54 protein-coding genes and 2 tRNA genes (1 of these 56 running past the window's edge) are annotated in these 53,101 nt (G+C 41.5%); 33 read left to right on the forward strand and 23 right to left on the reverse strand.

The genetic code is table 11. From position 1 onward, the window contains the following. The 4 genes from C8D94_RS09255 to rlmF all read left to right on the forward strand — a co-directional run. Window positions 1–493, forward strand: the final stretch of a protein-coding gene (locus C8D94_RS09255) for a VPS10 domain-containing protein (protein ID WP_115123671.1). Its footprint begins 2,786 nt before the window's first position; only the last 493 of its 3,279 coding nucleotides appear in the window; the start codon falls outside the window, past its left edge; the stop codon is at window positions 491–493. A 193-nt stretch (window positions 494–686) separates the two neighbouring features. After that, on the forward strand, window positions 687–824 hold the full coding sequence (locus C8D94_RS15315; RefSeq protein WP_170134751.1) for a hypothetical protein: 138 nt from the start codon (window positions 687–689) through the stop codon (window positions 822–824). Between the two features lie 96 nt (window positions 825–920). Continuing rightward, on the forward strand, window positions 921–1,136 hold the full coding sequence (locus C8D94_RS09260) for a YtxH domain-containing protein (RefSeq protein WP_115123672.1): 216 nt from the start codon (window positions 921–923) through the stop codon (window positions 1,134–1,136). 88 nt (window positions 1,137–1,224) lie between these two features. Beyond that, the gene (rlmF, locus tag C8D94_RS09265) at window positions 1,225–2,091 is read left to right on the forward strand and encodes a 23S rRNA (adenine(1618)-N(6))-methyltransferase RlmF (protein ID WP_115123673.1); all 867 of its coding nucleotides are present in this window, start codon (window positions 1,225–1,227) and stop codon (window positions 2,089–2,091) included. A gap of 2 nt (window positions 2,092–2,093) precedes the next feature. Here the strand turns inward: rlmF and C8D94_RS09270 are convergent, their stop codons facing one another. Together C8D94_RS09270 and C8D94_RS09280 are read right to left on the reverse strand one after the other, a co-directional pair. Then, window positions 2,094–2,588, reverse strand: a complete 495-nt coding sequence (locus C8D94_RS09270; RefSeq protein ID WP_115123674.1) for a peptide-methionine (S)-S-oxide reductase — start codon at window positions 2,586–2,588, stop codon at window positions 2,094–2,096. Between the two features lie 252 nt (window positions 2,589–2,840). Further along, window positions 2,841–4,523, reverse strand: coding sequence for a T9SS type A sorting domain-containing protein (locus C8D94_RS09280; RefSeq protein ID WP_115123676.1), 1,683 nt, complete (start codon window positions 4,521–4,523; stop codon window positions 2,841–2,843). A gap of 175 nt (window positions 4,524–4,698) precedes the next feature. Here C8D94_RS09280 and C8D94_RS09285 point away from each other — a divergent pair, with 175 nt between their 5' ends. After that, window positions 4,699–5,256 carry a biopolymer transporter ExbD gene (locus tag C8D94_RS09285; protein ID WP_115123677.1) on the forward strand — a complete coding sequence of 186 codons (558 nt, stop codon included), beginning with the start codon at window positions 4,699–4,701 and terminating at the stop codon, window positions 5,254–5,256. Window position 5,257: 1 nt separating this feature from the next. Here C8D94_RS09285 and C8D94_RS09290 read toward each other — a convergent pair whose 3' ends face one another. Further along, a complete protein-coding gene (locus C8D94_RS09290; protein WP_115123678.1) occupies window positions 5,258–5,506 on the reverse strand; it encodes a DUF1456 family protein in 249 nt (82 codons plus the stop codon). A gap of 89 nt (window positions 5,507–5,595) precedes the next feature. Here C8D94_RS09290 and C8D94_RS09295 point away from each other — a divergent pair, with 89 nt between their 5' ends. Further along, window positions 5,596–6,183, forward strand: a complete 588-nt coding sequence (locus C8D94_RS09295) for a pseudouridine synthase (RefSeq protein WP_115123679.1) — start codon at window positions 5,596–5,598, stop codon at window positions 6,181–6,183. Here C8D94_RS09295 and C8D94_RS09300 read toward each other — a convergent pair. The 5 genes from C8D94_RS09300 to C8D94_RS09320 all read right to left on the reverse strand — a co-directional run bounded on the left by C8D94_RS09300 (window position 6,180) and on the right by C8D94_RS09320 (window position 10,152). Then, complete coding sequence (locus tag C8D94_RS09300; protein ID WP_115123680.1) at window positions 6,180–6,380, reverse strand: helix-turn-helix transcriptional regulator; 201 nt, start codon at window positions 6,378–6,380, stop codon at window positions 6,180–6,182. The genes C8D94_RS09295 and C8D94_RS09300 overlap by 4 nt on opposite strands. After that, entirely contained in the window at window positions 6,380–6,820 is a 441-nt protein-coding gene (locus C8D94_RS09305) for a hypothetical protein (RefSeq protein ID WP_115123681.1), read from the reverse strand. Before C8D94_RS09305 ends, C8D94_RS09300 begins: the two co-directional genes overlap by 1 nt. Window positions 6,821–6,926: 106 nt before the next feature. Next, window positions 6,927–7,571 (reverse strand): hypothetical protein, encoded by a 645-nt coding sequence (locus C8D94_RS09310; protein WP_115123682.1) that lies wholly within the window; start codon window positions 7,569–7,571, stop codon window positions 6,927–6,929. A 51-nt stretch (window positions 7,572–7,622) separates the two neighbouring features. After that, a complete protein-coding gene (locus C8D94_RS09315) occupies window positions 7,623–9,923 on the reverse strand; it encodes a M14 family zinc carboxypeptidase (RefSeq protein WP_115123683.1) in 2,301 nt (766 codons plus the stop codon). A gap of 22 nt (window positions 9,924–9,945) precedes the next feature. After that, complete coding sequence (locus C8D94_RS09320; RefSeq protein ID WP_170134752.1) at window positions 9,946–10,152, reverse strand: adenylosuccinate synthetase; 207 nt, start codon at window positions 10,150–10,152, stop codon at window positions 9,946–9,948. A gap of 136 nt (window positions 10,153–10,288) precedes the next feature. On the opposite strand from C8D94_RS09320, the gene C8D94_RS09325 reads away from it, so the two are divergent. The 4 genes from C8D94_RS09325 to C8D94_RS09340 all read left to right on the forward strand — a co-directional run bounded on the left by C8D94_RS09325 (window position 10,289) and on the right by C8D94_RS09340 (window position 13,742). After that, entirely contained in the window at window positions 10,289–11,155 is an 867-nt protein-coding gene (locus tag C8D94_RS09325) for a sigma-70 family RNA polymerase sigma factor (protein WP_115123685.1), read from the forward strand. 102 nt (window positions 11,156–11,257) lie between these two features. Continuing rightward, window positions 11,258–12,178: a mechanosensitive ion channel family protein gene (locus C8D94_RS09330; RefSeq protein WP_115123686.1), complete on the forward strand. Its 921-nt coding sequence runs from the start codon at window positions 11,258–11,260 to the stop codon at window positions 12,176–12,178. A gap of 217 nt (window positions 12,179–12,395) precedes the next feature. Continuing rightward, the gene (locus tag C8D94_RS09335; protein WP_115123687.1) at window positions 12,396–13,238 is read left to right on the forward strand and encodes an OmpA/MotB family protein; all 843 of its coding nucleotides are present in this window, start codon (window positions 12,396–12,398) and stop codon (window positions 13,236–13,238) included. Between the two features lie 96 nt (window positions 13,239–13,334). Beyond that, window positions 13,335–13,742, forward strand: a complete 408-nt coding sequence (locus C8D94_RS09340) for a hypothetical protein (protein ID WP_170134753.1) — start codon at window positions 13,335–13,337, stop codon at window positions 13,740–13,742. Window positions 13,743–13,760: 18 nt separating this feature from the next. On the opposite strand, the gene C8D94_RS09345 is transcribed toward C8D94_RS09340, so the two are convergent. Next, a complete protein-coding gene (locus C8D94_RS09345; RefSeq protein ID WP_115123689.1) occupies window positions 13,761–14,492 on the reverse strand; it encodes an SDR family oxidoreductase in 732 nt (243 codons plus the stop codon). Between the two features lie 106 nt (window positions 14,493–14,598). Between C8D94_RS09345 and C8D94_RS09350 the strand changes: the two genes are divergently transcribed. After that, window positions 14,599–15,210 (forward strand): M15 family metallopeptidase, encoded by a 612-nt coding sequence (locus tag C8D94_RS09350; protein WP_115123690.1) that lies wholly within the window; start codon window positions 14,599–14,601, stop codon window positions 15,208–15,210. 2 nt (window positions 15,211–15,212) lie between these two features. Here C8D94_RS09350 and C8D94_RS09355 read toward each other — a convergent pair whose 3' ends face one another. After that, the gene (locus C8D94_RS09355) at window positions 15,213–16,145 is read right to left on the reverse strand and encodes a mechanosensitive ion channel family protein (protein WP_115123691.1); all 933 of its coding nucleotides are present in this window, start codon (window positions 16,143–16,145) and stop codon (window positions 15,213–15,215) included. A gap of 120 nt (window positions 16,146–16,265) precedes the next feature. Here C8D94_RS09355 and C8D94_RS09360 point away from each other — a divergent pair, with 120 nt between their 5' ends. Genes C8D94_RS09360 through C8D94_RS09370 form a run of 3 tightly spaced genes read left to right on the forward strand, consistent with a single transcriptional unit; the run spans window position 16,266 to window position 18,988 of the window. Continuing rightward, window positions 16,266–16,544, forward strand: a complete 279-nt coding sequence (locus C8D94_RS09360) for a DUF3817 domain-containing protein (RefSeq protein WP_115124030.1) — start codon at window positions 16,266–16,268, stop codon at window positions 16,542–16,544. Between the two features lie 30 nt (window positions 16,545–16,574). Further along, complete coding sequence (locus C8D94_RS09365; RefSeq protein ID WP_115123692.1) at window positions 16,575–17,855, forward strand: mechanosensitive ion channel family protein; 1,281 nt, start codon at window positions 16,575–16,577, stop codon at window positions 17,853–17,855. A gap of 26 nt (window positions 17,856–17,881) precedes the next feature. Then, window positions 17,882–18,988 carry an endonuclease/exonuclease/phosphatase family protein gene (locus tag C8D94_RS09370; protein ID WP_115123693.1) on the forward strand — a complete coding sequence of 369 codons (1,107 nt, stop codon included), beginning with the start codon at window positions 17,882–17,884 and terminating at the stop codon, window positions 18,986–18,988. Here C8D94_RS09370 and C8D94_RS09375 read toward each other — a convergent pair. Continuing rightward, on the reverse strand, window positions 18,985–19,872 hold the full coding sequence (locus C8D94_RS09375; RefSeq protein WP_115123694.1) for a DUF72 domain-containing protein: 888 nt from the start codon (window positions 19,870–19,872) through the stop codon (window positions 18,985–18,987). The two genes, C8D94_RS09370 and C8D94_RS09375, sit on opposite strands and share 4 nt — an antisense overlap. Before the next feature lie 129 nt (window positions 19,873–20,001). Here C8D94_RS09375 and C8D94_RS09380 point away from each other — a divergent pair, with 129 nt between their 5' ends. The 3 genes from C8D94_RS09380 to C8D94_RS09390 all read left to right on the forward strand — a co-directional run bounded on the left by C8D94_RS09380 (window position 20,002) and on the right by C8D94_RS09390 (window position 24,773). Continuing rightward, window positions 20,002–20,751 carry an outer membrane lipoprotein-sorting protein gene (locus C8D94_RS09380; RefSeq protein ID WP_115123695.1) on the forward strand — a complete coding sequence of 250 codons (750 nt, stop codon included), beginning with the start codon at window positions 20,002–20,004 and terminating at the stop codon, window positions 20,749–20,751. A 131-nt stretch (window positions 20,752–20,882) separates the two neighbouring features. Continuing rightward, window positions 20,883–21,635 carry an outer membrane lipoprotein-sorting protein gene (locus C8D94_RS09385; RefSeq protein WP_115123696.1) on the forward strand — a complete coding sequence of 251 codons (753 nt, stop codon included), beginning with the start codon at window positions 20,883–20,885 and terminating at the stop codon, window positions 21,633–21,635. A 45-nt stretch (window positions 21,636–21,680) separates the two neighbouring features. Continuing rightward, window positions 21,681–24,773: a WD40/YVTN/BNR-like repeat-containing protein gene (locus C8D94_RS09390; protein ID WP_115123697.1), complete on the forward strand. Its 3,093-nt coding sequence runs from the start codon at window positions 21,681–21,683 to the stop codon at window positions 24,771–24,773. Between the two features lie 126 nt (window positions 24,774–24,899). Here the strand turns inward: C8D94_RS09390 and C8D94_RS09395 are convergent, their stop codons facing one another. Then, window positions 24,900–26,258 carry an NAD-dependent succinate-semialdehyde dehydrogenase gene (locus C8D94_RS09395; RefSeq protein WP_115123698.1) on the reverse strand — a complete coding sequence of 453 codons (1,359 nt, stop codon included), beginning with the start codon at window positions 26,256–26,258 and terminating at the stop codon, window positions 24,900–24,902. A gap of 153 nt (window positions 26,259–26,411) precedes the next feature. Between C8D94_RS09395 and C8D94_RS09400 the strand changes: the two genes are divergently transcribed. Continuing rightward, window positions 26,412–26,822: a glyoxalase gene (locus C8D94_RS09400; protein ID WP_115123699.1), complete on the forward strand. Its 411-nt coding sequence runs from the start codon at window positions 26,412–26,414 to the stop codon at window positions 26,820–26,822. 333 nt (window positions 26,823–27,155) lie between these two features. Further along, on the forward strand, window positions 27,156–28,442 hold the full coding sequence (locus C8D94_RS09405) for an OmpA family protein (RefSeq protein ID WP_245946257.1): 1,287 nt from the start codon (window positions 27,156–27,158) through the stop codon (window positions 28,440–28,442). Window positions 28,443–28,500: 58 nt separating this feature from the next. On the opposite strand, the gene C8D94_RS09410 is transcribed toward C8D94_RS09405, so the two are convergent. Beyond that, window positions 28,501–29,187 carry a DUF2461 domain-containing protein gene (locus C8D94_RS09410; RefSeq protein WP_115123701.1) on the reverse strand — a complete coding sequence of 229 codons (687 nt, stop codon included), beginning with the start codon at window positions 29,185–29,187 and terminating at the stop codon, window positions 28,501–28,503. 74 nt (window positions 29,188–29,261) lie between these two features. Between C8D94_RS09410 and C8D94_RS09415 the strand changes: the two genes are divergently transcribed. After that, a complete protein-coding gene (locus tag C8D94_RS09415; protein ID WP_115123702.1) occupies window positions 29,262–29,693 on the forward strand; it encodes a hypothetical protein in 432 nt (143 codons plus the stop codon). Between the two features lie 84 nt (window positions 29,694–29,777). Here the strand turns inward: C8D94_RS09415 and corA are convergent, their stop codons facing one another. The 9 genes from corA to hisG all read right to left on the reverse strand — a co-directional run bounded on the left by corA (window position 29,778) and on the right by hisG (window position 38,081). After that, window positions 29,778–30,869 (reverse strand): magnesium/cobalt transporter CorA, encoded by a 1,092-nt coding sequence (corA, locus tag C8D94_RS09420; protein WP_115123703.1) that lies wholly within the window; start codon window positions 30,867–30,869, stop codon window positions 29,778–29,780. Window positions 30,870–30,975: 106 nt separating this feature from the next. Beyond that, the gene (hisIE, locus tag C8D94_RS09425; RefSeq protein ID WP_115123704.1) at window positions 30,976–31,590 is read right to left on the reverse strand and encodes a bifunctional phosphoribosyl-AMP cyclohydrolase/phosphoribosyl-ATP diphosphatase HisIE; all 615 of its coding nucleotides are present in this window, start codon (window positions 31,588–31,590) and stop codon (window positions 30,976–30,978) included. A 10-nt stretch (window positions 31,591–31,600) separates the two neighbouring features. After that, a complete protein-coding gene (gene hisF / locus C8D94_RS09430) occupies window positions 31,601–32,356 on the reverse strand; it encodes an imidazole glycerol phosphate synthase subunit HisF (protein ID WP_115123705.1) in 756 nt (251 codons plus the stop codon). Next, complete coding sequence (gene hisA, locus C8D94_RS09435) at window positions 32,346–33,092, reverse strand: 1-(5-phosphoribosyl)-5-[(5-phosphoribosylamino)methylideneamino]imidazole-4-carboxamide isomerase (protein ID WP_115123706.1); 747 nt, start codon at window positions 33,090–33,092, stop codon at window positions 32,346–32,348. The genes hisF and hisA overlap by 11 nt, the downstream gene beginning before the upstream one ends. Before the next feature lie 28 nt (window positions 33,093–33,120). Beyond that, window positions 33,121–33,702: an imidazole glycerol phosphate synthase subunit HisH gene (gene hisH, locus C8D94_RS09440; RefSeq protein WP_115123707.1), complete on the reverse strand. Its 582-nt coding sequence runs from the start codon at window positions 33,700–33,702 to the stop codon at window positions 33,121–33,123. Then, window positions 33,702–34,835 carry a bifunctional histidinol-phosphatase/imidazoleglycerol-phosphate dehydratase HisB gene (gene hisB, locus C8D94_RS09445; protein WP_115123708.1) on the reverse strand — a complete coding sequence of 378 codons (1,134 nt, stop codon included), beginning with the start codon at window positions 34,833–34,835 and terminating at the stop codon, window positions 33,702–33,704. Before hisB ends, hisH begins: the two co-directional genes overlap by 1 nt. Before the next feature lie 3 nt (window positions 34,836–34,838). Continuing rightward, a complete protein-coding gene (gene hisC / locus C8D94_RS09450; protein WP_115123709.1) occupies window positions 34,839–35,885 on the reverse strand; it encodes a histidinol-phosphate transaminase in 1,047 nt (348 codons plus the stop codon). Further along, window positions 35,875–37,152: a histidinol dehydrogenase gene (gene hisD / locus C8D94_RS09455; protein ID WP_115123710.1), complete on the reverse strand. Its 1,278-nt coding sequence runs from the start codon at window positions 37,150–37,152 to the stop codon at window positions 35,875–35,877. The genes hisC and hisD overlap by 11 nt, the downstream gene beginning before the upstream one ends. A gap of 71 nt (window positions 37,153–37,223) precedes the next feature. Beyond that, on the reverse strand, window positions 37,224–38,081 hold the full coding sequence (gene hisG / locus C8D94_RS09460; protein WP_115123711.1) for an ATP phosphoribosyltransferase: 858 nt from the start codon (window positions 38,079–38,081) through the stop codon (window positions 37,224–37,226). Between the two features lie 394 nt (window positions 38,082–38,475). Between hisG and C8D94_RS09465 the strand changes: the two genes are divergently transcribed. Genes C8D94_RS09465 through C8D94_RS09480 form a run of 4 tightly spaced genes read left to right on the forward strand, consistent with a single transcriptional unit; the run spans window position 38,476 to window position 42,145 of the window. Next, window positions 38,476–39,360, forward strand: coding sequence for an OmpA family protein (locus tag C8D94_RS09465; protein WP_170134754.1), 885 nt, complete (start codon window positions 38,476–38,478; stop codon window positions 39,358–39,360). Beyond that, window positions 39,360–39,977, forward strand: coding sequence for a hypothetical protein (locus tag C8D94_RS09470; protein ID WP_115123713.1), 618 nt, complete (start codon window positions 39,360–39,362; stop codon window positions 39,975–39,977). The genes C8D94_RS09465 and C8D94_RS09470 overlap by 1 nt, the downstream gene beginning before the upstream one ends. Window position 39,978: 1 nt before the next feature. Continuing rightward, window positions 39,979–41,751 (forward strand): sodium:solute symporter family protein, encoded by a 1,773-nt coding sequence (locus C8D94_RS09475; protein ID WP_115123714.1) that lies wholly within the window; start codon window positions 39,979–39,981, stop codon window positions 41,749–41,751. A 13-nt stretch (window positions 41,752–41,764) separates the two neighbouring features. After that, window positions 41,765–42,145, forward strand: a complete 381-nt coding sequence (locus tag C8D94_RS09480) for a Rid family detoxifying hydrolase (protein ID WP_115123715.1) — start codon at window positions 41,765–41,767, stop codon at window positions 42,143–42,145. 7 nt (window positions 42,146–42,152) lie between these two features. Here the strand turns inward: C8D94_RS09480 and C8D94_RS09485 are convergent, their stop codons facing one another. After that, on the reverse strand, window positions 42,153–46,559 hold the full coding sequence (locus tag C8D94_RS09485) for a translocation/assembly module TamB domain-containing protein (protein ID WP_245946259.1): 4,407 nt from the start codon (window positions 46,557–46,559) through the stop codon (window positions 42,153–42,155). Between the two features lie 83 nt (window positions 46,560–46,642). On the opposite strand from C8D94_RS09485, the gene tsaD reads away from it, so the two are divergent. The 9 genes from tsaD to C8D94_RS09530 all read left to right on the forward strand — a co-directional run bounded on the left by tsaD (window position 46,643) and on the right by C8D94_RS09530 (window position 52,796). Continuing rightward, window positions 46,643–47,665 carry a tRNA (adenosine(37)-N6)-threonylcarbamoyltransferase complex transferase subunit TsaD gene (tsaD, locus tag C8D94_RS09490; protein ID WP_115123716.1) on the forward strand — a complete coding sequence of 341 codons (1,023 nt, stop codon included), beginning with the start codon at window positions 46,643–46,645 and terminating at the stop codon, window positions 47,663–47,665. A 9-nt stretch (window positions 47,666–47,674) separates the two neighbouring features. After that, window positions 47,675–48,388 (forward strand): 16S rRNA (uracil(1498)-N(3))-methyltransferase, encoded by a 714-nt coding sequence (locus C8D94_RS09495; protein ID WP_115123717.1) that lies wholly within the window; start codon window positions 47,675–47,677, stop codon window positions 48,386–48,388. 45 nt (window positions 48,389–48,433) lie between these two features. Beyond that, a complete protein-coding gene (locus tag C8D94_RS09500; RefSeq protein WP_115123718.1) occupies window positions 48,434–49,075 on the forward strand; it encodes a DUF4159 domain-containing protein in 642 nt (213 codons plus the stop codon). 43 nt (window positions 49,076–49,118) lie between these two features. Then, entirely contained in the window at window positions 49,119–49,616 is a 498-nt protein-coding gene (locus C8D94_RS09505; protein ID WP_115123719.1) for a TrmH family RNA methyltransferase, read from the forward strand. Window positions 49,617–49,702: 86 nt separating this feature from the next. Next, a complete protein-coding gene (locus tag C8D94_RS09510; protein WP_115123720.1) occupies window positions 49,703–50,797 on the forward strand; it encodes an AI-2E family transporter in 1,095 nt (364 codons plus the stop codon). Window positions 50,798–50,800: 3 nt separating this feature from the next. Beyond that, the gene (locus C8D94_RS09515) at window positions 50,801–51,964 is read left to right on the forward strand and encodes a THUMP-like domain-containing protein (RefSeq protein ID WP_115123721.1); all 1,164 of its coding nucleotides are present in this window, start codon (window positions 50,801–50,803) and stop codon (window positions 51,962–51,964) included. Then, on the forward strand, window positions 51,965–52,537 hold the full coding sequence (locus C8D94_RS09520) for a hypothetical protein (RefSeq protein WP_115123722.1): 573 nt from the start codon (window positions 51,965–51,967) through the stop codon (window positions 52,535–52,537). A gap of 85 nt (window positions 52,538–52,622) precedes the next feature. Next, window positions 52,623–52,706: transfer RNA gene (locus tag C8D94_RS09525), tRNA-Ser, on the forward strand. A 15-nt stretch (window positions 52,707–52,721) separates the two neighbouring features. Then, window positions 52,722–52,796: transfer RNA gene (locus C8D94_RS09530), tRNA-Pro, on the forward strand. The last annotated feature ends 305 nt before the right edge of the window (window positions 52,797–53,101 follow it).

Below are 53,101 nucleotides of genomic sequence, written 5' to 3' on the forward strand. Positions count from 1 at the left end.
TTTTGAGGTGAAACCCCTTTACGAAAGCTCGATTAAAACCGTACCGCCGCAAGAAGCTTCAGCATTTTGGAGAACATTTGAGAACACTCAACGGTCTTCGGCACAGCTGAATATGGGGCTTGATAAATCCATTCGACGTGCCAAGGCTATGCAAACAGCCCTTAACCGTAGCCGGGTGCAGCCAGGTGCCCTAAATGAAAAAATCATGAAGGTATTGGAGGATCTCCAACAACTCAATACCGAGCTCAACGGGAATTATGCCCGCAACGAGATAGGCGAAAAGGGAAACCCAACATTGGGCGACCGTATGTTTGCCATTTACAGAGGTATCGAGCGTTCTACCTATGGCCCCACCTCCTCTCACAAGCAACAGTTGCAAATAGTACAGCAACAAATCTCCAACGCCTTGGCAAAACTGAAAGTTTCGCAACAAGCCTTGGATGTGCTATACGACCAATTACAAGCTGCGGGAGCACCCTATGTGGAGCATTAGAGATGGAAAATTGGCGGGAAGGATATAATTTTGTTAAATACATACCCTTTCGAGTGTCCCGCACCTAGCTAGGGGCTGTATCGAGAACCGAATTCGAATGGGTAGTTTCTAGGTTTAGAGGTTGTCCTAAAACATATTTTAGATGGCCACTACCCTAAAGTGGAGTATGAACTTATTATCAAACACATAACATATGAAAAAACTAATTCAAATCATCGGGGCTGCTTGGGGCGCCAAAAAAATTGGTGGCGGAAAATGCGGTTGTATAGGGACTATTTTTGTATTTATCATCCTTTATGTCGTGTTAGGTTATGTACTGGAGTGGTTTTAACTATATTTTAAGCTAAAGTTGTATTAAAGCCCGTGGTTAGGGCGTTCAAAGACCTTACATTTGTATATGAATTTGAACAGAAAAACAACTTTGACTATGAACAAGAATCAGAAAACAGGTCTTATTGCACTTATTGGAGCAGGGATCGCAGGTGGATTGGCATACTGGAAATACAAAACCATGTCGCCAGAAGAAAAACAACAATTGAAATCCCGTGTGAACAACGCCGGAGATAGACTGAAGGAAACCGCCAGCGATGTAGAGCGTTCCATTAGTGACAAGTATAAAGAGCTTAAGAAAATGGCAAGCTAAGCCATCCAAATATTAAAAGAAAATCCTGCTGTATGGCAGGATTTTTTTATTGTAGCCTGTTCGCAGTATCTTTACAAAAAATGCTACCGTGCACCCAAAGAACATACACCAAGCACCTTATCCGTTAGAAAAGCTCACTAAGGCTCATCCTCCCCTAGCAGAATTTGTCCACATCAATACCTTTGGCAGAGAAACCGTGGATTTCTCCAGTTCCCACGCGGTATTTCATCTCAATAAAGCATTGCTGGAATATTATTATAATATAACCGGTTGGCATATCCCCGAAGGATACCTGTGTCCTCCCATTCCCTCTCGGGCAGACTATATTCATTACCTACAGGAATTACTTCAGGAAACTCCTATTACACATACTATCAATGCATTGGACGTGGGAACGGGTGCCAATTGTATTTATGCCCTGTTAGGAGCCCAGATGTATAATTGGAACGTGGTAGGTTGCGACATTGATGCTACGGCTGTCGCAGCAGCCAAAAAAAATGCAATGGCTACGGAAGGGCTTTCAGAAAAGATTGAAATACGCCACCAGACCAACAACGCCCATATTTTTGAAGGTATCATCCTCCCAGATGAGTTTTACCATGTTACAGTTTGCAATCCTCCGTTCTATGGTTCTGAAGAAGAGGCCAACAAAAATACCATTAGAAAACTGAAGCAACTGAATCCTGAAAAATCTATTCTGGAATTGGAACGAAATTTTAAGGGTCGTCCCAACGAATTGTGGTGCAATGGTGGCGAGGCACTCTTTATAAAGCGGATGATAAAACAAAGTGTCTCGTTTAAGGACCAGGTAGGCTGGTTCACTACTCTGGTTTCAAAAAAAGAGCACTTGACCAAAATCTACAAATTGCTCCAAAAATTAAATACTGATTATAAAACCCTACAGATGAAACAGGGCCATAAAGAAACCCGAGTGGTGGCGTGGCGATTTTTATAGTTCTAATCCTTGCTGAAGGTTGAAAATTCTCTCCGCAACAAAGCCAGCTTTGGTTCAATAAAGCGTTCACAGAAAGGTTTGTTCGGGTTTTTTGCGTAATAATTGGTTATCGCTTCTCGAGAACCTCTAAAAGACTGAAACGGAAGCACTTCGGTTATCAGCTTTTCAGAAAAATCTCGCTGTAATCGCTCTAAGATACTTTCTGAAGCTTCTTTTTGCGCTTCTGAAAAAGTGTACACAGCAGACCTGTATTTCTCTCGCATACTGTGGGCGATGGTGCTCTTATGGGTATATAGGTGAATTTCGATTAGAACCGCTAAAGAAATTTCTTCAGCTTTAAAGTGAACGATAACCGCTTCGGAAAACGAACACGCCTTCCCTATAGATGCCACGTAGCCCTGCTCTACTTTTTCAACCCCACGCACCGATTGAAATATTGCTTCGGTACACCAATGGCAACCGCCACCTAATGCTATTTTTGAGATGTTACGATTCAATTATAATATAATTTTCAAGGAAATGACGTACTTTTTCAACAGACATTTCGCAAGGTTTTAGTGAGTCATTCAAGCCGATATAATTATTACAGCTTATAAAATTGGTACCACTCAAATCTTCAGCATACAATTTTATACTTCTCCCGTTGTTAAAATCCTCTCTGGTAACACCATAGGTACTTTTTAGATACAGAACTCTAGAAAATCCTTCGGGCAACTGTTGAATGCGTTGTTATATATTCAGCATAAAGATCAGTGTATTACTATTTTTTTGGTTTGCACAGTACCTCCATTGGTAACTGTTACAAAGTAAACCCCTGCGGTTACCTTTGCACCTATAGTATTGGTTGCGTCCCATACAATTTTCTGAGGCCCTTCAACCGTGGCATCTAGTAATGTAGTTACCTTTCGACCTAACAAGTCGTACACGTTAACGGTGGTTTTAGTGTTCCCAAAGACACTAAACCCAATAGTAGTTTCATTTAAAACGGGATTGGGCGAAACCGTAAAGGCTGTACCATAAAGTTCAGTAGCACCAATCCCCAGGGTTCCATCTGGCGACACTTTGGTGTAATAGACGTCCTGTCCGCCCGTAAATGTACCACACCAAGCGATATGCGCAAAATTGTTATCACTTTTCATATCCATATAGTCGCCCATTTTTTGCTGCACGGGATAGCCAATTGTAGGATCAAACGGTTCAGAGATTGGGGTGTTGGGAGACCAAGTATCTCCTTGGTCTTCAGAAAAAGAATAATACAAAACAGAGTCAAAACCTCCTGCTGCATCGCGAGTGTCCAGCCAGATAACATCAATACGTCCGTTGGGAGCCACCGCCATAGTACCAAACCATTGGTAGGCATTTGAGCCGGTATCGGTGTTTATTCGAACGGGAGCTTCAAAACTGTTGCCACCATCGGTACTTCGCGCAAACATCACATCGGCTGGGTCGCCATTTGAGTTTCGCTCCACCGAAGCTACCACGTACACATTGTTATGCCCAGCACCAAAGCTCACGTCCACATCTACCCAGGCCTGACCCACCAGTCCTTGTGGGTTTATAGGTTCGCCAACGCTTAAATTTCCATCGAGATTAGCGGTTGTACTGTTTGTAAACGTTACTGGAACGGCTGGATTACTGGCCGTGGTAGATTTAATGACAACAATATTACCACCATTGGTTCCTGTTAAATACAGGTTGGCATCAGCATCTACGGCAAGGGTACCCCAAAACGGATCGCCAGGAATGTTCAAGCAATCCTCGAAGGTGTTAGACTGGTCTGTAGAGCGGGTAAATGCCCCAGGACAAGTAGAGAAGGAACGATTCCAGTACGAATAATTATACCCAGCGCTGGGCCCGCCAGTCCTATCAATACGCATCCATTGTTTGTCACCACCTTTTGCGGGTACGGGGGCTTCCCAATCTACCCCACCATCCCTAATGGCAAATACATCACACTCAAAACTTCCTTGAAGACTGTTGTAGAAAAAATTCCCATCATTGTCAAAATCCAACACAGGATCGGACCGGAACAGTCCTGGGTCCAGTACCCCGGGAAAGGTCCAGTCGTACCCACCATTGGTAGAATACCCGTAACCTGCTTGCCTAAAATCGTTTCCAACATCGTCAAACTGCCGCCACCCCACGACAATTCTATCTGGATTGGTAGGGTCCACGGCCAGGGACGGCTCGTTTGCGGCATCGCCCACAATGTTGTTTCCATTTGCGGCGATGTTCACTTGTTTTGTGAAATAATTGGACGTAAGCTGCTCGTAAGCAAGAGACTGAGGTTGTGCCTGCCTATTTATGTATTCATACGGCATATTTTCCTTTTCTTTTGGTAACTGTTGCTGTAAGTCTGTTGTTACTTCTTGCGAAAAAACGTTTTGGGTTAATAAGACCAAAGCTAGTTTTAAGAGTAGTTTATTTTTCATAATGCTGAGCCTATAATTTTCCTTAAAGTTAATGATAATAAGCGACAGCTGAAGTCTCTATTTATAAATGAAGACAGATTCTCCATACTTTAATTGAAAGCGCTGGATACAATGCCCAACAGACTATGGCACTTTTTTTGAAGTTTTTTGAAATTCATCTTAAAACCTTCAACGTATGAGAACTTCTAGAACCACACCCAGTATCAATGCCGGAAGTATGGCAGACATCGCTTTTTTATTGCTCCTTTTCTTTTTGGTCGCAACAACTATTTCGCAGGAAAAAGGAATTGTACGGAAACTCCCTGACCCCTGCCCTACTGGCGAAGATTGTAACGCCAACATCCACAAGCGTAATGTACTCAACATTTCCATAAACGAAAAGGGAGAACTGCTCGTGGCCAAAGACATCACAAAGCTTTCAGAATTAAAAGACAGGGCAAAACAGTTTTTGGACAACAATGCGTCGGGAGTGTGTGAGTATTGTGAGGGAGCACAAGACCCAACAGCCTCGGACCATCCCAATAAAGCAGTAATATCCCTGAGCAGCCATAGGTTGTCCAGCTACGCCCGTTTTATAGCTGTGCAGGATGAGCTCACTAAAGCCTACAAAGAACTACGAAGCGATTATGCTGCTGAAAAATTTGGGAAGTCGTTGCGGGAACTTTCGGATACTGAAGTAAAAGAAGTTCAAAAGGCCTATCCTTTCAAGGTTTCTGAAGCTTCAGTCAAATAAGTTATTTATTTTTCGGCTTTTTTTCTGGCATGGGGCCTCTCAAATGAATGATGAGACCATTTAAGAAGTTACGTAAAAACTGGTCACCACATTCCACGAATTTTGGGTGGTCTGGATTTCGGTAAATAGCATTGATTTCACTCTTGGTCACGTTAAAATCTGCTAGCTTACAAATGGCTACGATATCGGTATCCCTTAGTTTATGGGCAACTCGTAGTTTTTTCATAATATCGTTATTGGTTAGCGCCATAGTTTGGATAGTTTTTTACAAAAGTACTCTAAATTTTGTTGATTCTCCAACTACCAGATACTTTGGAGGTTTTATATTTTTACAACTGTATGAGCAAAGAACAACACTCCTATTTCAAACTATACAAGCCTTACAAATACCTTAGCCAGTTTATTACCAACGATACAAAGGCAAAGCGAAAAAGATTTTTAGGCGAATTGTATCCCTTTCCAGAAGGCACCATGGCCGTGGGAAGACTGGACGAAACCAGTGAAGGGCTATTATTCCTTACTACGAATGGTAAATTTAGTTACCACATAACCAACACTGGGGTTGAAAAAGAATACTACGCCCAAGTAGATGGGTTGATTACTGTTGAAGCCATCTTGAAGCTACAAAAAGGGGTGTCCATTGGTGTAAAAGGGAAAGACTACATTACAAAGCCCTGCCAGGCAAAAATTATTGAAATGCCCAACCTCCCCCCTACCAATCAACGCATTAGGGACGATCGCCATGGTCCCACGTCTTGGGTTTCCATCACGATAACCGAAGGGAAATTTAGACAAATTAGAAAAATGACCGCTGCTGTTGGATTTCCAACACTCCGGTTGGTACGTGTACGGATAGGCTCTGAAACGATTGAAAGTATGCAACCGGGGGATGTTGTTGGTATAAAGCATACTATGGACAATATTTAATCCTCTTCCGATAGTGTGAAGAATTCGTTTACCGGTTTTTTGAAAATAGCCGATAGTTTTAATGCCAGCACCGTGGAAGGTACATACCTGTTGGCTTCAATTGAGTTTATAGTCTGTCTGGAAACGCCTATCATTTCGGCTAGCTCACCTTGGGTCAGGTTTAGGATAGCACGCTCTACTTTTAACGTGTTCTCCATTATCGGTTCTTTTTTGCAACGTGAAAAAACAGGATGTACACAAAAAGCATATACCATAAAATTGCAAAATCGCCTAGATCCTCGAAGATTTCGGTCTTTTTGCCTAAGAGCAACCCCACGACTGTATTTACAATAGGCTGTACCAGGATATATACGGCGGTAATCAAAAAGGTCATCCCAAATGATTTTGCCCGTAAGTGCTGTACACGTTCGTCCTCTTGTTTCTCACGGGAGAGTACAATAAAAAATAACGACAGTAACATCACACGTTTTAAGATATCCTTTGTGATTTCGAAATCACCCTCCATAAATTTAACACCTATAAGTGTGGCAAGGGTTAAAACAAAAAGCCCTCCTCCTATCTTTTTCCAATAGTTGGGTAGTTTATAATTGAACAACTTATCCATCGTTCGCTGTTCACATTCGTGTATAGATTTCATATTCATAACCAGTATATTTTACAAAAAGTTTGATTTACTTTACTTAATGACAAATATACTTTACATATTGTAACAAGCAAATATTTCAGCTAAAAATTTAAACTATTTATTCCTGGATGACTACTATGGTTGCTTTTTTGCCAGTGAGCAACAACCATTCCTTAGCGGAGACCAATCTTCCTTTGTCGTCGTATACCTGCAGTTCGGCGGTGTTGGGGCCAGACGATCCTTGGTTTAATGCTTGGAAAACAATTTTGTTGGGTCCTTTTTGCAGGGGGACATCAAATCCCTCGAAACTACCGTTAAGTGTAACGCTGGAGCGAACCACGTCCCCATTCAAGAAAACACGTATACGGTCGCCATCCACAAACTCATGATCGCGATAGGCGATGTTCACATATACGGCCCCTACACGTATTTCCCCTAAAAACTGATCGTTTCCAGCGCCATTGGCTGCAGCTTTATCTTTAACGAATGCTTTGGGGGTGCTACCGTTGTTATAGGTTTTTAGCCCATCACCTTTTGTCATATCAAAATCTTCGGGTTCTTCTTTTCCCAAGTTTGTATACTTGTTGGGTGTCTCGGTATTGGTGAGGCTGGGTTTTTTTGAAGCTGGAAGGATAATACCCTTGGGTTCTTCGGTGACCACATCTGTAGCTTCAATTGTAAGTGAGTTTGGGGTGTTTTTGTCCAACTGTGCAAGTACCGGCAAGGCGAAAAGAAAGACTGTACAGGCAATAAGGTATTTCATTGTAAAGATTTATTATAGGTGCTTATAGTTCAAAAACTGCGCCAAAGGTACTTACTTTTTCACTACTCTTTTTACAAAGGTACTATCTCCTCCCACTTCTTTCAAAACCAAGAAATAGGTTCCGCTCTGAAGGTGGGAAAGCCCTTTGAGTGTTACATGCGTAGTTGTTTCTTCTATCCCCATAGTAAGCTCCTTTCCAGTAATGTCGAAAAGCTGGATGGTTTCAAACTTTTGTAAAGGACGATGTTGAACGATTATTGTTTCAGCAAAAGGATTGGGATACACCGAAATGGTTTCCTCTTTACTGAAATTTGAAGTATTCAAGATTCCTTCGGTATAATTTACCACTTTAAAGTCATCAAAATAGAAGCCATCACCGGGTCTAAACCCATCGGTACCCATACTGAAACGGAATTGAACAGTATTGTTTTCAGCAAAATCTGAAAGATCTACCGTCTCTACAGTCCAGTCTTCATTTAATTGGTAATTACGAAGTGTCTCCCAGTCCGTTCCACTGTTTGTAGAAACCTGAAAGGAAGCTACATCGTTACCAATAAGCGAATGCTTGTATGCAAACTGAACCAGGGGTCCCTCCAAACCTGAAAAATTGAATGTTTGGTTTAGCTGGAAATAATTCTGTGTATCGTTTAAGCTGTTACCATTGTTACTATCGCCAAAACATTGTGTTCCACTAAAGGAATCGTCTGTGTTCACGCCCCATGGGATTCCGTTGCCGCTGGGCGTCCATTGGCTCGCTCCATTTTCAGCATTGTCTTCAAACAAGATGTCAGTATTTCCTATAAATATGGGAATGGTAATGGTTTCGTTGGGAATGCCATCCTGTACAGTGGTAATGGTAATATTGAATACCCCACCCTGAAACTGTGGTTCAATTTGGAACTGAAAAGGAACAGCGGCATTGTCCTTTCGCTCGCGCGCTTCAATGTTACCAAAGGTGCTAGCAGTTGGAGAGATTACATCTACATTATCTGCTTGTGCAATAACGCTCACATTGTTCGCCATGGCCCCTACCCCAATATTTTTCACTTCTACTGTGAGTGTGAAATCATTTCCGGGCAATACGGGACCATTAATTTGGTAGGATTGCACATCCAAATAAGCGCCGGCGATATACGTTTGGAACAAGAACGGACGCACATTTTCTGCCACCAAGTCGAATATGGTACTCTCTGGCGGCCAGAAACCAGAGCCGTCAATCTCCGGCGTCCATCCATAAATATCTTCGGAATGCATATAGTCCCTTGTAGTCCCACATGAGGTATAACCCAACATCTGGAAGGTAACCCCATAGCTGTAGTCGTTTTCGTCCAAAAATGCCGAGGCCCATTCTGAATAGATATCGAATGCAGGAGGTGAGGTATCAAAACCATACGGCATAAGATAGGTTCCTGCTGTGGAGTGTGTTGAAAAGGCCGTGTTTGCCCCTGTTGTGGCCAGTAAATCCCGTATGGCAATACTTTCAGGCTCAGAAAATGGCCCTGTCCCACGATAAATCCCGGAACACGGGTCTGGACTGGAGCAGTTATCATCGGTCGCATAGCCAAAGCCATAATTTCTATTAAGATCTACACCTACGCAACCACCTATATCAGGTCTGCGATTTTTACGCCACAATCCGCCACCATTGGGTTCAATGGTTTCGTTATACACATAGCCATCTGGGTTTACTACGGGAACAAAATAAATCTCACGATTATCTACCAAGAATTTTACAGAAGCATCGGTTTCATAATTTTCTAGGAGCCAAAACATAAAGTTTATAGTGGTAGCCATAGACAGTGGCTCCCTGGCGTGGTGCAATGCATCGAAATGTGCTGCTGGTTCAGGCTCGTCTATGTCTGGATTATCACTAATTTTTACCATCCAGATGTCACGTCCCTCTATGGTGGTTCCAATGCTCTGTTTGGCGGTGATTAAATTTGGATAATCTGTTTTCATCTCATCCAGTTTTGCCACTACTTCATCAAAAGTGTAAAAACCTCCCATGCTGCCTAGGTCGAACCCGTTTGCAACTCCTTCAGATTTTGTAGGATTGGGGTGGGCCGCTCTATCGGCCTGTTGGAGGTTGGTGTAATAGTCATGGTAATTTGGGATGGTTATGTCTACGGGGTACCCTTCGGTTTGTAACGATTGTAACTCCTGTTGTGTGACAAAAAAGTGGATTCCATCTTCCCAGTTTCCGCGGTAATGGTCTATGCTGTATCCTTTTTCAGAGAGTGTTTGTATAGCTTGGGATGAAGGTAGTGTAACTTTTACTTCAGAATATACTTCTTGGGCTACGCCAGCTACTGAAAACAGCACTGTGCAAAGAATAAATGTTATTATTTTCATAAGCGTATACTAAACAGTTTTTTTATTTGTTCTTATTCCGTGCACGTAACACCAATAGTATTATGATAATGATGGGCAGTACGATATAAATGAGTATGTCTGCCGTTTTTGTTAAATCTATGGGCGAATTGTTATCTGGATGCGGTACTTCGGTAGGTATTTGTGCAAACATAGTCGAAGTAGTGGTTAAAAACATACAGGTTGAAAATAAGTATTGAAGATTTCTCATAGCTTTATTTTGGTTGTAAAGTATCAAAATAGAACTAATTTGCACTATTTTTTAACAAAAAGTGTTAAGTATTTGGAATTGTCAAAATTAGGTGTTACTATGGAGGGTTATTAAAATTTAAAATTCCACTATATATATGAGACAACTCAAAATTACAAAGCAGGTTACCAACAGGGAAACGAAGTCGTTAAACAGCTATCTACAAGATGTGAGCAAGATAGATATGATCACAGCCGAAGAAGAAGTAGAGCTGGCACAACGCATTAGAGCTGGGGACCAACGTGCTTTGGATAAATTGACAAGGGCCAACCTTCGATTTGTAATATCGGTTGCAAAGCAATACCAAAACCAAGGGTTGCGATTACCGGACCTTATCAACGAAGGAAACGTAGGGCTGGTAAAAGCCGCCAAACGTTTTGATGAGACCCGTGGTTTCAAATTCATATCATACGCCGTATGGTGGATTAGACAATCTATCCTACAGGCACTTGCCGAGCAATCAAGGGTGGTACGTTTGCCGCTTAACAAGATTGGTGATATAAACAAGATAAGAAAAGCATCTATTCACCTAGAGCAGGTTCACGAGCGCAAACCATCGGCTGCTGAGATTGCCAAGGAACTGGATATGACCATCTCTAACGTAAAGCAGTCCTTAAAAAATGCAAACCGAAGTCTGTCCATGGATGCTCCTTTCCAAGAGGGAGAAAACGATAACAACCTTTACGATGTTATTAGCTCTGGAGAGACTCCTAACCCGGACAAGTCCTTGATCCACGAATCCCTAAAAATTGAGATTGACCGTGCCTTGGACACTTTGGCTCCACGCGAGGCAGATGTGGTTAGGCTTAATTTTGGGCTTTCAAACCAACCAGCGATGACGCTACAAGAAATTGGAGACACCTTCGATTTAAGCAGAGAGCGTGTTCGACAGATTCGCGAAAAAGCCATAAGAAGATTGCGCAAGGAATCTAAAAGCCACATTTTGAAAAAATATTTGGGCTAAGCAACATATATATAAATCCAAAGCCTTTGTTTTAAGAATTTCTTATTACAAAGGCTTTTTTTATTTCATTATTTTTGGGACACAACCAAATAACACTACTACATGATTCAAGATACTATTGAAGCAACAGCAGAAGAAACAACCATTAATGCAACAGATGCTGTTGGAAAGCTCTGGGACAAACTAGACGGATGGCTAGATGCCATTATTTTAAAGCTCCCCAATTTTATAGTTGCCATTCTTGTAATGGTGCTTTTCTATTTTTTAGCACGCGGGATAAGTAGGCTTGTTAAGAGATTAATTCTCAAAAAAGTAAAAGAAGAATCCATTAAGCAAATTATTGGGCAAATTACCTACGCCATTGTATTATTGATAGGTTTTTTTGTTGCCCTGGGCGTAATGGACCTAAATAAAGTACTTACCTCTGTACTGGCAGGTGCCGGTGTTGTAGGTCTGGCTATTGGATTGGCACTGCAAGGCACATTGAGCAATACGGTTTCTGGATTTATTTTATCGTTCTTGCCCAAGCTGAGCATTGGCGATTGGATTGAAACCGATAGTGACAAGGGGTTTGTTACCGAGATAAACCTGCGTAACGTTACTATTAAAAGACCCGACAATAACCTTACCGTTATACCTAACTCAACTTTTGTGGACAATCCGTTTACAAACTATACCATTAACAAACGTTCACGGATTATAGTAGGTTGTGGTGTAGGATATGAGAGCGACCTGCAAATGGTGGAAGATCTAACAGTGAAGATCCTCGGTGAGGCATTTCCGCAGGGGAACAATGAAGAGATTGAATTTTTCTTTACTGAGTTTGGCGATAGCTCCATTAACTTTCTTGTGCGCTTCTGGGCAGACTGTAGTAACGGAAAGGAAAACTTTATGCACCAGCACAAGGCCATAAAAACCATCAAGAAACATTTTGATGAAGCTGATATCAACATCCCGTTCCCAATACGAACTTTGGATTTTGGAAAGAACGATCTCACCGTACTTTCAAACAAGGACGGATAGCCTATATTGTCACATACTTTAAAGAAAGGACAGCCTGCTTGGCTGTCTTTCTTTTTTCTGTGTAATAATTATACAGAAAATCGAACATCATTCAACTTTCAATAAATCAAGGTTCTATTTAACAAAATTGTCACATTTGTTAAGTATTTTTTTGGGAAGCCACTAGCCTATATTTGTTCCGTAATCAAAAACATAACAAACCTAAAATTTATTTAATATGAAAAAATCAATTGCATTAGCCGTATTCTCAAGTGCTATTTTATTCACCTCTTGTGTTTCAAAAAAGAAATATGTTGAGCTGGAGGGACAGTATAACGATACCCGATCAACACTAGCAAAAACCCAACTTGAGAAAGAAGAAGCCGAAACAAAACTAGCAAAGATTGAAGAGCGTGTAGCCAATTACAACCAGAAGATTCAATCCTTGACCAATACCAACAACGATAGATTGCAACAATTTGAAGGTGTTGTGATTTCACAAAACGATAAGGACAAAATGAAAGCCGCCCTGGCAAACGTAGACCCTGCTGAGCTGGCACAAGCTAAAACGCTTAAAGACAGTATGAACCTTATCATCTCTCACAACCTTAAGAGCAACTTGGACAATAATCTAATTGCAGAGGGTGAAGAAGACGATATTGAAATAAATATTGACGAAACAGTTGTGATGATAACCATTTCAGATAAGTTATTGTTCAATTCTGGAAGCTATAGAGTAAACCCAAAAGCCAACCCATTATTGGAACGTCTTGCCAATGTAATAAACAGTGAGCCAGCACTTGAAGTAATGGTTGAAGGCCATACAGATTCACAGACCGTAAAATCCGGGTCCTACATTAAAGACAACTGGGATTTGAGCGTGGAGCGCTCTACAGCCGTAATTAGAACCCTACAGGAAAAGTATGGTGTAGCACCAGAAAAGTTGATTGCCGCTGGACGCAGTAGCTTCCACCCATTGACCGAAAACGATACCAAGGAAGGTCGTGCAACAAACCGTAGAACAAGAATTGTAATCTTACCAAATCTTGATAAGTTCTTGGCCCTGCTTTCTGCCAACTAATACTCTGAAAGCAAACAACTGTGCAAAATGCAGCTACATCCCATATGTAGCTGCATTTTTTATTTTTATTATTATATTTATAGTGAACCCAAGAATTTGATAGTGAAAATTGAAGACTCACCATATATAAAAAACTGTATTATTAAGATAAGTGAGCCCTTTGGTGATTTTTTCATTTTTGAAAATTTTGTGGTTAGTGAAATTGCTGAAGGTGTTCACTACAACTGGAATAAGGCAAAAATCATCGTAACCAAGGTACACGAGTATTTCGGATCCAAAAATTTAGAATTGAACTATATATCAAACCGAATCAACTCCTACTCCGTTTCTGCCCAGGAATGGGAATCCTTTTACAGAGAGAATAAAGTAAAGATCAATAGATATGCTATCGTTGTTACTTCAGAAATTGGAGAAATGAATACTGTTGTCGAAAAGCACTTCTTTAAGAACAGGCTTAAAAAGTTCAATAGCCTAGCGAAAGCAATACACTGGGTACAAAAATAAATAACAGTACCAAGTCACCTACTTCTTAGCACTTGGCGGCACTGTGGGCCTCACCTCAATCTTACTGGGCAGCGTACGTGGATGCATTTGTAGTAAATCTACCACTAACTTGCCTATATCCTCGATTTGTATTTTCCAAGCACCTTTTTCACTGGGTTCATTCCCATTAAAGTGTGTAGAGACACTCCCGGGCATAATGGTACTCACTTTTACTTCGTGCTTCCTCAAGTCCAGCATTGCAGCTTGGGTAAAACCTGTAACACCAAACTTACTGGCATTATAGGCCGTACCGCCTTCAAAAAAATTAGTACCCGCTAAACTGGAAATAGTGATATAATACCCCTTGGTTTCCTTGAGCGCGGCTACCGAAGCTTTTAAACTGTAAAAAGCTCCCGTGAGGTTGGTCTCTATTACTTCGTTCCATTGCGCTACGGTTAGTTCCTCAATACTACCAAAGTGCCCCAAACCAGCATTTGCAATCAAAACGTCTATCTTACCAAATTCGCTTTTTGCAGCAGTTACAGCTTTTTGTTGGCTCTCGTAGGAACGAACATCTGCCTCGAGACCAATGGCGTGTGCGCTATCGTTGCCCTGTCCGTTCAGTTTTTTTGCTGTTTCATTTGCAGCCTCTTGGCTACGGCTGGTTATTGCCACGCTTACGCCTTGTTCTAGGAGCGCTTTGGCTATCCCATATCCTATTCCTTTTGTACCGCCCGTGATCAGAGCTGCTTTTCCTTGTAAGTTTTGCATAGTTTATTCTTTTCAGTAAAGTTACTGCTTGAAAGACGTACCGAGTATTAAAATATACTTAATTTTAAGAATTGAAAAATGATCATATCACATTTCAGAAAATAAAATGAAAACCGTCCAGCTCTTTTTCTGTTGTCTTTTATTGAATCTACCTTTATTGGGAAATTCCCAGGAGTTGGTGGACATAGCCGATTTTCCTTCTAAATTTGAATACGACGTACGTTACGCCACTACCCATAACTTTATAGGCGAAGCACTGTACGATTGTGCCGTGTGCCTTCTACAGCCTGAAGTTGCAGATGCCCTCCTTAAAGCAAACCAATATTTTTGTGAAAAGGGCTACCGTATCCAACTGTACGATTGCTATCGCCCGCTGGACATACAGAAAAAGATGTGGGCAAAAGTGCCGCGCCCAACGTATGTGGCCAATCCCTACGGCAAAGGAAGCATACACAACAAAGGTGCTGCTGTGGATATCACATTGGTCACGCTAGAAGGTTGCTTTGTGGATATGGGCAGCGATTACGACCATTTTGGGAGAGAGAGCCACATAGACAATTATAATTTTTCTGAAGAAACCCTCTCCAACCGTAAGCTGCTACGGGAAGGAATGCAAAAGTTTGGTTTTGGCACCGTACGAACCGAGTGGTGGCATTACAGCTACCGTAAAAACTGGAGCTACCCTACCCTTAACGAACCTCTGCCCTGTGAGGAATAGGGCTATTCTTTTTTCTTTATCTCGAAATCCTCGACAACATCCATCTTAACCCGAACCGGTAAATCGTTGGTGCCCCCGTACAGTTTCAGTTCGGTGATATCGCCCGGCATAATGAACTGGGCTTTGATAAATGCCTCTTTCACTTCTTTTATAATTTTCCCGCGCAACTGTCTAGAAGCCCTACGATAGTCTACTGTATGTATCCAAAAGAACACTTTTAGGTTTACGGTACTGGCGGCAAGTTCATTTTCAATAACAAAGTTTTCGTGGATATCATCTTGAACAATTTCAGTATTGGACCTCAATATTTCCATGATTATCGCTTTTGCCCTTTCAATATCGTCCTCATACCCTATGCCCACAACAAATTCTACCCTGTAAAAACCATCGGCCGTATAATTTTCAACAGGTTTTGTGAGTACGTCGCTATTTGGGATATATATATCGCGGCCATCGGTTGTTTTAATGTGGGTATACCGAAAGTTAAGAGCCATTACCTTCCCAAAATGATCGTCTACCATTATAGTATCGTTCACTCCAAACGGCCTGTTGAACGCCAAGATAATCCCCGCTAAAAAGTTCTTCCCAATATCCTGGAACGCAAATCCCAATATTATAGCGGCACCTCCAGCAGCGGTCAAGATACCTGCTGCAACCCCTCGTAGTCCTGCTACGTCCAGCGCGATCATAATGGCAATGATGATGAAAATAATTTTTACCGCTTGGGTTAAGAAACGGGCCATCAGGGGATCTTCGGCTCTTTTCAAAATTCGTTTCCTGAAAAAGTTGGTAAGTACTTGTGCGATTAAGATTCCTGCTACGATTATAAATATACCCAAGGCAATCCTAGGGAGAAGGGTAAGGAATTTATCGTAGTAGTTTTCGGCGGCTTTAGCTATGGTCTCTGCGGCAGATGTGTCTTCTCTTTGTATCATAAAACAATTAATAAACCTAAAGATACGATAACCGTTTTGTATACAAACATCTCTAAATTATTTTTTTCAATTTGCGGTAGCGGGTTTTAGTTGTTCTATCTTTGCAAAAATTTTATTTCAGTGGATATTTCAGTAAAAACATTTAAGATCGTAAGTACGTTGGAAGCAATTTCATTCCTCGTTTTGTTGGGCATTGCCATGCCACTAAAATATATTTGGGATATGCCCCAGATGGTTCGAGTTGTAGGGATGGCTCACGGTATCCTTTTTATTGCCTATATTATAGGTGCCTATCTCATGAAGGAAAAGCTGAACTGGTCCTGGGGAACACTTGCCATAGTGATGCTTTGCTCTGTACTTCCCTTTGGGCCTTTTTACGCAGAAAAAAAATATTTATAGGGAAATTTTAAATAGTAGTTGTAAAAAACAATGAACAGAGAAACCATAAATACGTATGCCTGCCTATTGCGCAATTATCTTACAGATTTGGGTATGGGCGAGTATTGGGCAGCACTGCTGAACGTTATAGCAAACGTAATTGTGGTGGCAGTGGTCGCTACTATTTTGGACATTGTTTCTAGGAAGATAATAGTGCAGCTTTTTAAAGCCTTTAGCGACAAGACCAAGACCACCTTCGACGATTTCTTGGTGAAGAGTAACTTCCCTAGGTTTGTAGCCCACTTTATTCCGTTGGGGCTTGTTTGGTACCTTCTTCCTTCAATATTTCAGGATTTTGAACCTGTAGAACAAAGTGTGCATACGTTGGCACTCTTGTACCTGGTATTGTTATCTATCCTGGTTTTTAGAAGCCTTTTACGAACTGCCAATAATTATTTAAGGTACAGCAAGGAAAAGTATAGCGACAAACCATTGGAGAGCTACGTACAGGTGTTGATGATTTTTGCTTGGAGTGTTGGTATTTTCCTGCTCATTAATATCTTAACCGATTTTAGCCTGAAGAGCTTGACCACCCTTGGAGCATTCTCGGCAGTATTGCTATTAATCTTTAAGGACACCATTCTTGGCTTTGTTGCGAGCATTCAGGTCTCGGTGAACGATATCGTGCGTATTGGCGATTGGATAACCTTTAGCAAATATGGGGCCGATGGGTACGTTACCGAAATAAACCTGGCAACCGTACGTGTACAGAATTTTGACCACACCTACACCACCATCCCCACCTACAGTCTCATTGCAGACTCGTTCCAAAACTGGCGTGGGATGCAAGAGAGTACTGGACGACGTATTAAACGTTCCATTTTTATAAAACAGAATTCCATAAAATTCCTTTCTGCTGAAGAACTAGAGCAACTAAAGAAAATACAGCTCATAGCCCCATATATAGAGCATCGCGAAAGAGATGTCACAAAATACAATAAAGCGACCGAAGCGGACAAATCACTGGCCATAAACGGAAGGAACCAAACCAATCTTGGGATATTCAGAAAATATGCCGATGCCTTTTTGCACGAAAATCCTGCCATTAACAAAGAGGAGTTCTTGATGGTGCGCCACTTGCCCCCTACCAATAAAGGGATTCCTATTGAGATATTCTGCTATAGCTATGATAAAACGTGGGTAAATTACGAACACATCCAAGCCGATATCTTTGACCACCTTATTGCGTCAGTCCCCTATTTTGGGCTGGAACTTTTTGAGTCCCCCTCTGGAAAGGATTTAGCAAATATTTCCTTAAATACACGCAAATAAGCACTGTTTTCTGCTACTTTAGCAGTATGAACCCAATTAGCTTCCTCAAACGGGTAAAAACCAAAACGTATCTCCAGATTTTCGGGGGTATTGTAGTTGTGCTCACTTTGTTTAGATTTATAGCTTCAGATTACTGGTGGGTACGGATCTTCGATTTTCCCCACGTGCAACTCACGGTGTTGACTGTAGTAGCTTTCCTTGCTTATTTTATAAAGTTCGATTTTAAATGGCGGAACGATTATATTTTTGCCGGGGCCTTGCTCGCTTGTATGCTCTATCAGTTTCTTAAAATTTATAATTATACACCCTTAGCTTCTTTTGAAATTGAAAATGCTACAGAAATAGTTGAAGACAAATCACTATCATTTTACACGGCTAACGTATTTCAGAAAAATAAAGAGCACGAGCAGTTACTGAACATACTCGATACCATTAATGCTGATGTCTTACTCTTTACTGAAACCCACAAAGAGTGGCAACAAAGTATCTCCAATAGAATATTGGACAGATATCCGTATAGGATTGAAAAGCCCCTGCCCAATACTTACGGTATGCTCCTCTATTCAAAACTGGAATTAGTAAACCCGAAAATTAAGTTTCAGGTGGACGATAGTATTCCTTCTATCCATACAAAGGTTATAATGCCCTTAGGTGACACCATACAGCTGTACGCTATACACCCTACACCGCCTATGCCATTACACAACCCAAAATCTACCGAACGTGATAAGGAAATGATGCTTACCGCAAAACTTGCAAATAAATCAAATTTTCCAGTGGCGGTGATTGGAGACTTTAACGATGTAGCCTGGTCCCAGACTACAACATTGTTTCAACGTATCAGTGGATTGTTGGATCCTAGAAAAGGACGTGGATTATATAATACTTTTAATGCAAAAAACCCCTTGATGCGATGGCCATTGGACCATATTTTTGTAGGGCCAGAATTTCGTGTAGTTACTATGGAACGTGGTGAAGACATAAATTCTGACCATTTCCCGATGTATATCAAACTCAGTCTTGAACCCGAGAAAGCTACTGAGCAAAAACTCAAACCACCAACCAAAGCCGAAATAGAAAATTGCGAGGAACAAATCAAAGGTTCTTCTATGAGCCTTAAGGATGTATATTAAAACAGCGTCTTAGGCTTATCCATTTGTGGAATATGCAATGAGGTACCAAAACGTTCATTCGCTTTTTTTATAAAATGTGCCGAAAGTAACGGAGACGCTTTTTCCATATTTTGGTGTACAAAAAAGTAAATGTTCTGTAATCCTTGTTCCAGCCAACTTTCCAACCTATCAATCCAATCGTCCATACGCGTATAATCAGTCTCGTGGTTTGCACCGTTGTAGCGTATAAAGGCCGATGGGGTCGTCATTCTCATATGCAACAAATCCCTCCTACCCGCGCTATCTACAATTATGTTTGAAACATGATACTTCTCAAGCATGTCGTAGAGCTCATTTGCCACTATTTCATCGTTGAACCAATCGGTATGGCGAAACTCCACGGCAATGTGCATATCTTTGGGAATAGCTTCAAAAAAAGGAACTAGCCTATCCATGTTCTTTGGCGAAAAAGTGCCGTGCATCTGTACAAAGGGCATTTCCAGTTTTTCTTTCAAGTTGGAGGCGTTCAGCAAATATTCATTTAGGTACCCCTCAAAATCGTTCAACCGTTTCCAGTGGGACACCCCTTGGAATACCTTAGGAAAAAACCGAAAATGCGCTGGGGTTTTTTCGTACCAGCTTGCAAATGTATCGGCTGGGAAGATTCGATAAAAGGTAGCATTAAGCTCTATACTGTTAAACTGTGTTGCGTAATAGGTGAGTTCATCTTTTGTGCCGCGGGGATAGAAACCTTTTAAGTCTGCCCGGTTCCATTTGGCACAGCCTACATAGAGTGTCGGTTTTTCAACCTTTTCAAAACTAGAGAGCAATGGTTTCGTACCGGGATGGTCTGGCGGAAGCGTAAAGTCTATCTCAGCGGGGTTGTCTACTTTTCCAAATTTCATGTGCTGTGAACTTTTCAGTAAAGATACATAGAATCAAAATGTTAAATTGGAAAAAAAATATAACAAGCATGTAACAAAAACTACTCTTAAGAGTCTTACCTTTACGATAAACCAAAATAACACTATAACATGAAAACAGTAAAAACATTATTTTTTGCAATCGTATTTGCAGCTATATCACCTTTGGCTCAAGCACAGGATATGACCGCAGATGAAATTATTGACGCATATTTCGAAAACACCGGCGGTCAAGATAATTGGGAGGACATAGAGAGCCTACGCTATACAGGTACTGCAAATGTACAAGGGATGGAATTTCCCTGGATAATGACAATGACAGAAGATGGAAAGCAAGCCCTTGTTATCGATTTCCAAGGTCAAAAAATCACACAGTATGCTTACGACGGTGAAACCATGTGGACTACAAACTTTATGACGCAAGAAGCAGAGAAAGCAGATGCCGAAACTAGCGACAATATGAAAAAAGCTTCCAAGAAAAATTTTATATCGCCTCTCTTAAACTATAAGGACAAAGGATATGAAGTTGAATTGATAGGTAATGAAACTATTGAAGGTACTGATACTTATAAAATAAAACTTACCGAAGACCCTATCATGGTAGACGGTGTAGAGACCCCAAAAATCTCCTATTACTTTTTTGAAAAAGAAAACATGGTGCCTATTGCCATAGAAACCGAAGTAAAACAAGGTCCTATGGCGGGTCAAAAAATTCAGGACTCCATGAGCGACTACCAAGAGGTTGATGGATTGTATTTTCCATTTAGCATGACCCAAGGCGGACAAGCAATGCAGGTTACCAAGATTGAGGTAAACCCAGAAATAGACGATGCTGTTTTTGCCTTTCCAGAAAAGAAGTAAACAATAGAGACAAACAAAAAAATCCCTGCTCGTTCGGGGATTTTTTTATCTCCAACATGTTAAAAATAAAGAATCCCTGTAACAGTTTTTAAGAGTAGATGACGTATATTTAAGCAAACCATAAAAAAACTATGAAAACGTCACGACATTTTTTAAGCGTATTCCTGTTCCTGTTTGTTGTATCCTTGACAAATGCGCAGACAGCAGACGAAATTGTTGACAATTACTTCGAGAACACCGGAGGTAAAGAGAATTGGGAGAAATTAGAAACCCTAAAGTTTACCGGCAGCTTGGGCTTTCAGGGAATGCAACTCCCAGTAACCTTAATTCAAACCAAGAGCGGCAAGCAATTGGTTGGGGCTGAAATACAAGGGCAAATGTTCTACCAGATGGTGTACGATGGTGAAACGCTTTGGAAAACGAACCAGCAAACTTTTGAAGCAGAAAAGAATGATGCCGAAACTACAGAAAACTACAAACTCACCATAGCAGATTTCCCCGATCCGTTCTTGAATTATAAAGAAAAAGGATACAAGATTGAATTAATGGGTCAACAAATGGTCGAGGGCACTGAAACCTTCAAGATTAAATTGGAGAAAAAGCCCAAGATGTTCAATGATATACAAGAGCCAAACATAGAATACTACTACTTTGAAAAGGAAAATTTTGTACCTATACTCGTTGAAAAAAATGTAATGATAGGCCCCAATACCAGTCAGTTAGGCACAACAAAGCTAAGTGATTATCGTGAAGTTGAAGGTATCTACTTCCCCTTTTCAATTATTGAGGGAGTACAAGGTAACCCAGACGCGCAACCCATTGTAATAAAAGAAATAGAGGTAAACCCTGAATTAGACGATAGCATTTTCGACTTTCCAAAATAAACGAAACCAACAATAAATCTATAACTAAAAGTAAACCAGCACAAAATGAAAAAACTCGTACTTACACTTTTTGCTCTTGCGCTAATACCCTTGGCCGCTACGGCACAAGATAAGATAACCTTAAAAGGAAAAGAGCTCTTTGGCGATATGCGCGCCCGTCATATTGGTCCAGCACTTATGAGTGGACGTATTAATGACCTTGAACTCCATCCTTCAAATTCCAGGATAATCTATGCGGGCACCGCTGGTGGTGGAGTGTGGAAAAGTAGTGACGGAGGTGCCACCTTCTCCCCTATTTTCGACGACTACGTACAATCCATTGGTGTGGTCACCCTTGACCCGAATGACCCGGACCAAACCATTTGGGTGGGAACTGGAGAGACCTGGACCCGTAACTCGGTTTCGGTTGGCGATGGTCTATACCGAACTACCGATGGTGGGGGGACATGGAAGGAAATCCCAGGATTTGAAAATAGCGAACGAATTGCTTCAGTAGTTGTAAATCCAAAAAACAGCAACGAAGTGTATGTGGGCGTGCTGGGTGCACTATGGAGCGACAGTGAGGATCGTGGCGTGTACAAAACAACCGATGGCGGTAAAACATGGAACAAGATTTTATACGTAGGCCCATCTACTGGTGCCGCAGACGTAATCATGGATCCAACAAACCCTAATGTACTGTATACCTCAATGTGGCAGTTCCGAAGAACGGGCTGGGGCTTCAACTCGGGTGGAGAAAATAGTGCCATCTATAAATCTACCGATGCAGGTAAGACATGGAACAAGATACACAACGGTTTCCCGGGGGGGAAATTGGGACGTATAGGACTTGCCGTTGCACCCAGCGATAATAATAGATTGTACGCCGTGCTGGAGACAGAGGACAAAGCTAAAAATGGTCTTTGGGTTTCCAAAGATGCTGGAAAATCATGGGAGCACCTTAACAACGACTTCGGTTTGGTGGTGCGTCCGTTCTATTTTTCAAGAATTACCGTAGACCCCCGAAATCCAGATATTATCGTAAAAGGAGGCTTAAGTGGTTCCATAAGCCGTGACGGTGGCAAAACCTTTAAAAACCTTGGACAGATGCACAGCGACATCCACGATGTTGTGTTTCATATAAAAGATAGCGATATTATGTACGCAGGGACCGATGGTGGTGTGTACCGCTCCTGGAACGGTGGTACGACCTTCGAGATTGTTGAAAACTTACCGTTGTCGCAATTTTATCATATTTCAGTAGACGATGCCGAGCCTTATAATGTTTATGGTGGTCTACAAGATAACGGAAGCTGGTGGGGACCAAGTTCATCTCCCGGTGGTGTAGAAGCAAGAGACTGGAACAGTGTAGGTGCTGGAGATGGCTTTAGGGTATTGAAACACCCAACCAAGAATATTATTTATTCTGAAATGCAAGGTGCCGAAAATGTTTGGAGATACGATGTAGATAAAAACAGGACCAAGACGATACAGCCGTTACCAAGAAAAGGAGATGAAGAGCTGCGTTTTAACTGGAATGCCCCCATGGCGGTAAGTGCACATGTGCCAGATCGCTTTTATATGGGAAGCCAGTTTGTACACCGAAGTGATGATATGGGTGATACCTGGACCATAATTTCTCCAGACTTGACCACCAACGATCCTGCAAAACAAGACCAGTCAAAGTCCGGTGGACTCTCTGTAGATAACAGTGGGGCCGAAAACCACACAACTATCTTTACCATTGCTGAGTCACCACTGGACCAGAATATACTTTGGGTAGGGACGGATGACGGTAACGTACAGGTTACACAAGATGGCGGAAAGACATGGAACAACGTAACCCCTAACCTAGTAGGAATTCCTGCCAACACCTGGGTGTACCATATCGAAGCAAGTGTACACGGCAAGGGAACAGCTTATGCCGTATTTGATGGCCATACTACTGGCGATATGAAACCGTATGCTTTGAAGACCACCGATTTTGGGAAGACATGGAAAAATATCATTACAGATGATATTGATGAAAGAGCTTTTGTAAGAAATATTCAGGAAGATTACGAAAATGAAGATTTATTGTTCCTAGGTACCGAATTTGGACTGTATGTAACGATAGACGGAGGAAAAAACTGGTCGCACTTTACCAATAATATGCCACTTGTCGCTGTTCATTTTATCGATTTACAAAAGCAAACCAACGATCTTGTAATGGGGACCCATGGCCGTGGTGTTATCATTATTGATGATATTAGCCCTTTACGTGAGATAGACCAAGAAATATTGGCAAAAGATGTTCATTTTTTCGATACCGAGCCTATCACAATGGTTGAGCAAGGAGGCTTCTCTGGGAATTTTGGTGCTGAAACGCAGTTTGTGGGAGGTAATAAGCCCACTTCGGCACGAATTATTTACTACCTAAAGAAGAGACACACCTTTGGTAAAATGGCTATGGAAATCCAAGATATGGAGGGCAATACCCTTACTGAATTAAATCCTGGAAAATCCAAAGGTATAAACGTGGTAAATTGGAACTTTAATACTACAACCCCAAAAATGGCAGCAGCAAAAACATTCTCTTTTGGTGGGTTTACCTCGCCTAGAGTTCCTGCTGGAAAATACAAAGTGGTATTAACAAAGGGAAAAAACACGTATGAACACATCATTGAAACTAAATACGACGATACAGCCATCACCACACTTGCTGAACGTAAAAAGCAAGAGGAAATGACTCAAGAAATGTTTGATATGGTTGAAGACCTTGCTTACATGGTCTATGAGATTGGCGAAATGCAGGATAAAGCAAAAGAAGTGATGGAGAACAACCCAAAAGGAAAGAAAACAGCTCAAAAACTATACGATGCACTTGAAGACCTTCGCACCGATCTGGTAGTAACCACAGGAGATAACTATGTAGCCTCTGCAGAGCCGGAATTACGAGAGCGCATGGCAGAGCTATATGCAAACATTGCAGGTAGTTACGATCGCGTCTCTGGGGCACAACTACAGAACTACGAGCTGATTAAAGAGGAATTTGAAAATGAGAAAAACCGCTATGCAGAGATAAAAAATAAAGAAGGGAAAAAATTCATGCGATTCTTGGAAAAGAACGACATGGAATTAAGTATGGATAGCAAGGAAGAATATCTGGAAGACAAATAATTGTCTGGCTATACCAAGTAGATAAATTCCTAATCCTAAGCTCACCAATTACCAAACCTTTCAGATCTAAAAATCTGAAAGGTTTTTTTATGGGACAATGTGAATAATACTAGAGAATGGATTTTCTTATTTGATATAAACCGTCTTTCTATTCACAAACTCACGTATCCCGTGCTTGCTGAGCTCGCGGCCGTAGCCGCTTTCCTTTACACCGCCAAAGGGCAGTCTTGGGTCGCTCTTTACGAGTTCGTTTATAAAAACGGCACCTTCATCAAATCTATAGGCAATTTTTTCGGCAGCATGGGTATCCTTTGTGAAAATGGAAACACCCAAACCAAATTTTGAATCGTTGGACAGCTCGATGGCTTTATCAACATCTTCAAATGTAGTAATTGCCAGCGCAGGTCCAAAGGTCTCTTCTTTAAAAACAGTCATTTTGGGCGTTACATCGCCAAGTACGGTAGGCTCGAAGTACGCACCCTGTCGCTTGCCCCCCAGCAGGAGTTTTGCACCTTGGTCAATAGATTTTGTAACCTGGTCTTCCAACTCAGATGCTAAATCTTCTCTTGCCAAGGTACCGATATAGGTTTGCTCATCCATTGGGTCGCCACTTTTTAACTCTCTTACTTTTAGAAGTAGTTTTTTTGTAAATTCTTCGGCAATACTTTTCTCTAGCAACAAACGCTTTCCTGCAATACAGCTCTGTCCCGTGTTCTGGAACCGTGCCTGAACGCAGGTTTCTATAGTTTTTTCAATATCGCAATCCTTCAAAACCACCAAAGCATTGTTCCCCCCTAATTCCAACACAGTCTTTTTAATGTGCTTTCCGGCAGTTTTTGCAACGGCGCTACCTGCAGGACCACTTCCGGTTAGGGTAACGGCCTTTACGATTGGGTTTTCAATAATGGCCTCTATCTTGTTACTACCTACCAATACGGTTGTGAAACAGTTCTCGGGGAATCCGGCACGCTTAAAAACTTTCTCTATATTAAGAGCACTTCCAAATACGTTTGAGGCATGTTTCAACACGCCAATATTCCCAGCCATGAGTGCCGGTGCTGCAAAGCGGAACACTTGCCAAAATGGGTAGTTCCAGGGCATCACGGCCAATACAACACCCAGCGGTTCATATTTTGTGTAGCTTTTTTGGGCATCGGTTTCAACAGTTTCGTTTTGTAAATGGTTTTTGGCTTCTTCAGCATAGTACTCGCACACCCAAGCACATTTTTCAATCTCTGCGATGGATTGTGTTATGGGTTTGCCTATTTCGGCAGTCATTGTTCTTGCATATTCCTGTTTGTTCTTTTTCAGTTCTGAAGCTGCGGCGAGCATCAATTCCTTTCTTTCGGCAAAAGAAGTTTCCCGCCACTTGTAAAATCGCTTGTTTGCTTTTTCCAGTATTTCTGAAACTTCTTTCTTGGTATGCTCCCTGTAGGTTTCTATTTCTTTTCCTGAATAAGGGTTTATTGAAGTGGTCTTGGCCATTGTTTTTCTTTTAAAAGTAAGCAACAGCAGGTAAATACTGCAATAGATTAAGACTACTTTAACGGCAAGATTGTTGAAAAGGCGTTAGTAACTATACGATACACTGAAAGATTTCAGTATACATTTTGCTATTTTTATTAAAACCCTAAAGTCATGAACCCACGAGATATTGCGTTGTTGGAACTACGACCTGAAATCCCTTCGGCAAAACTACTTCCCGGGATGTCTTCCGAAGAGTATTTCCAGAACAAAACCTTAAGACCCATTGCTAAACTTCAAAACGATTTGTTGGTTGCTATATTCCAAAATTACTGCCGCAAGCACAAAAACGTTTTTTACGACCTTTCTGTTGAGAAGCGGTTGGATTATATTGAAAATGCCATCCACAAGGATATGAAGTTCCGAAATAGCTTGAAGGGCACCATCATTGGCCAATTTACCTTGGACGAATACGAACGCTACATCCAGAACTCTTCGGCATTGAATAAGAGAATGATGAACATAGTAAAGGAACGGCTAAAAAGCAATATCCAACTATTGGAATATGCTTCTGAAGTCTATTGAATTTACTGTTCGATATAGGCGCGACCAGCCTTCATTTTTTAAATACGAAAATTGGAAAGCGCTTACCATCAGCGTGTAGGAAAACCTTATCCTATAACCAATGGTTTATTCCCTTAAAAAATTTCAAAACCAGTTGTTAACGAAAGGTTAATTTGTTCCTAAAAATCTTAATAAAAATAGCCGTAAAGCATTTAAAATAGAGGTCTATTACTGATAATCAACCACTTATGAAAAACAAAAGCCCTAACTTGTGTTAAGGTTAAATTAAATACTACTTTTTTCTATGCTATCGTTTGTAGGAATTCTATTTTTGGCACTAAATAAAAACCCTAAATGATGAAGAAAGTTACCCTGGTACTTACAGCACTGTTCGCAACGGTTGCTTTGTACGCACAAGAAGAATCTGAGATTCAATTAAACGAGTACAACAAATGGTCCATAGAGTTAAGTGGAGGGCTGTTAAAGCCTTCTTCCCCTTTTGCCGATGGCTATAGCGTAAATAGTATTGCCCCATACCAAGCTTCCTTGGGTGTAAGGTATATGATGAACGAAAAGTTTGGTGTTCGTGCCAATCTTGGATACGCAAGCATATCTGAAGAGGACAACAGCCTACCTTTTGAGACTTCCTACTACAGAGGTACCCTAGAAGGGGTAGTGAACCTAGGAAACCTATTAGAGTTCTCGGACTGGACTGAAACTTTTGGCCTTTTGGTACACGGTGGTGGTGGTTATTCGGTTATCAACCACGAGGAACCATTTGAGCTGGATGAAAAGGACACTACATTCAACCTTATGTTGGGACTTACCCCACAAGTTAGACTTTCTGACAGGATTGCCCTTTTTGCCGATGTTTCCATAATTCCAAATATTGGTATGGAGCGCTCTTGGGACGGTATAGAAGTGATACAAACTGCTAACCGAAGAATTGACGATGGTCTTTTGTACCAAGTTTCAGCTGGTATCAACATTTACCTAGGAAGCGAAAGCAAGCACGCAGATTGGTATTCAGAAAAATCTGTACTGCTTTCAAAAGTTGAAGAATTGGAAGGAAGACTCGCTAAAGTTGAAACCGACCTTATAGATAGCGACCAGGACGGAGTGCCAGACTATTTGGACAGGGAGCCTAATACAGTATCGGGCGTTGCCGTAAACACTAAAGGTATTGCAGTAGACCAAAACAACAACGGAATTCCGGACGAGCTTGAGCCATCTTTGGACAATCGCTACGTAAACGAATCTGACTACGTTGTAGGTGGACAAGGAAGCGGCCTTAACGTGGAAGAGCTATTGAACAAAGGATACGTGAACGTATACTTCAAGTTCAACAGTACTACTCCTGAGACCTATTCTCTGGAGGCGATCAATTACTTAATAAAGTATATGAAGGAAAATCCATCGGCCAATGCAGAGTTGATTGGATATGCAGATGAAATTGGCAACCCATCGTATAACCAAACACTTTCTGAAAAGCGTGCCAATAAGGTAAAAGATATCTTGGTAGCCGCTGGAATTGCTCAAAACAGATTGACAGTTACAGGAAATGGCGAAGATGCCTCTGTAGAGAAGTCTTCTGCACCAGCAAGACAACTGGTACGTAGAGTTACCTTTAGATTGAAATAAGAAAATTTACAAACCCAAAATAAAGGTCCTTTGCAATACATTTTGCAAGGGACTTTTTTTATGGCAACGTGGATACTCCGTTAAGATCAGTAGTCAATACCTCGCTCATATAATCGAAAAATGGCCGAAGCAACTCAAAATGGTGCACCACTTTTTCTGAAAAATCCGGTGCCGTAACCTCTGCATCGGTAAACGGATGGGTGACCACGAAATTCTTCAACCGTATCAAATCTATATTTGGGTGTTCTTTGCTGAAACCTTTTGGTGCTGTTTTTACAGGGTCCCAAGCCTCGAACTTTCCGCCGTAGGCCTTTTTGAATTCAGTTGCCGCAAGGATGTTACGTATTTCAGAAGCATCCATCTCAAACTCTTTACGGATCCGCAACAAATCTGAAGGCTCCGGGCCAAAAAATCCCCCAGCGACAACACTTTTATTGTTGGGTTCAATACGCAGGTAATACCCCCCGCGCCTGTGCGCCCCTGCCCTACTGAAACTTACACTACGGTGCACATTATAGGGCGTCTTATCTTTACTGAAACGTATATCCCGGTTAATACGAAACACTTTCAATTTTGATATCTCATCGGTTTTGTTGAGTCCCTTTTCAACTTCGGTATAAAATTCCTTGAGTGCTTTTTCGCTTGTCTTATATGTTTTTCGGTGCGCGTCCATCCATTCCTTAGTGTTGTTCTTGGCGAGTTTTCTTAAGAATTCTAGAGAAGATTTTGGTACAGTAGCGCTCATAATTTTCAAATTGAAGAAATAAAGATACCTTAATTTTCCTATCTTTATATGAAATAACCTTAAACCAAACCAAAATGAACACCACCATTAAACCGCCAAAATCTTTTTGGATCATTGCAGTGATAGCCCTTTTGTGGAACCTCATGGGGGTTTACCAATATTATTTGGGAACTTATGAACTGGAAAGCTTGAGAGAGAGCGTCCCTGCAGATCAATTTGTGATCATGGAATCCCTGCCCGCCTGGTACAGTATTGTATTTGCAATTGCTGTATTTTCAGGATTGTTGGGCTGTATTTTGTTACTGGCCAGAAAAAAATTGGCCGTCCTTTTGTTCGCCCTTTCTTTGTTAACGGTACTGGTCATTGAAATATATTGGCTAATGGCGACCGATATTTTGCAGGTTGCCGGATACGGAGCTGCCGTAATGCCGCTATTGGTAATTGCTGTGGCCATTTTTCTATATTTTTATAGTAAGGGTGCCGCTAGAAATGCGTGGCTCGGGTGATCGTTGGATCTTGAGTTGAAGATCTTTAAAAAAGGTTTCAGCTAGGCTGAAGCCTTTTTTTTTGCTTACTCACTACTTACCAAGCTAAAGCCACTTTTTCCGTTTAAAATACCATAACAGGCCAAAGAACACCAAAATCATAGCTCCCCAAAGATAAAAATAGCCGTACTTTAACTGAAGCTCTGGGATGTACTCAAAATTCATCCCGTAGATTCCTGCCATAAAGGTTAGAGGAATAAAGATAGAGGCCATGATGGTCAATACCTTCATCACTTCGTTCATTTTGTTGCTTATGGTGGTCATGTACATATCCATCAATCCCCAGATCATTTCACGATAGATATCTACACTTTCAGAGACCTGGATAATATGGTCGTACAAATCACGAATGTAGTTTTGGGTTCTTGTCTCTATAAGCGGTGTATCTGTTTTTTCCAAACGATTGATAACTTCCCGTAAAGGTACTACCGCTCTTCGAATACGCAGAATTTCCTTTTTCAAGACCTGTATATCTTGGGTGATATCATCTTCAATTTTATCCTCAAACAGCTGGTCTTCAATAAATTCAATCTTTGAGCTCAAGGTTTCTATTACACTAAAGTAATTATCCACAATGGCATCCAACAGTGCAAACATTAAATAATCTGCACCGGCATTCCGCACCCTACCCTTTGCATTTGCCAATCGGTCACGGAGTCCGTCCCAAACATCACCATCGGCCTCCTGGAACGTGGTAACATAGTCTTTTCCCACAACCATGCTCACGTGTTCATTTATAAAATCGCCCTCGTCACTATAGTGTAGCATCTTGAACACGATAAAAAGATACTCCTCATACTCGTCCATTTTGGGACGCTGGTTGGTGGTCACGATGTCTTCCTGAATAAGAGGATGCAGGTTATAATATTCCCCCAAGCGCTCTATCTCCTTGGTGTTGTTAAGACCGTTGATGTTTATCCAGGTAACATGCTCCGAAGTTTCAAAACCGAAGGCATCCTCAATGTTTTCAGAATCTACCCTTTTGTAATGGTTCTTCGAGTAATCAATAATCTCAACCTTGGTAGAAACATTTTGCTTAGTACCAGTATAGGTTACTGTACCAGGAGCTTCATTGTGAATAAGAGGTCTCTTAACGGTGGGGATTTTTAGCCTTCTTCTCTTTTTTTTGGCGGTCATAGGTTATAATTGAATTTTAAAGGTAGGGAAACTTCATAAATAATTTGAGCCGTATAAAAATTCAATATTGAAATTTATAATTATAACAAATAAGTTCGATAAGGTACTATTCATTTCTGTCGAATTTATGTCTGGATTTCAAGGTTCTTTCCACATCGCGAATGTGGAATCCTTTTGCCTGTAGCAAGACCATTAGGTGAAACAGCAAATCTGCACTTTCGTTGAGAAAAGCCAGATCATCGTCATCTTTTGCTTCAATAACCACTTCCACCGCTTCTTCACCAACCTTTTGGGCAATTTTATTGATCCCTTTTCTGAACAAGGAAGCTACATAGCTTTTTTCCTGTTCGCCGTCGTAGCGACGATCCTCTATCACGTGTTCCAAATAGGACAAAAAACCAAAGTTGGGTACGTTCTTTTCACCCCAACAGGTATCGGTCCCCTCGTGGCAGGTGGGGCCCTCGGGATTTGCTTGGACCAGTATGGTGTCGTTGTCGCAATCTACTTTCATCGATACAAGGTTCAGGTAGTTTCCGGTTTCTTCGCCTTTCGTCCAAAGCCGGTTTTTGTTTCGACTGAAAAAAGTGATCTTACCTGTTTTTTCAGTTTTATTTACTGCCTCTTCGTTCATAAAACCGAGCATTAGAACGTTTTTTGTCATGGAATCTTGAATCACTGCAGGAACAAGATTGTTCGGGTATTTCGAATAGTTTATTTTCATCATTCTGTTTTTATATTCTAATAGATATGTTATTGTTCAATAATTCTTTTTTTAATGCTGAAATTTCAATTTCCTTAAAATGAAAAACACTGGCCGCCAAGGCTGCGTCTGCCTTTCCCATTTTAAAAGCATCCACAAAATGCTGCACGTTTCCCGCCCCCCCAGAAGCGATAATGGGTATATTCACTGTTTCTGAAAGTTTTGCCAAAGCCTTATTAGCAAAACCATTCTTGGTACCATCGTTGTTCATAGAGGTAAACAAAATTTCACCTGCGCCTCTTTGCTCCACTTCCCTTGCCCAATCAAAAAGGTTCCATGCCGTGGGCACCTTCCCTCCTAACAAATGAACGATCCACTCATCCTCAACCTGTTTGGCATCTATGGCCACGGTGATGCACTGTGTGCCAAATTTAGCAACCAAATCGTTAATCAGCTGCGGGTTTTTGACTGCTGAAGAGTTTATCGATGCCTTGTCGGCGCCATTGTTCAACAATACAGCGACATCTTGAATGCTTGAGATACCACCTCCCACGGTAAATGGTATATTGATGGCCTTGGCTACTTTTAAGACCAATTGCGCCAAGGTTTTCCTTTTCTCTTCGGTGGCTGAAATATCCAGAAAGACTAGTTCGTCCGCCCCATTTTCCGAATAGACTTTCGCCAGTTCTACAGGGTCGCCCGCATCCCGGAGGTTCACAAAATTGACACCCTTTACGGTACGTCCATCTTTTATATCTAGGCAGGGAATGATTCTTTTAGTTAGCATCGACAATATAATTTTCAAGTTGCTTTAATGAAATTTTTTGCTCATAAATTGCTTTTCCAATGATCACACCCTCGCAGCCCATCGTGGCGAGCTTAGGGAGTTCGCTAAAAGTGGAAATGCCGCCAGAAGCTATAAGGCGCATCTCAGTTTCGCTGTGCGGCCTGTCACAATTTTTCAGTATTTTCGCATACAGTGAAAATGCAGGCCCTTGCAGCATACCGTCGCTACCAATATCGGTACAAATAATATATTGAATGCCCTCTTTTAGGTATTTTTGGACAAACGGAAGCAGTGCTTCATCACTTTCTTCCTGCCAACCACTCACGGCAATCCTTTCTTCCTTTACATCGGCTCCCAGTATTATTTTTTCTGGTCCGTATGTTGCTATCCAGTTTTTGAATACTTCAGGGTTTTTTACTGCGATGCTACCACCGGTAATTTGATGGGCACCACTCGCGAAAGCAATTTTCAAATCTTCGTCAGATTTCAAACCGCCACCGAAATCTATCTTAAGGGTTGTCTTTGAAGCAATTTGCTCCAGCACCTTATAATTCACGATATGCTGGCTCTTGGCTCCATCTAGATCTACCAAGTGCAGGTATTGTATTCCGTGGGCCTCAAACTGCTTGGCAACCTCTAGCGGATTTTCGTTATATATTTTCTGGGTGTTGTAGTCGCCTTTACGCAAGCGAACACACTTTCCTTCTAGTATGTCTATGGCAGGGATAATTCTCATTGGTAATTCTAGTTTTTTGTATATAAGGTTATAGGTTTAAGAAGTTTTTCAATAACACTTCCCCTGTGGTACTGCTCTTCTCTGGATGAAATTGCACACCATAAAAATTATTCTTTTGCAATGCTGCGGAATAGTTAGATCCATACTGTGTCGTAGCTATGGTTTCTTTGCACACTGGCGCAAAGTAACTGTGGACCGCGTACATATAACTCTCTTCAGTAATGTTCTGGAACAATTCTGTTCTTAAACCGGTAATAGTGTTCCACCCAATCTGTGGTACTTTTACTGTTGAAGGGAACTTCGCCACGTCCACGTCAAAAACACCCAACCCCTTGGTTTTTCCTTCTTCAGAACTGTTGCACATCAGCTGCATCCCCAAGCATATCCCTAGTACCGGTTGTGTAAGGTTTGGAATAACTTTGTCTAAGCCTGTTTGGCGCAACATCGCCATTGCACTGCTTGCCTCCCCCACGCCTGGAAAGATCACGCGATCTGAGTTTTGTATTGCCTCTATATCATCACTCAATATTGCCTCAGCGCCTAGACGTTGAAAAGCAAATTGCAAGCTTTTAATATTCCCTGCTCCGTAGTTTATTAGTACCAATTTCATTACAACATTCCTTTTGTAGATGGTAAAATCAATTTTTCTGTGTCTCGTTTCACTGCATACTTTACAGCCTTGGCAAAAGCTTTGAAGATGGCCTCAATCTTGTGGTGCTCGTTACTGCCTTCAGCTTTTATGTTCAGGTTTGCCTTGGCACCATCGGTAAAACTCTTAAAAAAGTGGTAGAACATTTCCGTGGGCATTTTCCCAATCATTTCTCTTTTAAAATCGGCTTCCCAAACCAACCAGTTCCTACCTCCAAAATCAATGGCCACTTGTGCCAGGCAATCGTCCATTGGTAAACAAAACCCGTAGCGCTCCATTCCCAACTTATCACCCAGTGCCTTGTGGAACACTTCCCCCAGTGCAATGGCCGTATCTTCAATGGTATGGTGCTCGTCCACCTCCAGGTCTCCTTTTACAGTAATGTCCAAGTCCATTTGCCCGTGGCGAGCAAGTTGGTCCAACATATGGTCGAAAAAGGCGATTCCCGTATCTATGTTACTTTTACCGGTACCATCAAAATTCAAGGTAATCTCAATATCGGTTTCGTTGGTCGTCCGGTATATTTCTGCTGTGCGTTCTTTCAGTCTTAGAAATTTATAGATATTTTGCCAATCGTTGGTTTCCAAAGCGATGTGTTTCTCCAATTGGTCTCGTTTTACCGTGATCTCTGAAGTTCCCAAATGTGTTTCGTCATTAATAAAAATCCCTTTGCTTCCAAGATTTTTGGCAAGCTCCATATCGGTCAATCGGTCGCCAATAACGTAACTGTTTCCCAAATCATAGTCGCCCTCGATATATTCGGTCAATAAGCCCGTCCCCGGTTTGCGGGTGTTGGCATTTTCGTGCGGAAATGTCCTGTCCAGAAAAACCTTCTTGAACACAACACCTTCATTCTCAAAACTTTTCAAGATAAAGTTATGAACGGGCCAGAAAGTTGCTTCGGGAAAAACTTCGGTGCCAAGCCCGTCTTGGTTGGTAATCATTACCAACTCAAAGTCTAATTCCTTTGCGATTTTCCCGAGATAGGTAAATGCCTTCGGATAGAAAATCAATTTTTCAAAAGCATCGATTTGCTCATCGGCCGTTTCTTTTATAATGGTACCATCGCGATCTATAAAAAGTACTTTTTTCATTTACTACAGTGTTTTAAGGGTCTCTATTAATATTTTGTTTTCAGTTTCAGTTCCAATTGTGAACCGGAGAGTGTTTTCACACAAAGGTTGATTGCTTCGGTTTCTAACCACAATCCCTTTTTCAATGAGTTGTTGGTACCTTTTTGTAGCATCATCAACTTTTACGAGCAGGAAATTTGCTTCGGAAGGAACTATTTCTTCTATACATTTTAGCTGAAGTAATGCTTTAGATAACACGCCTCTTTGTTCTTTCAAAAAGCGTATTTGACTATCTATTTCTGAATGTTTCCCCAACTGTTCCAATGCCCTCTGTTGGGTTAGGGCATTTACGTTGTACGGTGGTTTTATTTTGTTCAAAACCGAAATAATCTCAACAGAAGCGTAACAAACTCCCAACCGTATTCCCGCCATCCCAAAGGCTTTGGAAAGTGTTTGGGTTACAATCAAATTTGGGTACATTGAAAGTTTCGAGACCCAACTTTCTGAAGCTGAAAAGTCAATATAGGCTTCGTCTATCACCACCAGTCCGTTGAAGTTGCACAAGAGCTCTTTTATGTCCTCTTCATTAAAAACGGTTCCCGTAGGATTATTGGGTGAACAAACAAACAACAGTTTGGTGTTGGCAGTTTGTGCATTCAAAACTTCCTGAGTGTCTATTTGAAAGTCTTTTCTGAGCAGCACTTCCCTATTCTCAATGGCATTCAGGTTCGCCAAGACCTTGTACATACCATAGGTGGGTGGGAGCGTAATTATAGTATCTACGTTAGGTTCACAAAAAGCCCTAAAGATGAGATCCAGAACTTCATCGCTGCCATTTCCCAACAAGATCTGGGCGGAAGGGACACCTCTTACTTTTGAAAAGGACTTCTTTAGTGAACTCTGGTTGGGATCTGGATAACGGTTCAATCCTTTCCCAAACGGATTTTCATTGGCGTCCAAGAACACCATCTCTTTATCGAATTCCTTAAATTCGTCCCGAGCCGAACTGTAGGGCTGCATGGCCGCTATATTTGGGCGGATCAATGTTTGTAGTTTAAATTTACTTTCCATAGTTACGTCTTAAGGTTACTGCGTTTTTGTGGGCTTGCAAGCCTTCGGCCTCTGCCATTTGCTCTATTGCAGGGCCTAATTGTTGTATCCCTTTTTCTGAAATTTTCTGAAATGTAATGCTCTTGGTGAAACTGTCCAGGTTCACACCACTATATTGTTTTGAATAGCCGTTTGTAGGTAAGGTGTGATTGGTGCCAGAGGCATAATCCCCAGCACTTTCGGGGGTATAATTACCTATGAATACGGACCCTGCATTCTGAATATTCTCGACGAAGTAATCTTCGTTCTTCGAGACCACGATAAAATGTTCCGGTGCATACTCGTTGATAAGTTGGAGCGCTGTTTCATTATTTCCAATCAGGATCAGCTTTGAGTTTTCAATGGCCTTTTGGGCAATAGCACGTCTTGGCAACTCCTTTATTTGCTGCTCAATTTCAACAGCAACAGCATCCATCATATCTTTTGAAGTTGTCACTAAAACCACCTGACTATCGGTCCCGTGCTCGGCCTGACTCAATAAATCCGATGCCACAAAAGCAGCATTTGCCGAATCGTCTGCAAACACCAACAGTTCGCTGGGGCCAGCAGGCATATCGATAGCAACCCCATACTTTGTGGCAAGTTGTTTGGCCACAGTCACAAACTGGTTACCAGGACCAAAAATCTTGTACACCTGAGGAACGCTCCGGGTACCAAAGGTCATTGCCGCAATGGCCTGGATGCCTCCTACCTTGAATACTTTGGTTACATCACACAGTTTGGCCGTGTAAAGAATGGCAGGGTGTATACCCCCAACTGCATTTGGTGGAGTACATAGCACAATTTCGTTGCAACCAGCAAGTTTAGCGGGAATGACCAGCATTAAGATCGTGGAAAACAAAGGCGCAGATCCTCCAGGAATGTACAGTCCCACTTTTTGGATGGGTCTTTTTTCCTGCCAGCATTGTACCCCCGGAATAGTTTCCACCTGCACGCTCTCGGTTTTTTGTGCCGCATGGAATTTTTCAATGTTCCGCTTGGCGAGCTGGATGGCTTCTTTTAATTCTTCTGAAATTTCAGCAGCATCAAAATCCTTCTCAGAAACTTGAAAACTGTCCAAATGGACACCGTCAAAAAACTGGGTATATTTAGCAACGGCAACATCGCCTTTTCTTGAGATTTCCGAAAATATTTCTGCTACTGTGGCCTCGATGTCCGCTACGGTTTGTGTAGGGCGCATCAGTAACTGCGGCCAGGTTTCAGGTTTTGGATTCAATATCTTTTTCATTTACAATGTCCGCAATTGCGGTAGTTTAATAGTTTCGCTTTGGCTTTATTGAAGTATTATTTCGATGTAGCCTACACCACCATTTTCTCTATGGGGCAGACCAAAATCCCTTCGGCTCCTGCTTCCTTCAGCTGGTCTATTACATCCCAAAATTCATCTTGGTTTATTACGGAGTGCATACTGCTCCAGCCCTCTTGTGCCAAGGGCAAAATAGTAGGGCTTCGCATTCCGGGAAGGATCTTGGTAATTTCTGTAAGTTTTTCATTGGGAGCATTGAGCAGTACATACTTTGAATCGCGCCCCCTTAAAACCGATTGTATCCTAAAACGGAGTTTGTCCAATACAGCAGTGGTCTCAGGGGTAATCTTAGACGATATGGCAAGTACTGCTTCGCTTTTCATCATCACTTCCACTTCCTTAAGATTGTTTTTGAACAAGGTACTGCCACTGCTCACGATATCGCAGATAGCATCTGCCAAGCCAATATTGGGCGCTATCTCAACGCTACCATTAATAATGTGCAGCTCTGCTTCAATACCTTTTTTTGCCAAGTAGTTTTTAGTAGTTTCGGGATAGGACGTCGCTATGCGTTTATTCGTTAAATCTGAAATTCCGTTGTATTTTTCAGACTTAGGTACGGCAAGCGAGACACGACATTTCGAAAAACCAAGTTTTTCCGAGATGGCAATTCCCTTACCTTTTTCAACTAAGATGTTTTCGCCAATGATGGCACAATCTACCACACCGTCCTGTAAATATTTTGGGATGTCGCCATTGCGTAAGTAATAGATTTCCAACGGAAAGTTTTTGGCATTTGCCTTAAGTTGGTCTTTACCATTATCTATGGAAATACCACACTGTTTTAGAATTTTCAGGGAATCTTCGTTTAGCCTTCCAGATTTTTGAATAGCAATTTTTAAGTATCTCATTCATTTATAGTTTCTGCCCGAACTATACAAACGAGTATAAAAAAACCCGTTTGATAGCTCAAACGGGTTATGGATATGTTTATAATAACATCAATACCAAATCACCTCGCGTGAGCGTGGAATGTGATATGGTGATGATGTAAATTTACTTGTGTCATATTTCAGTCTTCAAAACTAATTAAAAAATGTTCATAGCAATGTGAAAAACATATTAAATTTATGTTATTCCCCTAGATTAATTTTTATAGATTTGGAAATAGAACGTTAACACTAGCCAAATACCTGTAAGACATACGTTTTACTAGACATGAAAAATTTCGTTATTGCATTTTTGGTCTTTTTGATATGGTCCTTTTTTGGGTTATGGTTTTACCATTGGTTACAACCAAGCACCATGGCTTTGAATAAAAACAACGAAATCAATCAAGTTATTAAAGACACCTCACAACCCAAATATCAAGAAGACACCCTTCCATTAGTAAAAGAGACGCAAACGACCAACCAGAACGTCAACTCTAGCAACACCATTATAAACCAAGGACTTACAGCCATTACCCAAGAAGGTGATGTATTGTTCAAATATTCCGAGAATATAGTTATTCAAAAAAACAGCGATGTAGTTATTATCCCAGAAAAAACCCAAGGTTTCAAGTATAAGCTCAATAGTTATCTTCTTGAATATCCAGACACAGAGTTGGTTATAGAGTCTAAATATAGTGCCGAAGAAAACATAGAAACCCCAAACTATGGTGCCCTTCGCGCACAGAAAATAAAATCCCTATTACTACAAGCTGGAGTTTCTCCAGAGCGCATCGTGATCAAACCGCACATTACCCCAATAGATTTTAAGGGCGACGGTACTTTTAACAATGCGTTTTCTTTTACAATACAACCCTTAAATCTGGAACGTGTAATAGCTCTTGAAAATGAAGTGCCCGAGAGTATGACAATTTACCCCAATTTTTCAGGCTCTGGAATATTGATAAGTCCTACCCTGGAAAAGGCAATGCAGGAAGTGAAAACTGCACTAGAGAATAATCCCAATCTAAAGATTACCGTCGTGGGACATACAGATAATGTGGGAAATGCACTGGACAATCACAAGATAGGATTGGATTTCGCTAGGCAGATGCGCTGGTACCTAATAGCTAAGGGCGGTATAGCGAAAGAGAAGGTTGTCGCTATTTCCGAAGGAGAGAGCCAGGCCATTGCTAGTAACAATACTGAAAAAGGGAGAAGGTTGAACCAGAGGATTGAATTAAAATTTAGCTTAGATTAATGGAGGCATTAGTAGGGTTTGTTGAAAATTTCGGTGACTATATTGGCATCTTTCTTTTAATGCTGAGTAGTTTTTTATTAGGGTATTTTTCTGCCTCACAACTCCTTAGGAATAAATACCGAAAAATAATAAACAGGCTGAAACGTGAAGTGAACGCCCTTAAAACCCCACCCCGAAAAGACGTACAGGACATCGAAACTATTTTTACCGAAATAAAACCTAAAATAATAAGTGTTGTAAAAGAACAGCAGGAAATATTCAAGGAGTCCAATGCAAAAGAAGCCATTGCTGAAAAGTTCAATTTTGCTGAAAAAAACAAGGAAAAATACCAAGCCATATTAGAAAAATCCATTGAGGAAGCCAACGAGGAACCCGAACTGGATTTTGACAGTTTTGGCTACGCAGATGCCAGTGATAAAGAAGACTTAACAAAGATTAATGGAATAGGTCCATACATAGAGCAAAAACTGAACGACATTGGCATTTATACCTACGACCAGATAAGCAAGCTCTCCCAACAAGATGTAGAACTTATCACCGAAATGATAGATTTCTTCCCGGGCCGCATTGAGCGTGACAACTGGGTAGGCCAGGCAAAATCCCTAAACGTGTACTAACATGCAACTACAAACATTAGATTGGATACTAATCGGCGGCTTTTTTGCCGTCTTTCTTGTAATTGGGATAGTTGTAGCCAAACGATCAGGAAAAAATACCAAGGAGTTCTTCCTCTCGGGACGTAATATGCCCTGGTGGTTGTTGGGTATTTCTATGGTGGCTACAACCTTTTCGGCAGACACACCCAATCTAGTTACTGATATAGTACGCCAAAACGGTGTTTCTGGTAATTGGGTATGGTGGACGTTTCTAATTACGGGAATGCTCACAGTTTTTGTATATGCAAAGCTGTGGCGACGAAGCAAGGTCCTTACCGATCTCCAGTTCTATGAAATGCGCTACAGCGGTAAGGCCGCAGCTTTTTTGAGAGGCTTTAGGGCATTGTACCTTGGTGTGTTTTTCAATATTATGATTATGGCATCTGTATGTCTCGCGGCCATTAAAATTGGTGGAATATTATTCAACCTAGAAGACTGGGAATGCGTATTGTACGCTTCTATCATTACCGTGGCGTACAGTTCTTTTGGGGGGTTGCGCGGGGTTATCTTTACCGATTTCCTCCAGTTTATCGTGGCAATGATAGGCTCGGTCTGGGCGGCTTATTACATTATAAACTTACCCGAAATTGGTGGCCTGGACAACCTACTTGCACACGAGAATGTAAGCGGAAAACTTAATTTCCTCCCAGATTTTGATGATACTGACTCGCTATTGGTACTACTTATCATCCCCATTGCAGTACAGTGGTGGAGCGTATGGTACCCGGGAGCAGAACCTGGCGGTGGTGGCTACATTGCCCAACGCATGCTCTCTGCAAAGGATGAAAAGAACGCTATTGGAGCTACCCTTCTTTTTAACGTGGCTCACTATGCGCTACGTCCTTGGCCGTGGATCTTGATAGCGCTGGCATCTTTGATTCTATACCCTGAGTTGACCGATATTGCCAAGGAATTTCCCAATGCCGTTTTAGGGCACGATCTGGGATATCCTGCTATGCTCACTAATTTGCCTTCGGGCCTTTTAGGGTTGGTCGTGGCTTCGCTCATTGCGGCTTTTATGAGTACTATTTCAACCCACCTTAATTGGGGTTCTTCGTACATCTCATTGGATTTTTATAAACGCTTTGTAAAGCCTGAAGCCTCCGAGAAAGAACTCGTTGCCATTGGTAGGATCTCCACAGTGGCACTTATGGTATTTTCAGCTCTATTGGCACTGGGGTTGAGTAGTGCGCTTAGTACCTTTGCCATATTGCTCCAAATAGGCGCGGGTACGGGTCTTATCTTTATCCTTCGCTGGTTCTGGTGGCGGGTTAATGCGTATAGTGAGATTACGGGGATGGTTGTTTCCTTCATTATGGCTCTTGTTTTCGAATTTGTAGAGCTGGGTCTCGAGGACTACGAAAAATTAATCTACGGTGTTGCCATTACTACCGTTGCCTGGATTGCCGTTACACTACTCACCCGCCCTACAAACAATAAGACCCTGGCCAATTTCTATAATGCCGTGACTCCGTACGGTAATGGCTGGAAACAATTTAAACGGAAGGCCGCCCAAGAAAACCTGCACTTAAAAACAACCAACGATGTATTTACCATAGACCTCGCCTCTATGCTCTTAGGGATTGTTTTTGTATATACCTCATTATTTGCTACAGGCTATATAATTTACGGAAATATGGTTGGGGCTGGAATCTTGGTTGCCATAGCAGTAATTTCAGCTTTGACCATTTTCAGCCTTTGGAAGAAAAAGAAACGTTCCCAAAACACATTGTAATAGATACGACAAAATGAAAAAAATAATCAACACCTCCAAAGCCCCAGCACCAATAGGACCGTATAACCAAGCAGTGCTAAAGGGCGCTATGTTATTCACCTCTGGACAGATAGCACTACACCCCGAAACTGGTGAGCTGATAACAAGTACTATCGAGGCCGAGACCGAGCAGGTCATGGAAAATATGAAAGCTGTGCTCGCCGAAGCCAACATGACCTTTGAACACGTATTAAAAACCTCTATTTTTATAAGTGATATGGGCAACTTTGCTGCAATTAATGAAGTATATGCGCGCTATTTCAACGAGGCTACTGCACCAGCCAGGGAAACTGTTGAAGTTGCTAACCTACCTAAATATGTGAATGTAGAAATAGCTATGATAGCAAGCTTGTAACTGCTGGCTATTCATCGTTCTCTTCTTTATTGCCTTCTTGGTTAAAATCTACTGGGAATGGACTGTCGTCTGGCGTTACGGGAAGATCCTCTTCTTTTTCCAAGGTTAATTTTTTATTGAAGAGCTTCGCCATGAGTTCCTTCATAGTATCGAAATCTACAGAGTATGAGATACCAGCTCCTTGTTCAAAAATCTGTGATTCGCCAATAAACTGAATATCTGCCTGCCTATTGAAAAAGTTGATACGCAAGCTCCCATCCTCATTAACCAGCCATTGCACCTCCAAATCTCCTGCTACAGTACTTTCTGTGGCACCACCCACGGGTACACCCACTTTACCGTTGATCAAGATGCGCTCTGTAATATCGGCTGAAAAGTTTATCCCTATCTGTCCTGCTGCCTGTTGGTTGGGCAATCCTGAAGAAGGTGAATAATCAAGCCCTACACTGTATTTGCTGTTTTTGTCCGAGAATAATTGATTTACCAATCCCGATACCCTATCTGCGAGTGTGCCCGTAAATGCTCCCGCTCCACCAAAGTCATCGTTCACGAATGCATCTGAAGCCACTAGGAACAAAGCTTGCCGCTCTCTTTGCTCCCTGTTTTGTAGCTTGTATTCCAACTCACTACGAACCGTTGAAGTGGTCCTGGGGAACTCAATCCTAAAATCTATGTCTGGCTGTATCAACTCTCCTTGCAGATCCACCAAAACGTTTACAGGTATTTTTCGGTTTACAGCTGGATTGTCCAGTAATACCGAGGGATTTGCTTCGGTTTCATAAATTGCCGTAAGATTGATTTTACCTCTTTCAGGGTTCCCTTCCCATACAATAAAGCCTCCAGGGTCTATTGCAATTTTACGTTGGATTATCCCACCATATCTAAAATCGAATACACCTTCAAGTACTGTGTATTCTCCCCACATCTTGAATTTGCCCAATGTGTTTATTCTTATAAGCAAAGTCCCTATTCCTTTTCCAGTAAGCCTACTGTTGTTTTCTTGATCTACAACCACTTCAACTTCGGCATCGTCAGTTATATCAAGATCAAAATTAAGTGAGAGGCCCTTTACTTCTTTTTCTTCAATGGCTTCACCTTTCATCAGGGCTTCTTTTTCGGCCGGGGATAGGAAGGTGATGAACGTATCTTCGCCCAAGGTTTGTGTGTCGCTTATAGGAATTTTAAAAGAGGTGTTCGGTTCGGTAGTCGCTGTAACATCTATAGTAAGCTCGTCCACCGGTCCCTCAATATCTGCCGTACCACTAATAAAAGCGGTCCCATAATACAACGCATCTTCGGTTTTTGGGGTATCCAGCGCCAAGAGATTATCGGTATCGATGTTTAGGTCCAGTTCCCATTTATCAAAATTAACGTGGCTGGCAAACCCGCTCAAAGTTCCTTGGGTATTGTATTTCGTATCTGTAATTGTAGTAGATTGTATATCGAATTTATTTTTGGTCACCACAATTTGTGTATTGTCTTCAATATCAAAATCGGTATTGAGGTACGGAATTTTCAGCCCACTGCCTACCAGCCCGAAACGTCCCAAAATATCTGGAGATTTATAATTGCCGCTAACCCTTGCATTTCCTGAGATAAGCCCCCGGATATCTGTAATAACCTCGCCACCAAAAGGACTGAACGCCTGCATATTGAACTCGTTGAGCTCCACTAACAAATTTATTGTGGGGTTGTCACTGGAAACATCTATGTCTCCACGGGCATTGATAGATTTTACCCCTTCGTTGGTGAGCGTGGTGTTTATGTTGTATCGTGAAAGGTTTTCGTTCCCCTTAATATCCAATACCAGATCGCCAAAGGGTATATCGTTTATAACAATACCATCTACAGTAACGTTGGAATTAGGATAATACGCCCCGTTCTTCTGAAGAAAATTGAGTTTTCCGTTCACGTTCCCCTGCAAACGTAGGCTGTCCACTGGCGGGACAATATTACCAATGTTTACATCCCTGAATTCGGCCTTTATGTCCTTGTAAGTGGAGTCCCGCAGTACACCTGCCAATTGTATATATTCGTTCTCGTGGTTCAATACCAGGGAATCTATCTTAACTGTCTTAAAGTTATCGTCAAAGGTTACCTTGTTCAGGTCGTTATTGTCTTCGTTAAGATACCATACGTTGTCCTTATAGGTAATGTCTGACTTTTTAACCCCCACAACCGATTTCCCCTCTGGGTTTATGGTATGGTACAAGGAAAGATTGAAGAGATCCTCCTTCTCCTCTCCTCCTTTAAATTCTGAACGAATAAAGAGTGTGTCCTTAATGGTCTTGTTTATCAAACTTAAGTCTGTCACGTTGTAAAACCCTGTATAAACGGAGTCTACCGAAACATAGGTGTTGAATAAAGGATTGTCGTTATCTACCTGGATATTCACATTGCCCAAGTAATTTTTGAAAGCAATAAGCTCTGGTGACCTGAAATCCAACTGAAATTTAGACTCATCTGAAGCCACCGAACCCTTTATCTTGGTATTGTCCCCCAATTGCAGTTCTGGCACGAAAACGTCTATAATTTTGTTGTATACTTCAAACTCATAGTTCAAATACTGGTTGGTGGTAACCTCAGCAGGGATATAGTTTGTGTAGATACTGGCTATACTGTTCTGGAACAGGTTGGGAATGTCCTCAATTAAAAACTCTCCTGAAACCGTCCCGTTAATAATATCTGGAGATTGTATCTGGATGGTCCTAACGGGGCCTTCAAAAGAAGAAGTGATCAAAAAATCGTCGAAATAAAAATCTCTCTCGGCAGTCTGGTAAAAGGTTTGTACAAACTCTATGGTTCCGCTGGCATCATTTATAGTGGTACCGTCCATATCCATAATGATACGCCCCGCAAATACCGAAACACTATCACGTTTAAAAAGATTCAGCTTATTTAATTCAGCATACTCAATATCTGCCTCAAAATCGAACTGGTTGTATTCTTTCGATACGTCTACCAAACCGTTGAACTCCATTTTAAGGTTAGGGTCATCAATAACCAAATCCCCATCAAAAATCGGGTCTTTCAGCCTTCCTTCAACTTTAATGTTCTTATAGGTGTAATCCTGGAATGTAAAAGAACTCACACTTCCTTCAATCTTGGTGTTTACAGATTCTTGCGAAAACCCGCTACCGTCAAAGGTTAAATCTGCTGTCATCCTGCCCAAGGTGGGTGTGTCTGCCAATTTTCCCAAATTGAATTTGTTGAGCACTACGTTCCCAGCGTAGGAAGCACGGTTGGTATCGGTATAATTTAAGAGCTCTACATCCAGATCTGCCGTACCAACTCCAGTAGACAACCCACTTTTTGTAACAAGCCTATTTTGTGTAACCGTGGTATTTCCCTGAAAAGAAACAGTCCCTAAGTCTTTTAGCTGTGTAGGCAGTACATCCCCCAGCACCCGTGGCATAAAGCGTCGCAACTCATAATAACTGGTGCGGATACTGTGGTTATTGGCCTTGATGCTGAAATCTTCTTCGTTCAATAAATTTTGGATGGCATACGTTCCATATAGTTGGGTGCCTCCGGAGGATATTTCAGTTTCAGTAAAAGTGAAATCGTTCATCGTTCCCTGAAACTTCCCATCAACATTGATAATCTGGTCTTCTCCAAATTCGTTGTACCAAGCATTGATATCGTTTGTGGCCAGTTCAGTACCATCGAAGGTCGCATCAATGGTTACACCATCAACAAAATCACCCAAGCCCTTTTCACCATACTTAAATGAGAGATTCCCCTTGATGATAGATTTTTCGGTACGTAAATCCAACGCTTCCAGCAGCATCGCTTCTGAAGTATATGAGAAACCTGCTTGCGCACTTTTAATGCTGAAGCCCCTTTCTGCGTCCAATGAGAGCTCTGTAACATTTGCCGAAACATCCGGCCCGGTGATTTTAAAATCATCCGCAACAATATTCACGTTTCTTAAGTGAAGAATAGAGGGGTTGTCCAAGTTTTGGTCTACAATACGCACGGTACTTTCAGTGAGCGACAAATCGTTGCTGAACATTGAAAACGGCTTTACCTCCTGCTTGGGCTGGGTGTTGAACTTTTCAGAAAAAATATAGAGGTTGTCCGTTTCTTCTCCTTTATAGGTGGTTACATACAGCTTTGCACGGTTAAGATCTATATTTCCAAAACCTAAATCCCCGCCAATAAGGTTGCTGAAACTCAGGATATTTGTCTGCAATTCCTTTGCATAGATCAGCGTATCGGCGTGATGGTCGTTAATGAGCACACCCCTAATATCTACCTCACCACGCCAATTAAGGCCCAAGCGGTTTATGTTGATGTCGGTTCCGTAGGTTTCATTCAGGTTTGTTGTTACCTTTTTTGCTACGTAGGTTTGTACGGAGGGAATAGAAAAAACAATTACAATAGTAATGAGCAGCAATACCAAGATTACCACCCCCCTAACAATTATTTTCCTTAGTTTTTTGATACGGTTGTAATGTTTTAATTTTACCGTCCAATAGATATGCCACTTTTACCTTGAACAATACAAACTGTTATATTTTAGGAATTGAATCCTCTTGCGACGACACTGCTGCGGCCGTTATACACAACGGCACAATACTTAGCAATGTTGTTGCCAACCAGGAAATACACACCCAATATGGCGGTGTGGTTCCTGAGCTTGCTTCCCGTGCCCACCAGCAAAACATCGTCCCCGTGGTACACCAAGCTTTGCGTAAAGCAAATATCGACAAAAAACAGTTACATGCCATAGCATTTACCAGTGGTCCGGGACTCATGGGGTCGCTGCTCGTAGGGACCTCATTCTCAAAGTCTTTGGCACTTGGGTTAGGTATCCCATTGATAGATGTAAACCATATGCAGGCGCATATTCTAGCACATTTTATTAAAGTGGAAGGACAGACCGCACCCAACTTCCCCTTTTTGGCATTAACCATAAGTGGCGGCCATACACAAATCGTGAAGGTTACCAACTATTTTGAAATGAAAGTAATAGGTCAGGCAATAGACGATGCTGTGGGCGAGGCTTTCGACAAAGCAGCGAAAATATTGGGACTCCCCTACCCTGGCGGTCCTTTAGTAGATACATATGCACAACAAGGAAACCCAAAAGCGTTTAAGTTTCCGAAGCCAAAAGTAGCCCCCTTAGATTTCAGCTTTAGTGGACTGAAGACTTCGGTATTGTATTTTGTTGAAAAGGAAACAGCACGAAACCCTAATTTCATTTCAGAGAACATCGAGGACATTTGTGCCAGTTTGCAATATACCATTGTAAGTTATTTAATGGACAAGCTAAAAAACGCCGTAAAGCAAACCGGCATCAAGGAAATTGCCATAGGCGGCGGGGTCTCTGCAAATAGCGGTATTAGAAAAGCACTTAAAGACGCTGAAGAAAAGTACGGCTGGACCACCCACATCCCAAAATTTGAATATTGTACCGATAATGCCGCAATGATAGCCATTGTGGGGGAGTTAAAATATAAACAAGGTATCTTTGCCAATAAGGACGTGGTAGCGAGCGCCCGATTAAAATTTTAAATCATCTAAGTGAATCTTTTTTACCACCCAACTGTTTCAGAAACCGATACCGAAATTGTCTTCAGCAAGAAAGAGAGTAGGCATATTGGGAAGGTGCTTAGAAAGCAGGTTGGAGACCAATTGCACATCACCAATGGCAAAGGATTTTTATTTGAAGTAAAGCTTCAGTTAGTAACACCTAAGCAGTGTGTTGCTAATATCTTAACAGTTAACAAAAAGGAACCCTTGCCGTATAAATTACATTTGGCAGTTGCCCCCACAAAATTAAATGATCGCTACGAGTGGTTTCTTGAAAAGGCCACAGAAATAGGCATTAACGAAATCACCCCTGTTATATGCGACCACAGTGAACGCAAAGTGATAAAGCCCGAACGTTACGAGAAGATTTTACAGAGCGCAATGAAACAATCACTAAAAACCTATCTTCCAAAACTGAACGAAACGGTACCCTTTTCAGAATTTATAGAAAAACAACAAGGTTTTTACGACAATACGTGTATTGCACATTGCGAAGAGACTAAAAAACAGTCTTTAAAAAGTATCGTGAAGCCTTCCCAAGACACATTAATTTGCATAGGTCCCGAGGGCGATTTCTCCCAAGCTGAAATTGACAGAGCGCTACAACACGGTTTTGAGCCCGTAAGCCTAGGAAACTCAAGACTGCGAACCGAAACCGCGGCAGTGGTTGCCTGTCATAGCGTGGCTTTTATAAATGAGGTATAAAGTTTGCACATCCCCTATCTATAATTTGTACATTTATACATTACTATGAAAAACATCCTTACCATTATATTCTGCTTTGGGGCTTCCATCGCTTTGTCACAAGAAGTTGCCGTTTTAAAGTATGGCGGCGGGGGCGATTGGTACGGAAACCCAACGGCACTGCCCAATCTGGTGCGGTTTTGCAACGAACAGGCCAATACAAGCATAAACCGAAAAACCGAGACTGTAGCTCCAGGAAGTGTAGATATTTTTAACTACGCTTTTTTGCATATGACGGGGCACGGCAACATATTTTTTACTTCTGAAGAAGCTGAAAATCTAAGGAACTACCTAATTAGCGGAGGGTTTTTACACATAGATGACAATTACGGCATGGACGAATACCTCCGTAAAGAGCTACCCAAGATATTCCCCAATACCGAACTCAAAGAACTTCCTGGCAATCACCCGATTTTTAATTACCGTTATAAATTTCCGCAGGGACTGCCTAAAATCCACGAGCATGACAACCAGAGACCTCAGGCTTTTGGCATAACCTACGAAGGTAGGCTGGTACTGCTCTACACCTACGAGAGCGATTTAGGTGACGGTTGGGAAAATCCAGAAATACACAACGATCCGCAGGAGGTGCGATTAAAAGCCTTGCAAATGGGGGCCAACATTATAACCTACGCTTTTGAACATTAGAAATTAGTTCTAAACACACAATTACAAGTTATCCATTTTTGCAATGCTCCAACACGACCATACATCCACACCGTTTTCAAGAAAAGAAAACAATCTGGTAGTACTTTGCGATGGTTTACAGGGCCCTTCGAATATCGGGGCTATCTTTAGGCTTTGCGATGCATTTGGGGTGCGTGAGGTTATTTTCAACAACGCTATAGACCTTTCTTCCAATCGCCTGAAGCGTACCGCCAGAAATACCGAGAAAACCACAAAGCATTCCATTGTAGAGGATTTACAGCAAGTGCTACGTGATTTTCAGCAACAAGACTATATTGTTATTGCCGTGGAAATTTCAGAAAACAGCGTACCCATTTCTACAATTTCTGAAATCACCAAAAACAACACAGCCCTGGTCATTGGCAGTGAACGCAACGGGATTTCAGAAACTATTTTACAGCGGGCAAATATGGTTGCACATATTGAGATGTATGGCAACAACAGCAGTATGAATGTGGCGCAAGCTACCGCCATTGCGCTTTACGAGTTAACAAAACATTGAGATTTTGCCACTTAGATTATAGTATCTTTACATTGCTTAACACCTTTAGCACAATTTTTAACAAGCACTAGCAACCGTACCGCTACATGAAAGTAACTGCCAAGAAAATATCTGCTGGCCTACTACGGGCCCTTGCCGTTTTAGGGTTAATCGTGTTGTTTATCTGGTTCATTTTCAAGATACAAGTGCTTATTCTCTACATAGGCATTGCAGCCGTAATCTCGTTGATTGGACGCAGGTTGGTGATGGTCTTGAAACGGAGGTTAAAATTTGGCAACACGCTTGCCGCATTTACCACATTATTAGCGGTCATAGGCTTCGTGAGTATATTACTGTACATATTTGTACCCATAATAATTGAACAGAGCAAAAGCATTTCTGAAATAGATTTCGAGCTGGTAAAAAAAGACCTCAATGAGCTGAACATACAAGCGAGCGACTATCTTGGAGTGGAGAAGATAAATATCGTAGAGGCCATAAAAAACACCTCTGCAGTCGAAAATTTTGATCTCGAACTAGTCCCAAGCTTTGTAGATATTTTCTTCAAGAATTTTGCCGACTTTGTAATTGGACTCTTCGCGGTTCTTTTCCTCTCCTTCTTCTTGCTGAAGGACGACCAGTTAATACCTAACGCCGTGACCTCTTTTGCAAAAAAGGGAAAAGAAAAAAGATTTCTGGTAGTCCTTACAAAAATAAAGGAGCTATTATCCAGATACTTTATGGGGCTTACGTTCCAGATATTGATTCTGTCTTTATTCTATATTGTTATTTTGTTGATCTTCGATATAACAAACCCCGTTGCCATTGCCCTTATATGCGCATTTTTGAACATAGTACCCTATCTGGGTCCTGTGATAGGCTGGATCCTTATGCTGTTAGTGGTGGTATCCAACAACCTAGGAGCAGATTTCTCTTCAGAATTGTTGCCCACACTTGGGTATGTATCTCTTGGCTACGGGATTGCACAAATTTTCGACAACCTGATAAGCCAGCCCGTAATCTTTGGGAAGAGTGTACGCTCCCACCCACTGGAAATTTTCATTGTAATCCTAATAGGCGGCTATCTGTTTGGAATTCCCGGGATGATACTTGCAGTCCCTACATACACAAGCATCAAGGTAATTGCAAAAGAATTCCTATCAGAATATAAAATAGTACAACGCCTCACCAAAAATCTATAAAGTTTGAACAAAGCCCTACTGTCTCCCAACGTGCAGGAATTTATTTTTTCCTATACCGAGAAAACCACAAAACTCGCTTTTTCGGGAAGCCCTTTTCCTGAAATTCCAGTGACAGACATATTACAACAAATAGAGAGTAGGCGTGCCATAGAAAAAAAACTACCTACTTGGTTCGCCACCAAGGATATAGTTTATCCTCCAAAACTAAATTTAGAGCAAACTTCTTCCGAGGCAACCGCAAAGTACAAGAGTGGTTTGATAATGGGCAAAACACTAGCTGATCTTACGGGAGGCCTTGGGGTGGACACCTATTATTTTGCTGAAACATTTAAGAGCGTTGTACACTTCGAGACGAATTCGAGCCTTTCCCAATTAGCGGCACATAATCTTCAGGTTTTACAGCAGGAGAATATACAATGCCACAATAAAGATGGCATTGAAGCAATAGCAAACGATGGGTTCGATGTAATTTACATAGACCCTTCAAGGCGCCACGACAGTAAGGGCAAGGTGTTTTTCCTGAAAGACTGTGAGCCCAACGTACCAGTGCATCTAGATTATTTGCTAGAGCGTTGTAATGTTCTTATGGTGAAAACATCACCTATGTTAGATATTTCGGTAGGTCTCAAGGAACTGAGACATGTAGCAGAAATTCATGTTATCGCAATTGGCAATGAAGTAAAGGAATTGTTATGGATCTTACGAAAAGGTATAACAGAAAGGGTTATGATTCATACAATCAATATTTCAAAAAAAGGAAAACAACCTTTCTCTTTCGCCCACCAGGAAGAGGTGGGAACCGTGTTTTCTGAACCACTTCGTTTTATATACGAGCCCAATGCAGCCATCCTAAAGTCTGGAGGTTTCAGTCATATTTCAGAGGCATTCAAACTGAAAAAACTGCACCCGCACAGCCACTTGTTCACTAGCGATGTATTGAGGGATTTTCCAGGGCGTAGGTTTTCTATTCAAAAAATAGTTCCCTATTCAAAAAAGACAATGCGTGGCATAACTTTTGAAAAAGCAAACGTAACCACTCGTAATTTTCCCGAAAGTGTTGCTTCACTTCGCAAAAAATGGAAGATTAAGGATGGTGGCAATGTTTATTTGTTCTTCACTACGCTTGAAAATGGGGAGAAAATCATGTTAATTTGCGAAAAAATCTAAATGATGAAATTTTTAACTACAGCTTTGTTTTTGGGACTGTCTTTTTTGTCCTCTTCACAAACGCAACAATGCAACTATAAAATACAGGTAGATACCGAAGAAGAGAAATTTTTTCTCACACAAGAAGTACTTGTTGATTACATTTTAGGAAAGGATAAGAATGTGTTCATATACTTTAGCGGTATGCGAGAAGGAGACGTGAAATCACTTGTATTGCAATTCTCGGTAAATGCGACGGTTCTCCCACCTGCATTGTGCTTTAACAAAGACAGTAGAGTTTCTTTTAAACTTGAGGACGGCAGTTTTGTCTCACTACGTTACTTGGGCGAAAAGATTTGCGGAAGACAAACCGAAAACGAGGACACACTTCACAACAGTACTTCCGACGCTGCTTTTCTCATTGATGATATTGCTTTTGAGCGATTATCCAGTTCAAAAACTGTCTCAATGCGTATTACCACAATGAAATCCCACTTTGATATTAAGTTTCAGGAACTCATAAGCAATCCACAAATAGAGCTGCCCATATACCCTAAAGAGTTCTTTATGAACACCTTGAAATGTTTAGAGTAAAAAACTTTTATTTTTGTTGCTAAATACGGTTTATAAACCTACATTTGCATCCGCAATAAAAAAGGAACGTTCTTTATAATATATTGGAGAGGTGCCGGAGTGGTAACGGAGCAGATTGCTAATCTGTCAGCGCGTAAGTGCTGCCCGGGTTCGAGTCCCGGTCTCTCCGCAATATAATAATCCTCGGGGTGTAGCGTAGCCCGGTCATCGCGCCTGCTTTGGGAGCAGGAGGTCGCAGGTTCGAATCCTGCCACCCCGACAAAAAAACCGGACAACTATTGTTCGGTTTTTTACATTACTGAGGTCGCATAGCTCAGCTGGATAGAGCATCCCGCTTCATAGCGGGACGGTCACACGTCCAACTGGCTTTTTGAAATAATGGTCGCATAGCTCAGCTGGATAGAGCATCCCGCTTCATAGCGGGACGGTCACACGTCCAACTGGCTTTTTGAAATAATGGTCGCATAGCTCAGCTGGATAGAGCATCCCGCTTCATAGCGGGACGGTCACACGTCCAACTGGCTTTTTGAAATAATGGTCGCATAGCTCAGCTGGATAGAGCAT

The sequence above is a fragment of the Marinirhabdus gelatinilytica genome (genome assembly GCF_003353425.1).
GTDB classification, from domain to species: Bacteria; Bacteroidota; Bacteroidia; order Flavobacteriales; family Flavobacteriaceae; genus Marinirhabdus; species Marinirhabdus gelatinilytica.

What these genes read in the sequence shown, in the direction of transcription:
- C8D94_RS15315 (WP_170134751.1), top strand. Translation starts at nt 687, where the DNA reads ATGAAAAAACTAATTCAAATCATCGGGGCTGCTTGGGGCGCCAAAAAA.
- C8D94_RS09260 (WP_115123672.1), top strand. Translation starts at nt 921, where the DNA reads ATGAACAAGAATCAGAAAACAGGTCTTATTGCACTTATTGGAGCAGGG.
- C8D94_RS09280 (WP_115123676.1), bottom strand. Translation starts at nt 4,523, where the DNA reads ATGAAAAATAAACTACTCTTAAAACTAGCTTTGGTCTTATTAACCCAA.
- C8D94_RS09285 (WP_115123677.1), top strand. Translation starts at nt 4,699, where the DNA reads ATGAGAACTTCTAGAACCACACCCAGTATCAATGCCGGAAGTATGGCA.
- C8D94_RS09290 (WP_115123678.1), bottom strand. Translation starts at nt 5,506, where the DNA reads ATGGCGCTAACCAATAACGATATTATGAAAAAACTACGAGTTGCCCAT.
- C8D94_RS09295 (WP_115123679.1), top strand. Translation starts at nt 5,596, where the DNA reads ATGAGCAAAGAACAACACTCCTATTTCAAACTATACAAGCCTTACAAA.
- C8D94_RS09300 (WP_115123680.1), bottom strand. Translation starts at nt 6,380, where the DNA reads ATGGAGAACACGTTAAAAGTAGAGCGTGCTATCCTAAACCTGACCCAA.
- C8D94_RS09305 (WP_115123681.1), bottom strand. Translation starts at nt 6,820, where the DNA reads ATGAAATCTATACACGAATGTGAACAGCGAACGATGGATAAGTTGTTC.
- C8D94_RS09310 (WP_115123682.1), bottom strand. Translation starts at nt 7,571, where the DNA reads ATGAAATACCTTATTGCCTGTACAGTCTTTCTTTTCGCCTTGCCGGTA.
- C8D94_RS09315 (WP_115123683.1), bottom strand. Translation starts at nt 9,923, where the DNA reads ATGAAAATAATAACATTTATTCTTTGCACAGTGCTGTTTTCAGTAGCT.
- C8D94_RS09320 (WP_170134752.1), bottom strand. Translation starts at nt 10,152, where the DNA reads ATGAGAAATCTTCAATACTTATTTTCAACCTGTATGTTTTTAACCACT.
- C8D94_RS09325 (WP_115123685.1), top strand. Translation starts at nt 10,289, where the DNA reads ATGAGACAACTCAAAATTACAAAGCAGGTTACCAACAGGGAAACGAAG.
- C8D94_RS09330 (WP_115123686.1), top strand. Translation starts at nt 11,258, where the DNA reads ATGATTCAAGATACTATTGAAGCAACAGCAGAAGAAACAACCATTAAT.
- C8D94_RS09335 (WP_115123687.1), top strand. Translation starts at nt 12,396, where the DNA reads ATGAAAAAATCAATTGCATTAGCCGTATTCTCAAGTGCTATTTTATTC.
- C8D94_RS09345 (WP_115123689.1), bottom strand. Translation starts at nt 14,492, where the DNA reads ATGCAAAACTTACAAGGAAAAGCAGCTCTGATCACGGGCGGTACAAAA.
- C8D94_RS09350 (WP_115123690.1), top strand. Translation starts at nt 14,599, where the DNA reads ATGAAAACCGTCCAGCTCTTTTTCTGTTGTCTTTTATTGAATCTACCT.
- C8D94_RS09355 (WP_115123691.1), bottom strand. Translation starts at nt 16,145, where the DNA reads ATGATACAAAGAGAAGACACATCTGCCGCAGAGACCATAGCTAAAGCC.
- C8D94_RS09365 (WP_115123692.1), top strand. Translation starts at nt 16,575, where the DNA reads ATGAACAGAGAAACCATAAATACGTATGCCTGCCTATTGCGCAATTAT.
- C8D94_RS09370 (WP_115123693.1), top strand. Translation starts at nt 17,882, where the DNA reads ATGAACCCAATTAGCTTCCTCAAACGGGTAAAAACCAAAACGTATCTC.
- C8D94_RS09375 (WP_115123694.1), bottom strand. Translation starts at nt 19,872, where the DNA reads ATGAAATTTGGAAAAGTAGACAACCCCGCTGAGATAGACTTTACGCTT.
- C8D94_RS09380 (WP_115123695.1), top strand. Translation starts at nt 20,002, where the DNA reads ATGAAAACAGTAAAAACATTATTTTTTGCAATCGTATTTGCAGCTATA.
- C8D94_RS09385 (WP_115123696.1), top strand. Translation starts at nt 20,883, where the DNA reads ATGAAAACGTCACGACATTTTTTAAGCGTATTCCTGTTCCTGTTTGTT.
- C8D94_RS09390 (WP_115123697.1), top strand. Translation starts at nt 21,681, where the DNA reads ATGAAAAAACTCGTACTTACACTTTTTGCTCTTGCGCTAATACCCTTG.
- C8D94_RS09395 (WP_115123698.1), bottom strand. Translation starts at nt 26,258, where the DNA reads ATGGCCAAGACCACTTCAATAAACCCTTATTCAGGAAAAGAAATAGAA.
- C8D94_RS09400 (WP_115123699.1), top strand. Translation starts at nt 26,412, where the DNA reads ATGAACCCACGAGATATTGCGTTGTTGGAACTACGACCTGAAATCCCT.
- C8D94_RS09405 (WP_245946257.1), top strand. Translation starts at nt 27,156, where the DNA reads ATGATGAAGAAAGTTACCCTGGTACTTACAGCACTGTTCGCAACGGTT.
- C8D94_RS09410 (WP_115123701.1), bottom strand. Translation starts at nt 29,187, where the DNA reads ATGAGCGCTACTGTACCAAAATCTTCTCTAGAATTCTTAAGAAAACTC.
- C8D94_RS09415 (WP_115123702.1), top strand. Translation starts at nt 29,262, where the DNA reads ATGAACACCACCATTAAACCGCCAAAATCTTTTTGGATCATTGCAGTG.
- corA (WP_115123703.1), bottom strand. Translation starts at nt 30,869, where the DNA reads ATGACCGCCAAAAAAAAGAGAAGAAGGCTAAAAATCCCCACCGTTAAG.
- hisIE (WP_115123704.1), bottom strand. Translation starts at nt 31,590, where the DNA reads ATGAAAATAAACTATTCGAAATACCCGAACAATCTTGTTCCTGCAGTG.
- hisF (WP_115123705.1), bottom strand. Translation starts at nt 32,356, where the DNA reads ATGCTAACTAAAAGAATCATTCCCTGCCTAGATATAAAAGATGGACGT.
- hisA (WP_115123706.1), bottom strand. Translation starts at nt 33,092, where the DNA reads ATGAGAATTATCCCTGCCATAGACATACTAGAAGGAAAGTGTGTTCGC.
- hisH (WP_115123707.1), bottom strand. Translation starts at nt 33,702, where the DNA reads ATGAAATTGGTACTAATAAACTACGGAGCAGGGAATATTAAAAGCTTG.
- hisB (WP_115123708.1), bottom strand. Translation starts at nt 34,835, where the DNA reads ATGAAAAAAGTACTTTTTATAGATCGCGATGGTACCATTATAAAAGAA.
- hisC (WP_115123709.1), bottom strand. Translation starts at nt 35,885, where the DNA reads ATGGAAAGTAAATTTAAACTACAAACATTGATCCGCCCAAATATAGCG.
- hisD (WP_115123710.1), bottom strand. Translation starts at nt 37,152, where the DNA reads ATGAAAAAGATATTGAATCCAAAACCTGAAACCTGGCCGCAGTTACTG.
- hisG (WP_115123711.1), bottom strand. Translation starts at nt 38,081, where the DNA reads ATGAGATACTTAAAAATTGCTATTCAAAAATCTGGAAGGCTAAACGAA.
- C8D94_RS09465 (WP_170134754.1), top strand. Translation starts at nt 38,476, where the DNA reads ATGGCTTTGAATAAAAACAACGAAATCAATCAAGTTATTAAAGACACC.
- C8D94_RS09470 (WP_115123713.1), top strand. Translation starts at nt 39,360, where the DNA reads ATGGAGGCATTAGTAGGGTTTGTTGAAAATTTCGGTGACTATATTGGC.
- C8D94_RS09475 (WP_115123714.1), top strand. Translation starts at nt 39,979, where the DNA reads ATGCAACTACAAACATTAGATTGGATACTAATCGGCGGCTTTTTTGCC.
- C8D94_RS09480 (WP_115123715.1), top strand. Translation starts at nt 41,765, where the DNA reads ATGAAAAAAATAATCAACACCTCCAAAGCCCCAGCACCAATAGGACCG.
- C8D94_RS09500 (WP_115123718.1), top strand. Translation starts at nt 48,434, where the DNA reads ATGAAAAACATCCTTACCATTATATTCTGCTTTGGGGCTTCCATCGCT.
- C8D94_RS09505 (WP_115123719.1), top strand. Translation starts at nt 49,119, where the DNA reads ATGCTCCAACACGACCATACATCCACACCGTTTTCAAGAAAAGAAAAC.
- C8D94_RS09510 (WP_115123720.1), top strand. Translation starts at nt 49,703, where the DNA reads ATGAAAGTAACTGCCAAGAAAATATCTGCTGGCCTACTACGGGCCCTT.
- C8D94_RS09520 (WP_115123722.1), top strand. Translation starts at nt 51,965, where the DNA reads ATGATGAAATTTTTAACTACAGCTTTGTTTTTGGGACTGTCTTTTTTG.